The organism is Herbaspirillum sp. LeCh32-8, assembly GCF_017814915.1.
In the GTDB taxonomy this organism is placed as follows: Bacteria; Pseudomonadota; Gammaproteobacteria; order Burkholderiales; family Burkholderiaceae_D; genus Herbaspirillum.
Window position 1 is genome coordinate 115344 of record NZ_JAGIPZ010000007.1, and the last position, 57671, is coordinate 173014.

Annotated in this window: 50 protein-coding genes (1 of these 50 only partly in view); 28 read left to right on the top strand and 22 right to left on the bottom strand. The window is 64.8% G+C overall.

Annotated elements, in window-relative coordinates:
- From J8I26_RS14120 to J8I26_RS14145, 6 genes are all read right to left on the bottom strand, one after another.
- Window positions 1-111 carry the start of a sugar ABC transporter permease gene (locus J8I26_RS14120; protein WP_209607740.1) on the bottom strand. The gene continues 789 nt to the left of window position 1, outside the view, so the window shows 111 of its 900 coding nt (coding positions 1-111); it begins with the start codon at window positions 109-111; the stop codon falls past the left edge of the window.
- Between the two features lie 215 nt (window positions 112-326).
- A complete protein-coding gene (locus J8I26_RS14125; RefSeq protein ID WP_209607741.1) occupies window positions 327-1658 on the bottom strand; it encodes an extracellular solute-binding protein in 1332 nt (443 codons plus the stop codon).
- Between the two features lie 290 nt (window positions 1659-1948).
- Window positions 1949-3034 carry a sn-glycerol-3-phosphate ABC transporter ATP-binding protein UgpC gene (ugpC, locus tag J8I26_RS14130; RefSeq protein ID WP_209607742.1) on the bottom strand — a complete coding sequence of 362 codons (1086 nt, stop codon included), beginning with the start codon at window positions 3032-3034 and terminating at the stop codon, window positions 1949-1951.
- Window positions 3035-3273: 239 nt separating this feature from the next.
- The gene (locus tag J8I26_RS14135; protein ID WP_209607743.1) at window positions 3274-4242 is read right to left on the bottom strand and encodes a C-terminal binding protein; all 969 of its coding nucleotides are present in this window, start codon (window positions 4240-4242) and stop codon (window positions 3274-3276) included.
- Between the two features lie 326 nt (window positions 4243-4568).
- Window positions 4569-6299: an IlvD/Edd family dehydratase gene (locus J8I26_RS14140; protein ID WP_209607744.1), complete on the bottom strand. Its 1731-nt coding sequence runs from the start codon at window positions 6297-6299 to the stop codon at window positions 4569-4571.
- 142 nt (window positions 6300-6441) lie between these two features.
- Window positions 6442-6612, bottom strand: a complete 171-nt coding sequence (locus J8I26_RS14145) for a hypothetical protein (protein WP_209607745.1) — start codon at window positions 6610-6612, stop codon at window positions 6442-6444.
- A 638-nt stretch (window positions 6613-7250) separates the two neighbouring features.
- On the opposite strand from J8I26_RS14145, the gene J8I26_RS14150 reads away from it, so the two are divergent.
- The 5 genes from J8I26_RS14150 to J8I26_RS14170 all read left to right on the top strand — a co-directional run bounded on the left by J8I26_RS14150 (window position 7251) and on the right by J8I26_RS14170 (window position 12465).
- On the top strand, window positions 7251-8234 hold the full coding sequence (locus J8I26_RS14150; protein ID WP_209607746.1) for a tripartite tricarboxylate transporter substrate binding protein: 984 nt from the start codon (window positions 7251-7253) through the stop codon (window positions 8232-8234).
- A gap of 103 nt (window positions 8235-8337) precedes the next feature.
- Entirely contained in the window at window positions 8338-8862 is a 525-nt protein-coding gene (locus J8I26_RS14155; RefSeq protein WP_209607747.1) for a tripartite tricarboxylate transporter TctB family protein, read from the top strand.
- Between the two features lie 10 nt (window positions 8863-8872).
- Window positions 8873-10372 (top strand): tripartite tricarboxylate transporter permease, encoded by a 1500-nt coding sequence (locus J8I26_RS14160; RefSeq protein ID WP_209607748.1) that lies wholly within the window; start codon window positions 8873-8875, stop codon window positions 10370-10372.
- A gap of 51 nt (window positions 10373-10423) precedes the next feature.
- Complete coding sequence (locus tag J8I26_RS14165; RefSeq protein ID WP_209607749.1) at window positions 10424-11485, top strand: Ldh family oxidoreductase; 1062 nt, start codon at window positions 10424-10426, stop codon at window positions 11483-11485.
- Between the two features lie 125 nt (window positions 11486-11610).
- Complete coding sequence (locus J8I26_RS14170) at window positions 11611-12465, top strand: FadR/GntR family transcriptional regulator (protein WP_209607750.1); 855 nt, start codon at window positions 11611-11613, stop codon at window positions 12463-12465.
- 14 nt (window positions 12466-12479) lie between these two features.
- Here J8I26_RS14170 and J8I26_RS14175 read toward each other — a convergent pair whose 3' ends face one another.
- From J8I26_RS14175 to J8I26_RS14185, 3 genes are all read right to left on the bottom strand, one after another.
- Window positions 12480-13064 (bottom strand): C40 family peptidase, encoded by a 585-nt coding sequence (locus J8I26_RS14175; protein ID WP_209607751.1) that lies wholly within the window; start codon window positions 13062-13064, stop codon window positions 12480-12482.
- A gap of 3 nt (window positions 13065-13067) precedes the next feature.
- Window positions 13068-14270, bottom strand: coding sequence for an acetylornithine transaminase (locus tag J8I26_RS14180; protein WP_209607752.1), 1203 nt, complete (start codon window positions 14268-14270; stop codon window positions 13068-13070).
- 482 nt (window positions 14271-14752) lie between these two features.
- A complete protein-coding gene (locus tag J8I26_RS14185) occupies window positions 14753-15796 on the bottom strand; it encodes a CDP-6-deoxy-delta-3,4-glucoseen reductase (RefSeq protein WP_209607753.1) in 1044 nt (347 codons plus the stop codon).
- Window positions 15797-15832: 36 nt separating this feature from the next.
- Here J8I26_RS14185 and J8I26_RS14190 point away from each other — a divergent pair, with 36 nt between their 5' ends.
- The 7 genes from J8I26_RS14190 to J8I26_RS14220 all read left to right on the top strand — a co-directional run bounded on the left by J8I26_RS14190 (window position 15833) and on the right by J8I26_RS14220 (window position 22873).
- Window positions 15833-16705, top strand: a complete 873-nt coding sequence (locus tag J8I26_RS14190; RefSeq protein WP_209607754.1) for an NAD-dependent epimerase/dehydratase family protein — start codon at window positions 15833-15835, stop codon at window positions 16703-16705.
- Between the two features lie 282 nt (window positions 16706-16987).
- The gene (locus tag J8I26_RS14195; protein ID WP_209607755.1) at window positions 16988-17761 is read left to right on the top strand and encodes an ABC transporter ATP-binding protein; all 774 of its coding nucleotides are present in this window, start codon (window positions 16988-16990) and stop codon (window positions 17759-17761) included.
- Window positions 17758-18753, top strand: a complete 996-nt coding sequence (locus tag J8I26_RS14200) for an ABC transporter substrate-binding protein (protein ID WP_209607756.1) — start codon at window positions 17758-17760, stop codon at window positions 18751-18753. The genes J8I26_RS14195 and J8I26_RS14200 overlap by 4 nt, the downstream gene beginning before the upstream one ends.
- A 97-nt stretch (window positions 18754-18850) precedes the next feature.
- Window positions 18851-19624, top strand: a complete 774-nt coding sequence (locus J8I26_RS14205) for an ABC transporter permease subunit (RefSeq protein ID WP_209607757.1) — start codon at window positions 18851-18853, stop codon at window positions 19622-19624.
- Window positions 19625-19641: 17 nt separating this feature from the next.
- Window positions 19642-20442 carry a transporter substrate-binding domain-containing protein gene (locus J8I26_RS14210; RefSeq protein WP_209607758.1) on the top strand — a complete coding sequence of 267 codons (801 nt, stop codon included), beginning with the start codon at window positions 19642-19644 and terminating at the stop codon, window positions 20440-20442.
- A gap of 260 nt (window positions 20443-20702) precedes the next feature.
- Window positions 20703-20972, top strand: a complete 270-nt coding sequence (locus J8I26_RS14215) for a hypothetical protein (protein WP_209607759.1) — start codon at window positions 20703-20705, stop codon at window positions 20970-20972.
- A gap of 365 nt (window positions 20973-21337) precedes the next feature.
- Window positions 21338-22873, top strand: a complete 1536-nt coding sequence (locus J8I26_RS14220) for a methyl-accepting chemotaxis protein (protein WP_209607760.1) — start codon at window positions 21338-21340, stop codon at window positions 22871-22873.
- A 98-nt stretch (window positions 22874-22971) separates the two neighbouring features.
- Here the strand turns inward: J8I26_RS14220 and J8I26_RS14225 are convergent, their stop codons facing one another.
- Entirely contained in the window at window positions 22972-24645 is a 1674-nt protein-coding gene (locus J8I26_RS14225) for a Na+/H+ antiporter (protein ID WP_209607761.1), read from the bottom strand.
- Between the two features lie 223 nt (window positions 24646-24868).
- Between J8I26_RS14225 and J8I26_RS14230 the strand changes: the two genes are divergently transcribed.
- Window positions 24869-25822 (top strand): aldo/keto reductase, encoded by a 954-nt coding sequence (locus J8I26_RS14230; RefSeq protein ID WP_209607762.1) that lies wholly within the window; start codon window positions 24869-24871, stop codon window positions 25820-25822.
- A 208-nt stretch (window positions 25823-26030) separates the two neighbouring features.
- Here J8I26_RS14230 and oxlT read toward each other — a convergent pair whose 3' ends face one another.
- The 6 genes from oxlT to ampC form a co-directional block, all read right to left on the bottom strand.
- Complete coding sequence (gene oxlT, locus J8I26_RS14235; RefSeq protein WP_209607763.1) at window positions 26031-27305, bottom strand: oxalate/formate MFS antiporter; 1275 nt, start codon at window positions 27303-27305, stop codon at window positions 26031-26033.
- Window positions 27306-27598: 293 nt separating this feature from the next.
- Window positions 27599-28354: a GntR family transcriptional regulator gene (locus tag J8I26_RS14240; RefSeq protein WP_209607764.1), complete on the bottom strand. Its 756-nt coding sequence runs from the start codon at window positions 28352-28354 to the stop codon at window positions 27599-27601.
- 143 nt (window positions 28355-28497) lie between these two features.
- A complete protein-coding gene (locus tag J8I26_RS14245; RefSeq protein WP_209607765.1) occupies window positions 28498-30957 on the bottom strand; it encodes a TonB-dependent siderophore receptor in 2460 nt (819 codons plus the stop codon).
- Window positions 30958-31066: 109 nt separating this feature from the next.
- Complete coding sequence (locus J8I26_RS14250) at window positions 31067-32062, bottom strand: FecR domain-containing protein (protein ID WP_209607766.1); 996 nt, start codon at window positions 32060-32062, stop codon at window positions 31067-31069.
- 1 nt (window position 32063) lies between these two features.
- Window positions 32064-32567, bottom strand: a complete 504-nt coding sequence (locus J8I26_RS14255) for a sigma-70 family RNA polymerase sigma factor (protein ID WP_348635322.1) — start codon at window positions 32565-32567, stop codon at window positions 32064-32066.
- A 150-nt stretch (window positions 32568-32717) separates the two neighbouring features.
- Entirely contained in the window at window positions 32718-33830 is a 1113-nt protein-coding gene (ampC, locus tag J8I26_RS14260) for a class C beta-lactamase (protein ID WP_280868807.1), read from the bottom strand.
- Window positions 33831-34243: 413 nt separating this feature from the next.
- On the opposite strand from ampC, the gene J8I26_RS14265 reads away from it, so the two are divergent.
- From J8I26_RS14265 to J8I26_RS14315, 11 genes are all read left to right on the top strand, one after another.
- Window positions 34244-34963 carry a FadR/GntR family transcriptional regulator gene (locus J8I26_RS14265; RefSeq protein WP_209607768.1) on the top strand — a complete coding sequence of 240 codons (720 nt, stop codon included), beginning with the start codon at window positions 34244-34246 and terminating at the stop codon, window positions 34961-34963.
- Between the two features lie 205 nt (window positions 34964-35168).
- On the top strand, window positions 35169-35930 hold the full coding sequence (locus J8I26_RS14270; RefSeq protein WP_209607769.1) for a glucose 1-dehydrogenase: 762 nt from the start codon (window positions 35169-35171) through the stop codon (window positions 35928-35930).
- A gap of 101 nt (window positions 35931-36031) precedes the next feature.
- A complete protein-coding gene (locus J8I26_RS14275) occupies window positions 36032-37207 on the top strand; it encodes a PAS domain S-box protein (protein WP_209607770.1) in 1176 nt (391 codons plus the stop codon).
- A 27-nt stretch (window positions 37208-37234) separates the two neighbouring features.
- The gene (locus tag J8I26_RS14280) at window positions 37235-37897 is read left to right on the top strand and encodes a response regulator transcription factor (protein ID WP_209607771.1); all 663 of its coding nucleotides are present in this window, start codon (window positions 37235-37237) and stop codon (window positions 37895-37897) included.
- Between the two features lie 141 nt (window positions 37898-38038).
- The gene (locus J8I26_RS14285) at window positions 38039-39436 is read left to right on the top strand and encodes a CmpA/NrtA family ABC transporter substrate-binding protein (RefSeq protein WP_209607772.1); all 1398 of its coding nucleotides are present in this window, start codon (window positions 38039-38041) and stop codon (window positions 39434-39436) included.
- Window positions 39433-40284 (top strand): nitrate ABC transporter permease, encoded by an 852-nt coding sequence (gene ntrB / locus J8I26_RS14290; RefSeq protein ID WP_209607773.1) that lies wholly within the window; start codon window positions 39433-39435, stop codon window positions 40282-40284. Before J8I26_RS14285 ends, ntrB begins: the two co-directional genes overlap by 4 nt.
- A gap of 13 nt (window positions 40285-40297) precedes the next feature.
- On the top strand, window positions 40298-41182 hold the full coding sequence (locus J8I26_RS14295; RefSeq protein ID WP_209607774.1) for an ABC transporter ATP-binding protein: 885 nt from the start codon (window positions 40298-40300) through the stop codon (window positions 41180-41182).
- Window positions 41183-41220: 38 nt separating this feature from the next.
- Window positions 41221-41664, top strand: a complete 444-nt coding sequence (gene cynS / locus J8I26_RS14300) for a cyanase (RefSeq protein ID WP_209607775.1) — start codon at window positions 41221-41223, stop codon at window positions 41662-41664.
- 80 nt (window positions 41665-41744) lie between these two features.
- The gene (locus J8I26_RS14305) at window positions 41745-43136 is read left to right on the top strand and encodes a TAXI family TRAP transporter solute-binding subunit (RefSeq protein ID WP_209607776.1); all 1392 of its coding nucleotides are present in this window, start codon (window positions 41745-41747) and stop codon (window positions 43134-43136) included.
- A 183-nt stretch (window positions 43137-43319) separates the two neighbouring features.
- The gene (locus tag J8I26_RS14310; protein ID WP_209607854.1) at window positions 43320-43550 is read left to right on the top strand and encodes a hypothetical protein; all 231 of its coding nucleotides are present in this window, start codon (window positions 43320-43322) and stop codon (window positions 43548-43550) included.
- Window positions 43550-43777, top strand: coding sequence for a hypothetical protein (locus J8I26_RS14315; protein WP_209607777.1), 228 nt, complete (start codon window positions 43550-43552; stop codon window positions 43775-43777). Before J8I26_RS14310 ends, J8I26_RS14315 begins: the two co-directional genes overlap by 1 nt.
- Here J8I26_RS14315 and J8I26_RS22690 read toward each other — a convergent pair.
- Complete coding sequence (locus tag J8I26_RS22690) at window positions 43727-45190, bottom strand: ATP-binding cassette domain-containing protein (RefSeq protein ID WP_245200337.1); 1464 nt, start codon at window positions 45188-45190, stop codon at window positions 43727-43729. The two genes, J8I26_RS14315 and J8I26_RS22690, sit on opposite strands and share 51 nt — an antisense overlap.
- 94 nt (window positions 45191-45284) lie before the next feature.
- Here J8I26_RS22690 and J8I26_RS14330 point away from each other — a divergent pair, with 94 nt between their 5' ends.
- Both J8I26_RS14330 and gorA read left to right on the top strand, forming a co-directional pair.
- The gene (locus tag J8I26_RS14330; protein ID WP_209607855.1) at window positions 45285-46961 is read left to right on the top strand and encodes an iron ABC transporter permease; all 1677 of its coding nucleotides are present in this window, start codon (window positions 45285-45287) and stop codon (window positions 46959-46961) included.
- A 67-nt stretch (window positions 46962-47028) separates the two neighbouring features.
- Window positions 47029-48396, top strand: coding sequence for a glutathione-disulfide reductase (gene gorA / locus J8I26_RS14335; RefSeq protein ID WP_209607778.1), 1368 nt, complete (start codon window positions 47029-47031; stop codon window positions 48394-48396).
- A gap of 100 nt (window positions 48397-48496) precedes the next feature.
- Here gorA and J8I26_RS14340 read toward each other — a convergent pair whose 3' ends face one another.
- The gene (locus tag J8I26_RS14340; protein ID WP_209607779.1) at window positions 48497-49822 is read right to left on the bottom strand and encodes a phospholipase A; all 1326 of its coding nucleotides are present in this window, start codon (window positions 49820-49822) and stop codon (window positions 48497-48499) included.
- 384 nt (window positions 49823-50206) lie between these two features.
- On the opposite strand from J8I26_RS14340, the gene J8I26_RS14345 reads away from it, so the two are divergent.
- Window positions 50207-52300: an EAL domain-containing protein gene (locus J8I26_RS14345; RefSeq protein ID WP_209607780.1), complete on the top strand. Its 2094-nt coding sequence runs from the start codon at window positions 50207-50209 to the stop codon at window positions 52298-52300.
- Window positions 52301-52565: 265 nt separating this feature from the next.
- Window positions 52566-54191 carry a methyl-accepting chemotaxis protein gene (locus J8I26_RS14350; protein WP_209607781.1) on the top strand — a complete coding sequence of 542 codons (1626 nt, stop codon included), beginning with the start codon at window positions 52566-52568 and terminating at the stop codon, window positions 54189-54191.
- 119 nt (window positions 54192-54310) lie between these two features.
- Here the strand turns inward: J8I26_RS14350 and J8I26_RS14355 are convergent, their stop codons facing one another.
- The 4 genes from J8I26_RS14355 to wrbA form a co-directional block, all read right to left on the bottom strand.
- Complete coding sequence (locus tag J8I26_RS14355; RefSeq protein WP_209607782.1) at window positions 54311-54757, bottom strand: hypothetical protein; 447 nt, start codon at window positions 54755-54757, stop codon at window positions 54311-54313.
- A 102-nt stretch (window positions 54758-54859) separates the two neighbouring features.
- Window positions 54860-56266 (bottom strand): FAD-binding oxidoreductase, encoded by a 1407-nt coding sequence (locus J8I26_RS14360; RefSeq protein WP_209607783.1) that lies wholly within the window; start codon window positions 56264-56266, stop codon window positions 54860-54862.
- Between the two features lie 67 nt (window positions 56267-56333).
- Window positions 56334-56729, bottom strand: coding sequence for a DUF2069 domain-containing protein (locus tag J8I26_RS14365; protein ID WP_209607784.1), 396 nt, complete (start codon window positions 56727-56729; stop codon window positions 56334-56336).
- Window positions 56726-57358: an NAD(P)H:quinone oxidoreductase gene (gene wrbA / locus J8I26_RS14370; RefSeq protein ID WP_209607785.1), complete on the bottom strand. Its 633-nt coding sequence runs from the start codon at window positions 57356-57358 to the stop codon at window positions 56726-56728. The genes J8I26_RS14365 and wrbA overlap by 4 nt, the downstream gene beginning before the upstream one ends.
- Window positions 57359-57671 lie beyond the last annotated feature (313 nt).

Genomic DNA, 57671 nt, shown 5'->3' on the forward strand with positions numbered 1-57671 from the left:
CCACACGCCCAGCCCCAGCGGGTAGGTCAGGAACACCACCAGCAGGATCACGGCCGGGGCCATGAACAGCATGCCCAGTACGTTACGGTTATTCAGGAAACGGGATAGCATGATTCGCCTCGGTTGAGTCGCCCCACGACGAGCGTGCGGCGGATGCTGTTTTCTCTTGGTGCATGCGATGGCGCGCAGACCGGAGCCGGCAGGCCCTGACAACCTGCCCATTCGTCCGTCGATGTGACGGAGGCTCCTCGCCATCTCCGGCGTGCGCCGCGACTGTTGCTGCCGGTGTCGCCGCACACGCCGGATGCCTTGCTTTCAGACCTGCATCAAGCCTTGTAGAAGCGCTTGGCGCGATCGGCCGCGCGGTCGATCGCCTGCTGCACGGTCTTGGAGCCGCTGGCCGCTTCGGCCACCATGTCCACCACCACATAGTCGGCCATGCACGCCGCCGAGGCCTGGCCCAGCGGACCTTCGTGGCCATGGTCCAGCATGATCGCAGCGGAGTCGCGGTAGACGGTGGCCTTCGGGTCTTCGGTCCAGATCGGGTTCTTCTCGTAGGCCTTCAGCGGCTGGCTGACGTAGCCGATCGAGGCCTTCATCCATGGGTTGTACTGATCCGGCTCGAACATGAACTGCACGAAGGCCTTGGCCGCGTTGGGGAACTTGGTGTGCTTGAACACCATCATCTGGGTGATCTGCATCAGCTCGGTCGGCTTGCCGGCGGGGCCGATCGGGAAGTGCGCGTGCTGGGTGTCCTTGCCGATCTCCTGCAGCTTCGGATCGGTGGAGTTCTTGGCCGCGTAGTACACCGAGATGCCGTTGGCGGTCATGCTGATCTGGCCGTCCAGGTAAGCCTTGTTGTTGGACGGATCCTGCCACGACAGGGTGCCGGGCACGAAGGTGGCGTAGAGCTGCTTGGCGTATTCCAGCGCGGCCTTGGTTTCGGGCGAGTTGATCGCCACGTGGCCGTTTTTGTCCACCAGCTTGCCGCCGTGCGACCACAACAGCCAGTGCGCCCAGTTGTTGGCGTCGCCCACCGCCTTGCCCAGCGCGAAGCCGACCGGGGTGTTCTTGGCCTTCAGCGCCTGGCACAGCTTCAGGAAGCCGGCGGTGTCCTTGGGGATGGCGTCGAAGCCGGCGGCCTTGATCTGGCTTTCACGATAGACCAGGGCGTTGCCGATCACGCCCAGCGGCAGGGCGATCCACTTGCCGTCCTTGGTGCCGTACTTGCGGCAGACGTCGTACCAGCCGCCGTAGCGCTTGCCCAGCGAGTCGGCCAGGTCGGTCATGTCGACCAACTTGGTGGGATACTGCTGCGGGTCGTCGAACCAGCCCAGCACGATGTCCGGGCCGCTGCCGACGTTGGCCGCCACGGCCGACTTCGGACGCACGTCTTCCCAGCCTTCGCTGTCGGTGCGCACGGCCACGCCGGTCAGCTCGGTGAATTTCTTGACGTTGGCGTTCCACAGGTCTTCGTCGCCCTGCACGAAGCGCTTCCAGCGCAGCACGCGCAGGGTGGCGCCGGATTCGATCGGGTACTTGATGCTGTCGGCGCCGGCTGCGCCCGGGCCGGCGGCGAAGGCGTTCATGCCCACGCTGGATGCAGCGGCGGCTGCGGCACTGCTCACCAGGAAGTCGCGTCTTGTCAGCTTGCTCATGTCTCCTACTCCTTCAGTGTGTTGAAAGTGGAATGGACCGCTGAGAGTCGCCGGCAAACCGCCGCTGGCCGCGTTGCGCCGCCTCGTCGTACTTTCGTACTGCCTTCGTTGGCGCCCTTGCAGGGCGCGCCCGCGCTGTTATGCGCGGACTGCTGCGCGGGCGGATCGTGTCCGATCCGAATTCCCCGCTCGCCCTTGCCAGCGACGCTTTGCCGGCGACTCTTTTACGGATTTTTCTTGTTGCTGCTGATGCTACTGGGTGCTTCTTCTGCTTATCTGTACGGTGTGACTCAGCGACGCGCCAGCGTCTTGCCGGACTCGGCGTCGAACAGGTGCGTGCGCGTGTGATCTGGCACCAGGTGGATGGTGTCGCCGGCGCCGAAGCCGTGACGTTCACGGAAGATCGAGGTCAGGCTGGACTCGCCGAAGCGGCTGAACACTTCGGTGTCGGCGCCGGTCGGCTCGACCACCACCACCTTGGTGGCGATGCCTTCGCCGGCTGCGCCGATGGAGAGGTGTTCGGGACGCACGCCGTAGGTCACCTTCTGGCCGTCGTTGCCGTCCAGGTTGGCGCCGTAGGGGGCGGGCAGTCGGGTGCCGTCGGCGAATTCGACTTCGGCGCGCTCACCCGAGCGGCGCAGGGTGGCGGGGATGAAGTTCATCGCCGGCGAGCCGATGAAGCCGGCCACGAACAGGTTGGCCGGATGGTCGTACAGATCCAGAGGACGGCCGCGCTGCTCGACCAGACCGTCGCGCATGACGACGATCTGGTCGGCCATGGTCATCGCCTCGATCTGGTCGTGGGTGACGTAGATGGAGGTAGTCTTCAGGCGCTGGTGCAGTTCCTTGATCTCGGTGCGCATCTGCACGCGCAGCTTGGCGTCGAGGTTGGACAGCGGTTCGTCGAACAGGAACACCTGCGGGTCGCGCACGATGGCGCGGCCCATCGCCACGCGCTGGCGCTGGCCGCCGGAGAGCTGGCGCGGATAGCGTTCCAGCAGCTGGTTCAGGCCCAGGATGTCGGCCGCCTTCTTGACGCGCTCCTCGACGAAGGATTTGTCCTTCTTGGCCAGCGTCAGCGAGAAGGCCATGTTGTCGCGCACCGTCATGTGCGGATACAGGGCGTAGTTCTGGAACACCATGGCGATGTCGCGATCCTTGGGCTGGACGTTGTTGACCACCGTGCCGCCGATCAGGATCTCGCCGCCGCTGATCTCTTCCAGGCCTGCGAGCATGCGCAGGAGGGTCGACTTGCCGCAGCCGGACGGGCCCACCAGGACGGTGAATTCGCCGTCGGCGATATCGATGTCGACACCGCGGATGATCTGGGTGCTGCCGAATTGTTTTTTGACTGCGCGAATCTGTACTGATGCCATGCAATTGCTCCTCGTGTGTATCCTCGTTTGATGCCGACGGAACCGGTTCCATGCGCGGGTATGCATGCGCGCGGACTGACGCCGAAAGCTCTTTCTTTTAATTCATGATGGATGCCGGCCTTGTGATCCGTATGGGGCGGCAAGCGGGGATCGGGCGTCCCCTTTACACATGCACCGCCGGCCATGCCGGCGATGTTGCTGCGTTGGCGTTCCCTGTCGTCTGTCTTGTCGACGGGGAATTATTTCTTGTTGTCTTTCTTGCCTTCGACGACCACGTAGGATGGTCGGCCGCTGCGGTCCCAGTCGATCAGGTTCTGGGCTGCCTTGCGGCGCAGTTCACGCGCCGCGACGTCGGAGTAGAACGCTGCGTGCGGCGACAATAGCACACGCTTGTGCTGCACGATAGCGGCGGCCGTTTCCGGCGGCTCCACCGGCAGCACGTCTAGGCCGGCACCCTTCAACTGGCCGCCGTCCAGCGCCGCCAGCAGGTCGTCGATCTTGATCAGGCCGCCGCGCGCCGAGTTGACCAGGTAGCTTTGCGGCTTGAGCAGCTTCAACAGCGAGCTGTCGATCATGTTGCGGGTTTCGTCGTTGAGTGGCGTGTGCAGCGACACCACGTCGGCCTGCTTGAACAGCTCTTCGCGGCCGACGCGCTCGACGTAAGCGGGGAAGTCGCCATCGATGATGTGCGGGTCATAGGCGATCACACGCTTGAACACGTTGCGGCTGATGTGCGCCATGCGCTTGCCGATGCGTCCCAGGCCGACGATGCCCAGCGTCATCTCCGAGGCGCGCGGAATGATGCCGGCGGTGGTGTAGTGCCATTCGCCGGCCTTGACCGCGCGGTCGTAGACGGTGATGTTGCGGATCAGGTCGAGCGCCATTGCCAGCGCGTGCGTGGCGACTTCGCCCACGCCGTAGTCGGGCGAGTTGCCGACCCACACGCCATACTTGGCGGCGTCCTCGGTGTTGATGGTGTCAAAGCCGGCGCCGTAGCGGCTGGCGATGCGGATTTCAGGGCGCGCCGCGAATACCTTGGCGTTGACCGGCGCATATTGCACCAGCAGGCCCTGGCATCCTTCAGATGCGGCAATCACGTCTTCCTCGGTGCGGCATTGCGCCGTCACCACCTCGACGCCGGCGGCCTTGTAGAGCGCGAGCTCGAGGTCGACGTCGGGGAAATCGTAATCGGTGATCAGTACTTTCATTGCTCGTCTCCATGATGGTTGTCTCAATTCCACCTGATGCAATTACTTCTGACGCCTGCGTTCGTTTGATCTGTTTTTACGATCCGCAAGCACCAGCACTACTGATACTGCTTCCTTACCGCTGCGCTGGCCTGTGGCTCTGTGTGCAGTGGTCGGGATGATTTTCTATTTCTGTTTCTGGTGGCCTTGATTCAACCTTGTTCAACATTCCAAAAGGGTTTGATGTCCCGGGCGCCAGGTGGCGATTCTGGCGTCGGCTGCCTTGGCGCCCGGGGTGCTGCAATTACTGCAATTGTTGCAACTGCTGATGTGCTGCGTGTCGGTGCTTAGTGGTTGTCCTTGGGCACGTAGGGGCCGCTCTTGCCGACCAGGAAGTCGAGGTCGGCGCCGAGGTTGGCCTGCTGCACGTGATCCACGTAGAGCTTGACCCAGCCGCGGTTGGCCGGCGCCTCAGGCTTTTGCCAGGCGGCGCGGCGGCGTTCCAGTTCCTCGTCGCTGACGTCCAGGTGCAGCTTGCGGGCCTCCACGTCGAGCTCGATGAAGTCGCCGTTCTGCACCAGCGCCAGCGGACCGCCGGCGGCCGCTTCCGGCGACACGTGCAGCACCACGGTGCCGTAGGCAGTGCCGCTCATGCGGGCGTCGGACACGCGCACCATGTCGGTGATGCCCTTGCGCAGGATCTTCGGCGGCAACGGCATGTTGCCGGCTTCGGCCATACCCGGGTAACCCTTGGGGCCGCAGTTCTTCAGCACCAGCACGCAGGTTTCGTCCACGTCCAGGTTCTCGTCGTCGATACGCTTGTGCAGGTCGTCGCTGTTCTCGAACACCACGGCGCGGCCGCGGTGCTTCAACAGTTCCGGGGTGGCGGCCGAGGGCTTGATGACGGCGCCGTCCGGGGCCAGGTTGCCCTTCAGGATGGCGATGCCGGCGGCTTCCTTGAACGGCTTGTCGAAGGAGCGGATCACTTCCTCGTTCCAGTTCGGCGCGTCCTTGCAGTTGTCCCACAGCGTGTTGCCGTTGGCGGTCAGCGCGGTCTTGTCGATCACGCTTTCCATCTGGCGGATCACGGCCGGCAGGCCGCCTGCGTAGTAGAAGTCTTCCATCAGGAATTTGCCCGACGGCTGCAGATCCAGCAGGCAGGGCAGCTTCTGGCCGATGTCGTCCCAATCCTTCAGGTTCAGGTTGATGCCGATGCGCCCGGCGATGGCCAGCAGGTGGATCACCGCGTTGGTGGAGCCGCCGATGGCGGCGTTGACGCGGATGGCGTTTTCAAACGCCTGGCGGGTCAGGATCTTGGACAGCACCAAGTCTTCCTTGACCATGTCGACGATGCGACGACCGGCGTTGCGCGCCAGCACGTTGCGGCGCGCGTCCACCGCGGGAATCGCGGCGTTGTGCGGCAGGCCCACGCCCAGCGCTTCCACCATGCTGGCCATGGTGGAGGCGGTGCCCATGGTCATGCAGTGGCCGTGCGAACGGTGCATGCAGCTTTCGGCTTCGAAGAATTCTTCCTGCGTCATCTTGCCGGCGCGCACGTCTTCCGACATCTGCCACACGCCGGTGCCCGAACCCAGTTCACGGCCGCGGTACTTGCCCGACAACATGGGGCCGCCGGACACGCCGATGGTCGGCACGTCGACCGAGGCCGCGCCCATCAGCAGGGCAGGGGTGGTCTTGTCGCAACCCATCAGCAGCACCACGCCGTCCAGCGGGTTGGCGCGGATCGACTCTTCCACGTCCATCGACGCCAGGTTGCGGTACAGCATGGCGGTCGGGCGCAGCAGGGTCTCGCCCAGCGACATCACCGGGAACTCCAGCGGGAAGCCGCCGGCTTCCCAGATGCCGATCTTGACCTGTTCGGCCAAGGCGCGGAAGTGCGAGTTGCAGGGGGTGAGTTCGGAATAGGTGTTGCAGATGCCGATCACCGGACGGCCGTCGAATTGGTCGTGCGGGATGCCGCGGTTCTTGACCCAGGAGCGGTAGATGAAGCCGTCGCGGTCCTGGCGGCCGAACCAGGCCTGGCTGCGGCGGGTGAGTTTCTTTGTATCGTCAGTCATGTGGGATTCCCTCGATGACGGGCGCGCCGCTGTCGGCGCCGCCCGTGCCAATCAATGTGCCGGGCGCGACGGGCGCGTCCGGTGTTTTTCTGTTCCTTACTGCGTGGCGCGCATCGCAGCACGCGCGCGTGGGGCGGCAGAGTTAACTGTCGCCCTGGTCAAAGAAATAGCGGGAAAAGTCGATCAGCAGGAAGGCCAGCAGCGAACCGAAGGAGGAGGCGCGGTGCAGCGCGCGGCGTGCACGCGTGGTCGAGGGCAGGGCGGCCACGGCGGCATGGGTCCAGCTGCCGTGTGACCTGCCGTGCGCGCTCATGACTGCATATGCCGCGTGTGCCAAAGGTTGTCTCCGTTGCCTGATGCCGCTGGCGTCTTGCGACGCGCGACTGGGTCATGTGCCGTCCGTTCTGCCGGGGCTGCGCTCGTCTCCGGGACGTTGGCGCGGCCGCGTTGCGCGACGTGACTTGTTCGATTGGCAGCGAGTCTATTGCAGCATTCTCCGTTTGGTCAAGTGGTAATACCAAATTGGATTTGCAGTTTTCGAAGGGATGCGAGGCTCGCATTTCCGGCTGTGGCCGTGCAGCATCATGCGCGGCATGTCGTGGCCGGGGAAGCCAGGCCCGGCAAGGCTTTGCGGCCGGGTGAAAATGTTGCGGCGCGTGATGGATGAATTATTTTGATGCGCAGTATTCATCCTTGACACTGCCAGTCGGATATGAAATTCTAGCCTGCGCTGGTCTGACCACATTACCTCTGTGGCGCGATTCATCGTACAGCAAAGCGCCACGCCGGGAAATGCACAAACGACAAGTCCGACAGGGCTGCACAAAAGACCGCTAGGCATAGTTACCTGCGCATAACAAAGACGGTATTCAACATCCCCATGCAGGTCAAGCATGCGGAAACGGAAAGTCCTACGCCAAACCGTTTCTGCTCTCAGACACCGGAGGAGACATGAATTTCACACGCAGAACCCTGTTCAAGACCTTTGCGGCTGCGGCCGTCGCCTGTACCGCGCTGGCCGCTCCCGCAGCGTTCGCCGCCTGGCCCGAGCGGCCGGTGACGCTGGTGGTGCCTTGGGGCGCCGGCGGCGGCACCGACGCCACCGCGCGCATCATCGGCGCCTTGCTGGAGAAGGATATCGGCCAGCCGGTCAACGTCGTCAACCGCACCGGCGGCAATGGCGCGGTCGGGCACCAGGCCATCGCCAGCGGCGCGCCTGACGGCTACACCATCGGCATCGCCACGGTGGAAATCGCCATGATGCACCACCAGGGCCTGACCAAGCTGACCCCGCGCGACTTCACGCCACTGGCGCTGATGAACTTCGACCCGGCCGCGTTGACCGTCAGCCACGACTCCCCGTACAAGAGCTTCGATGACCTGCTCAAGGCAATCAAGGCCAACCCCGGCAAGCTGAAGGCTTCCGGCACCGGGCAGGGCGGCATCTGGCACCTGGGCCTGGCAGGCATGCTGAACGACCTGAAGCTGGCGCCCAATGCCGTGCGCTTCGTGCCGTCCAACGGCGCGGCGCCGGCTATGGTGGACCTGGCCGCGGGCGGCGTGGACATCGTGGCGGCGTCGCTGCCTGAAGCGCGCTCGCTGATTGACGCCGGCAAGGCTACACCGCTGGTGGTGATGGCCAACGAGCCGGCGGCGCTGTATCCCAAGGTGCCGACCTTGAAGAGTCTCACCGGCAGCAGCTGGACCAACGGCGCCTGGCGCGGCATCGTCGCGCCCAAGGGCATTCCGGCCGACGTGCAGGCCAAGCTGTCGGCCAGCCTGAAAAAGATTTACGACAGCAAGGAGTACAAAGACTTCATGAGCGGCCGCGGCTTCGGCACGATGTATGCCGACTCCGCCGAGTTCGGCAAATTCATGGACAAGAGCGATGCCGATATGGGGGCGATCCTGAAGACCCTGGGCATGTCCCGCTAAGGCGCCAGGCGCATGACGCCGGTCGGCCGGTGCGGCCGGCGTCTTCCCGTGCAGCTCAGGTTCACGACAAGAATTTCGCCAAACTCCTTTGGATGACGCCCACATGAAAATCAATGACGCTCTCTCCGGCGCGTTGGTCGCGCTGTTCGCGATCGCGATCTGGATTGCCTCCGATCGCTTGCCCGCCATGGGGCAGGACATCGGGCCCAACGTATTTCCGCAGGCGCTGGCCTGCGGCTTCATGATCTGCGCTGTACTGCTGGTGGTGCGCGGTCTGCGCGGCTTGCGCAAGACCTCCGCCGCGCATGCCTCGACCATCGCCGCCGTCGGCGACAACGAGCAGGACGCGCACTGGTTCACCGTTCCGCAATGGATGGGCGACCGCCATGCCGTATTTGCGTTCCTGCTGATCCCGGCGTCGCTGCTGTTCTATATCTGGGTGTCGGAGCCGCTGGGCTTTCTGCCCACTGCCTTCATCTTGCTGCTGGTGCTGTTTCTGACCTTCCGCACGCGGATGATGACGGCCGTGCCGGTGGCGCTGCTGAGCGCACTGGGCATCCACTACATCTTCTACAAGCTGCTCAAGGTGCCGCTACCCTGGGGCGTTCTCAACTCTGTGGCCTGGTAAGGAGACGAGCATGCTTGCCAATATTTATGCCGCGTTCGGGATGGTGTTCGATCCCTATGTGCTGGCGGTGATCCTCGGTTCGTCCGTGTTCGGGCTGTTCATGGGCGCGGTGCCTGGCCTGTCGGCCACCATGGCGGTGGCGCTGCTGGTGCCGGTGACCTTCTTCATGCCGCCTGTTCCGGCGATTGCCGCCATGGTGTCGGCCACCGCGATGGCGATTTTTTCGGGCGACATTCCCGGCTGTCTGCTGCGTATCCCCGGCACCCCGTCGTCGGCGGCCTACACCGACGAGGCCTACTCCATGACCTTGAAAGGTCAGGGCGAGATCGCACTGGGCGCGAGCCTGGTGTTCTCGGTCATCGGCGGCCTGTTCGGCACCGTGGTGCTGATCCTGGCAGCGCCGGCGCTCGCTGAGCTGGCGTTGAAGTTTTCCTCGTTCGAATACTTCTGGCTGGTGCTGCTGGGCCTGACCTGCGCCATCTTCATTGCGTCGGACAATCCGCTCAAAGGCTTCGTCTCGCTGTTCCTCGGCATGTTCATCGCCTCGGTGGGCATGGGCAACCCGGCCGGCGCGCCGCGCTTCACGTTCGATCAGCCGGATCTGCTCGGCGGCGTGTCGCTGGTGCCGCTGATGGTGGGCATGTTCGCGATGTCGGAGGTGCTGCGCTTCGCGGTGTCCAGGGATTTCTCGATGAAGGTGGGGGACAGCAAGGTCGGCAACGTCTTCAAGGGCATGTGGGGCCTGATGGTGAAGTATCCCAAGTCGGTCTTGCGCGGCAGCGTGCTGGGCACGCTGGTGGGGGCCTTGCCGGGCGCCGGCGCCGACATCGCGGCCTGGATGTCGTACGCGATGAGCAAGAAGATGTCCAAGGAGCCGGAGAAGTTCGGCACCGGCCACCCGGAAGGCATCGTCGAATCCGGCGCGGCCAACAACTCGGCGCTGGCCGGGGCGTGGATTCCTGCACTGGTATTTGGCATCCCGGGCGACTCGATCACCGCCATCGTGATCGGCGTGCTGTACATGAAGAACCTCAACCCGGGCCCGATGATCTTCGTGGAGAATCCGGTGTCGATGTATGCCATCTTCATCGTCTTCATCCTGGCCAACCTGCTGATGCTGCCGCTGGGCTTCCTGTGCATCAAGATGGCCAAGCGCATCCTGACCATCCCGCGCGGCATCCTGATGCCGCTGATCCTGCTGTTTTGCATCGTCGGTTCGTATGCGACCAACAACAGCGTGACCGACGTGGGCATCATGCTGGTGTTCGGCATGCTGGCCTATTTCATGGAAGAGAACGGCTTCCCGGTCGCGCCGGCGGTGCTGGGCGTGGTGCTGGGCGGCATGCTGGAGGAACATTTCGTGACCTCGATGATCAAGGCCGATGGTCAGTTCATCGCCTTCTTCGAACGCCCCATTGCCGGCTCGCTGGGCGTACTGACGATCCTGCTCTGGCTGCTGCCGTTCGCGCTGAAGATGCTTCGTCGTCGCCGCGCAATGGCGCCTGCATAGCGCTTCATTTTTCAGATCAAGTCAATCCGCAACGAAAGGAAGGTTGTATCAATGGCTTCACCCGAACGTTTTTCCGCCGATGAACTGCGCCGCTTCGCCTCCGACCTGCTGCAAAAGGCCGGGCTGGAGACGGACAAGGCGGCCAGCGTGGCCGACACCCTGGTCGACGGCGACCTGCTGGGTCACGACACCCACGGCCTGGCGCTGCTGGCGCCGTATGTGAAGGAGTTGGAGAAGGGCGCGATGACAAAGAGCGGCCAGCCGGAAGTGCTGTCCGAACGCGCCGCCGCGCTGGCCTGGGACGGTCGCCGCTTGCCCGGCCCGTGGCTGGTGCACCAGGGTATCGATGCGCTCATTCCCAAGGCGCGCGACTACGGCAGCGCCTCGCTGACGATCCACCACAGCCATCACATCGCCTGCCTGGCCGCCTATCTGCTGCGCGCCACGCAAGAGGGCTTCATGATGATCCTGGCCAGCTCGGATCCGGCGGTGCAAAGCGTGGCGCCGTTCGGCGGCACGCGCGCGGTTTTTACGCCCAATCCGATCGCGGCCGGCATCCCGACCTCGGGCACGCCGTTCCTGATCGACATCTCGGCCTCGGTCACCACCAATGGCATGAGCAACCGTCTGCACAAGGCCGGCCGCCAGTTCGAGGAAGAATGGCTGATCGACGGTCACGGCAATCCCTCGCGCGACCCGGCCGTGCTGGCGCAGGATCCGCCGGGCACCATCCTGCCGTTGGGCGGTTTGTCGGCCGGGCACAAGGGCTTTGGCCTGGCGGTGCTGATCGAGGCGCTGACCGGCGGCCTGTCCGGCTTCGGCCGCGCCGATCCGCCGGCGGGCTGGGGCGCGACCGTGTTCATGTCGCTGTACGACCCGTCGGCCTTCGGCGGCAAGGACGACTTCCTGCGCCAGATGGATCACATCGCCGCCTCCTGCCGCGACAACCCGCCGCGTCCCGGCGTGGAGCAGGTGCGCATGCCGGGTGACCGCGGCATGCAGCGCCGCGCGCAGCAGTTGAAGGACGGCGTGGCCCTGCACCCGACCATCGCGCCGATGCTGCGCGAGGCGGCGGCGGGCTACGGCCTGGCCTTCCCGGCCGCAGTGGGCTGATGCAGCAAGCGGGTCGGGCGGATGGAGACCCGCCCGACCCGTGAGATACAATCCGGCGCTACAAAAACGAAGCGACCTGCACCCGCCCGCGGCGGCGCCAGGCCTAAGATTTGATCGGATCATCCATGCCCATAGAAGCGATAGAGCCGCAGCGGTTGTACCGGCAGATCGGCGACCAGCTGCGCAAGTTGATCGTCGACGGCGAGTTCCCCGTCGGCTCGCGCCTGCCGTCCGAGCGCGATTTGTCCGTGCAATTGGGGGTCTCGCGCCCTTCGTTGCGCGAGGCGCTGATCGCGCTGGAGGTGGAGGGCTACATCGAGGTGCGCATGGGCTCGGGCATCTATGTCTGCCCGCCGGCGCCGCGCGAAGGACAGATCGATTTGTCCAGCGAGGAAGGGCCGTTGGAGCTGATCCGCGCCCGCGAGATGATCGAAGGCGAGGTCGCCGACGCTGCCGCGCGGAACGCCACCGAGGCCCAGATCGAAGCCATCGAGGACGCCTTCCGGCTGATGATCGCGCACACCGATGCCGGCATCAATCCGCTGGAGGCCGATCGCCTGTTTCACATCCGCGTGGCCGAGGCCACCGGCAACAGCGTGCTGGTGGGGCTGGTGACGCAATTGTTCGACGCCCGCCTCGGGCCGCTGTTCAAGCGGCTGCACAGCCACTTCGACAGCAAGGTAGTGTGGTACGAGGCGGTCGACGAGCATGCGCTGGTGATCCAGGCGCTGCGCGAGCGCAGCCCGGACAAGGCGCGCGCGGCGATGCGCCGGCATATGGATATTTCCTTCAAGCGCTACAGCGCCAACCTGACGCTCAAGTACGGCACCCGTGAAAAGCGCGAGGCGGCCGAAGCCGGCGACGCCAAGGTCGCGGGCGCCGCTCCCAAGCGCAAGCGCGCGCCGGCCGTCAAGGCCGCCGCGGTGGTCAAGAAGCCGGTCGCCAAGCCGCGCGGGCGCGCCGCACGCAAGCCTGCCTGATCTGCTATCCGGATTTAGTTGAAGTAGCTGCGCGCCATTTCGAAGCGCTTGGCGAAGTAGGGATTGTCCATGCGCGTGATGTGCACCTTCCCGTTGGTGGACGGCGCATGCACGAAGCGGCCGTCGCCGAGGTAGATCCCCACATGCGAGAACGGCTTGTTCATGGTGTTGAAGAACACCAGGTCACCCGCGCGCAACTGGCCCGGATCGATCTGGCGGCCCTGGCGGGCGATGTCGGCGGCGCTGCCGCTGACCTTGTAGTTGGCGGCCTGGCCGAAGATGTAGGAAACCATGCCGCTGCAATCGAGCCCGGCCGAGGGATTCTTGCCGCCGAAGCGGTAGCCGGTGTCGATCAGCGACAGGGCGTAGATCGCGACTTCATTGCCGGCATCGGTGGCCGGCAATGCCGGCGCCTGCGATTGCGGAGCGCCGGGCAGGCGCTCGATCTGCGGCGAGGTCGGCGCGGTGCTGCAGGCGGCCAGCGCCAGCGCCGCCGTCAGGGCGGCCAAGGCGCCGGCGCGACGCGTCGCCAGGAAGGGCAGGGAGGACGGCGGGGCCGTCCGGCTGGTCTCGATCTGAAGGCGACGCGCGGCTGTCATCGATTACTTCTCGATCTTGGCCAGCACTTCTTCCAGCATGGTGAACATCTGGTCGATTTCTTCCTTGCTGACGTTGAGCGAGGGCATGAAGCGCAGCAGGTTGGGGCGCGGGGCGTTCAGCAGCAGGCCGACCGGCTCCAGGTTGCGCGCCGCTTCGACGATCTGCGGGCCGATGTCGCGACCCAGCTGCAGCGCGCGCAGCAGGCCTTCGCCGCGTTCGCCTTCGAAGCCGTACTTCTCGGAGATTTCCAGCGAGCGCTGGCGCAGGTAGGCGCCGCGTTCGCGCACGGTTTCCATGAAGCCGGGCTTGATCATTTCCTTCAGCACCGCAGCGCCCACGGCCGTCATCAGCGGATTGCCGTTGTAGGTGCCGCCTTGCTCGCCGGCTTCGAAGCAGGCGATGTCTTCGCGTGCCAGCAGGGCTGCCAGCGGCACGCCGCCGCCGATGCCCTTGCCCAGGGTCATGATGTCAGGTTCGATGCCCGACAGCTGGTAACCGAACAGCTCGCCGGTACGGCCCATGCCGGTCTGCACTTCGTCCACGATCAGCAGCAGGTTGGCCTGCTTGGTCAGGCGACGCAGGCCTTGCATGAATTCGCGGGTGGCAGGAATGACGCCGCCTTCGCCCTGCACCGGCTCCAGCATGACGGCCACGGTGTGCTTGCTGATCAGCGCTTCGACGCTGGCCAGGTCGTTGAGCGTGGCCTTCAGGAAACCCGGCACCTGCGGTGCGAACATGGTGTCCCAGCCGTCCTTGCCGCTGGCCGACATGGTGGCGATGGTGCGGCCGTGGAAGCTGTGCTTGAAGGTGATGATCTCGAAGCGCGCGTCGCCGTTGGTGGCCGGATTCTTCTTGCCCCACTTGCGCGCCAGCTTGATGGCGCCTTCGTTGGCTTCGGCGCCGCTGTTGGCGAAGAACACGCGGTCGAACGCGGAGTTCTCGGTCAGCAGGTTGGCCAGCTCGATGGAGGGCGCGTTGAAGAAGGCCGGCGACGGGTTGATCAGCTTCTTGCCTTGCGCCACCAGGGCGTCGGCGATGCACTGCGGCGCGTGGCCCAGCGCGTTGACCGCCCAGCCCTGCAGGTAGTCGAGATAGCGCTTGCCCTTATGGTCGGTCAGCCACATGCCTTCGCCTTCGGTGAAGACCAGGTCGGGGCGGTTGGTGACGTACATCAGCTTGTTGCTGTCGAACTCTTTGTATTCCATCGAAAGGCTCCTGCAAGGAATGGTTGATTGGATTGGTGCGGGCAGACCGGCCATCGAATCGCTGGCAGAATGCCGCCGGCGGCGTTGCGTCATCTCGCCGTACCTTGGTACTGTCTGCGGTAACGCGCCTTGCCGGAGGCATGCTGCTAGCGATTCTTGAAGAACGGTGAAAAGCGCACGGCAACCCGAAATGGCGGATAAAAAAAAGCCACAGGGTTTGCCTGTGGCTTCGCGATTCGTTTCACTTCACGCGCACAGATGCAAACCTTCCAGAGGTTGGCTGCGACGTCGTAAAAAAGTGGCGTTGGCGATCATGCGGTCAATATTAGGACGTTTTGCGCATAGCGTCAAAAAGAATTGCCCACAATTTTGCCTCATTTTCCCCAACGTTGCATTCGCGCCGCCGCCTTGCCCGGCAAGGGTTTGGCGCGATCATCGCAAAACCGGATGACGGCGGCGTGACAAACGCCGCCGCGGGGTCGTTAGTTTGCCGCCGGCGCATCCTTGGCCAGGTCGGCCTCGGAGGTGAAGGAGTCGGCGTAGAACTCGTCTTCCGGCAGCTTGCACTGGGCGACGAATTCGCGCTGGGCCGACTCCACCACGATGGGCGCACCGCAGGCATAGACCTGATGGCCGGAGAGGTCGGGGAAATCTTCCATCACCGCGCGGTGGACGAAGCCGGTGCGGCCGCTCCAGTTGTCCTCGGCGGTGGCGTCGGAGACCACCGGCACGTAGGTGAAGGCCGGCAGGGTGCGCGCCCACTCTTCGCACAGCGCGTTCATGTACAGGTCCTGCGGGCGGCGGCCGCCCCAGTACAGCGTGACCGGACGTTTGGAGCCGGCGTGTTCCAGCTGTTCGACGATCGCCTTGATGGGCGCAAAGCCGGTGCCGGAGGCCAGCAGCACGATGGGCTTGTCCGACTCTTCGCGCAGGAAGAAGGTGCCCAGCGGGCCTTCGACCCGCAGGATGTCGCGCTCCTTCAGGGTGGTGAACACCTGGTCGGTGAACAGGCCGCCCGCCAGATGGCGGATGTGCAGGCTCATCGGCTCGTCCTTGTGCGGGGCGATGGCCATGCTGTAGGCGCGGCGCTTGCCGTCGCGCAGCATGAATTCGAGATACTGGCCGGCCTTGTACTGCAGGCGCTCATTGGCCGGCAGCTGCAGCGACAGGATCATGACGTCGTCGGCTGCCTTTTGCAGGCCGGCCACGCGCACCGGCATCTTGCGGATCGGGAATTCGCCCACGCCGGCCACTTCGCGCGCCTCGATGGTCACGTCCGATTGCGGCTTGGCGCAGCAGAACAGGGAGAAGCCCAGCTTCTCGTCCTGGGCCGACAAGGCGCGTTCCTGGTGCGGGCCGTGTTCGACCTCGCCCGACACCAGCTTGCCTTTGCAGGAGCTGCAGGCGCCGTTCTTGCAGCCGTAGGGCAGGCCGACGCCTGCGCGGATGGCCGCGGTGAGGATGGTTTCGCCTTCATCGCAGGTGAACTGGCGACCGCTTGGCTGGACTGTGACTTGGAAACTCATACAATTCTGCTTCTGGACTGAAAAGGATTGAACACCGTGAAAAAACTGGGCTTGCCGCGGGTACTGATACTGGGTTGCGGCGATGTCGGCCTGCGCCTCCTGCCGTTGCTGTTGCCGCGCTATCGCGTGCTGGCCGTCACCAGCAACCCCGAGCGCTGCGCCGAACTGCGCGCCGCCGGGGCTGTTCCCATCGTGGCCGACCTCGACCGGCCCCATACATTGGGACGCCTGGCGCGGCTGGCGCCGACCGTCGTGCATCTGGCGCCGCCGCAGCCGGAGGGCAAAAAAGACCGCCGTACCCGCAATTTGGCCGCCATTTTACCCGACGCGGTGCGCCTGGTTTATATCAGCACCACCGGCGTGTACGGCGATTGCGGCGGCGCGCGCTTCGACGAGACCCGGCCGGTGCGGCCGCAGAATGCCCGCGCGGTGCGCCGGGTGGATGCCGAAGGCGTGCTGCGCGCCTGGGCGCGGCGCAGCGGCTCGCGCCTGTCGATCCTGCGCGTGCCGGGCATCTACGCCGCCGGGCGCCTACCCGCCGAGCGCCTGAAGAAGGGCACGCCGGCGCTGGTTGCGGCCGACGACGTCTATACCAACCACATCCATGCCGACGACCTGGCGCGCGCGGCCGCAGCGGCAATCCTGCGCGGCGCGCCCAATCGCATCTACCACGCGGTGGACGACACCGAGCTGAAGATGGCCGACTACTTCGACGCCGCGGCCGACGCGCTGGGCCTGGCCCGGCCGCCGCGCCTGCCGCGCGCCGAGCTGGAGCAGGCGGTCTCGCCGGCGCTGCTGTCGTTCATGTCGGAGTCGCGGCGGCTGGACAATCGCCGTCTCAAGCAGGAGCTCGGGCTGCGGTTGCGCTATCCGGACGTGCAGGCCTTGCTGGCGGAACTGAATGGATGACGTCCGGAGGTTGCATAGGGGAATCTTTGGTCTTTATGCAATTCGGTGCAGTTCTATATGCGAATTTCGAATAAGCATAAGAATTTAAAGTAGTTGTCTTGCCTCGCCGGCAACAGTACAGTGCCAAGCTAAAATTATTGGGGGATTTCAGCCCGCGATGCAGACCAGACGGCACCACGCCGCAACCGCATCCGCCCCGGCTCCGGCCGTCGCCAGCCTTCCCCGTTTCCACCATCCGAATCCACAACGAGCGGTCGCCTTAACCGGCGGCTGCCGGACGACATGAAGCTATCTTTCAACAACGTCGCCAAGCACTTCGGCGACCTGCACGTGATCGAAGAATTCACCCGCGAGATCGACTCGGGTGAGCTGGTCGCGCTGGTCGGTCCCTCGGGCTGCGGCAAGTCGACCCTGCTGCACATGGCCGCCGGCCTGGAAAAGGCCAGCTCCGGCTCGGTCACCGGCAACGGCCAGCAGATCCGCGGCCCGCATCCGGAACGCACGCTGATGTTCCAGGAAAACGCTCTCTACCCGTGGCTGACGTTGGAGCAGAACGTGGCGCTGGCGCTGGAATTCCAGAAGGTCGACAAGAAGAAGGCGGCCCAGGAGGCGCGCGTTTGGCTGGAGAACGTCAAGCTCAAGGGCTTCGAGCATTACTATCCGCACCAGGTCTCGGGCGGCATGCGCCAGCGCGCGGCGCTGGCGCGCGCCTTCATCTCCCAGCCCAAGGCCTTGCTGCTGGACGAGCCCTTCGGCGCGCTCGATGCGCTGACCCGCATGACGCTGCAGGACGCGCTGCGCGACCTGATCCGCCAGCAGGGCCCGACGGTATTGCTGGTCACCCATGATGTCGACGAGGCGCTGTTCCTGGCCGACCGCGTCTTCGTGTTCAGCCCGCGCCCGGCCAAGGTGTTGAAGGAATTCAATCTCGTGCACCACGAGAAGACGCATGACCTGTCCGAATTCGCGGCCATCCGCCGCGAGATCCTCTGCCTGTTGGGCATCCATGCCGAGCAGGATGAATTTTCAAAAACATTAGAAGGGGTTGGAGTATGAAGCTCGCACGCATCCTGGTTCCGGCATTGGCCGCACTGGCTTTCGCAAACAATGCGATGGCGCTGGAAAAATTCAAGATCGGCTACCTGCGCGTGATGGATGACGCCCAGGCCATGGCCGCCTATGAAGCCGGCCTCTACAAGAAGTACGGCCTGGAGGTGGAACTGATCGAGTTCAAATCCGGCACCGACCTGGTCAAGGCCATCGTGGGCGGCCAGCTCGACAGCGGCGTGTTCGGTTTCTCCAACGCCGTGGCGTGGGCCTCCAAGGGCGCCGACCTGAAGGTGGTGGGCGGTGCGCAGCTGGGCTACCACGCGCTGGTGGCGCGCGAAGACTCGGGCATCAACAAGGTGGCCGACCTCAAGGGCAAGACCCTGGCCTCGCAGGCCGAAGGCAGCACCGCCGACACCGTCTTGAAGGGCGTGGTTCTGAAAGACGCCGGCGTCAAGCCCGACGACGTGAACGTGATGGGCGTGTCGCCGCAGGTGGCGGTGCAGTCGCTGGTGGGCAAGCGCGTCGACGCCGCCTTCCTGTTCGAGCCGCAGGCGCGCATCGCGCAACTGATCGCGCCGGTCAAGCAGATCTATGAAATCGGCGAAGTCTGGCCTTTCCCTTGCATGGTGGTGATCACCTCGGGCGACACCCTGAAGAAGAAGCGCGACGCCGTCTGGAAGTCCCTGGACGCGCAGCGTGACGCGATCACCCTGCTGCAGAAGAAGCCCGCCGACGCCTCCAAGCTGATCGCCGGCTACTTCATCGCCGAGCCGACCCTGAAGACCCTGAAACACGGCGAAGTGCTGCGTGAAGACGTGATCCGCGACGCCATCAAGAGCCAGACCTTCACCCCGAAGATCAGCAAGAAGGATCAGGATCGCATGCAGGAAATCTCCAACATCCTGCAAGAGCAGGGTGCATTGAAGACGCGCGACGGCAAGCCGTTCGATGTGAATTCGATTACGGATCTGTCCTGGCAGCAGGCGCGCAAGCTCTAAGATCCCCAGCGGCGATGGCAGCATCGCCGCCGGTCTCCCGTTTAGATTTCCCCGGCCGGAGGTTTCCGGCCATCGTCATTTTCAAGCATCACACGTTATGAGCTCTCAGCGTCGCGTTACCGGTTACCGTAAGAAGCTCGCCATGGTTCTGGCGATCGCATTCATCCTGTTGATGTGGCAGATCGCGGCGTGGTCGCTGCCGTCGTTCCTGATGCCGGGTGTGCCGTCGGTGGTGGCGCGGCTGGTGGAGGAGGTGCAGTCCAACAACTTCCGCCTGGCGCTGTTCGGCAGCCTGTATCGCCTGGGCCTGGGGTATGGCTCGGCGCTGCTGTTCGGCATCGGCTTCGGCCTGATTGGCGCGGTGCTGTTTTTCTTCCGTGAGGTGCTGAAGTCGGCCATCGTGATCCTGCAGTCGATTCCCTCGATCGCGTGGGTGCCGCTGTTCCTGATCCTGATGGGTTTCGGCAATCTGCCGATGATCGTGGTGGTGGCGATCGCCGCGTTCTTCCCGGCCGCCTTGTCGGTGATGAACGCCACCGAGAGCGTGCAGCAGGTGCATGTGTCGGCCGCCCGTGTAATGGGCGCGTCGCGCCTGGGCATGCTGCGTCGGGTGTACTTGCCGGCAGTGATGCCGGAGCTGATCACCGGCGCCCAGCTGGCCTTCGGCAACGCCTGGCGCGCGTTGATCTCGGCCGAGATGCTGGTCGGCTTCGGCAAGGGCCTGGGCCGCACGCTGGCCTATTCGGGTGAGACCGCCGACATGATAGGCGTGATGGCCAACATCCTGACCATCGCCATCCTGGCCGCGCTGATCGACCAGGTGATCCTGGAAAACCTGAAGCATCGCCTGCTGCGTTACCAGTACGTCTGAGGGCCCGGGAGCCAGCCATGACCGCGCGTGCGTTTCTGTTGCCCCAGCTGATGCTGATCTGCGCGTTCGCAACTGCATCGCAGGCCGGCGTGATCGACGCCGCGCGGCAGAGCGGCATGGTGCGCGTGGGGCTGGACTACGTGCCGCCGCCCTTCAAGGGCGGCATGAAATTCCGCACCCCCGAAAGCCCCGACAGCGTGCTGGCCGACGACCTCGCCTCACAGCTCAAACTCAAGGCCGACTACCAGAAGAATTCCCCCGATGGCGCGCTGCAGGCGCTGAAGAACGCGCGTCCCGATCTGGCCATCACGCTGGCGCCGGCAGGGGAGGCCGCGGCGGCCGATACCACCGTCATTCCCACCGGCTACAGCGCCGGCGGCATGGCCATCATGCGCACCGACACCACGATCAAAAAGTGGGACGACCTGAAAGGGCGCAGCGTATGCGTGTCGCAAGGTTCGCCTTACGTCGGCACGTTGGCTGCGCGCTATGGCGCCGTCGAGAAGGTGATGCGCGCGCCGGCGGATTCATTGCTGGCGGTGCGCATCGGCGAATGCGACGCCGCCGTGCACGACGACGCCATGATGAAGGAGCTCCTGAAGCTGCCGGAGTGGAAGAAGTTTTCCGCACAGCTGGCGCCCACGAGTCGCCAGAACCTGGTGCTGAAAGTGCGCGGCGCCGATGCCGCCGACCTGCCTGCGCTCAGGCAGATCGCCGCGCGCTGGAACGATGCGTTCTGGAGCGGCGTGAAAAAGAAATGGGTGAACAACGTGGCCTTCGAGGTCTACCTTGACCAGAACGTGCCGGACTGCCACTGATTGCTGCCGATCATCATTGACTGTCACTGAACGCTGATCCGCGGCGTCTCGCCAGCGTCTCTTTTTTGCTCCATTAATTGCTGCGCCGACATCGTTTGGCGACGGCGTCTTGCCTGCCGGATAACAGGCAGCGCGCAATCTGAGGTTTTTTTGCTGCCTAATGAATTTCCCGAGTGGCACAACGCGGCAATAGGCGTAACATCACGTTTGCAGCATTGCAGAGTACCTGGACACAAACCGAATATCCGCAGGAGCCCATCATGCCCGTCGATCTCGCCGCAGCCGTCAGCGCCGTTATTCCCAACCCTAACGGCAACACCACCTCCACCGGCAAGGCCACCGATCCTGATCAGGTGCGCCGCACCGACGAGGCGCGCATGGCCCAGCAAGCCGAACAACGTCGTCTGGAAGAAATCCAGGCCGACGAGAAGCGCGCCGAAACCGCACGCGAAGACCGCAACCGTCGCGAACAGATCTCGCGCAACGCGACCGGTGAAATCATCGGCACCACGGTCAACTCGCTGGCCTGACAGCCGCATCTTCGCAAGCACATACGGGCCGGCAACCGGCCCTGAACGCCGTCCAGCGGGTCGCTGGGCGGCGTTTTCATTTGGGGCTCGGATAGGCGGAGTGCGTCTTGAAGTCAGTGACCGGGAAACGAAGCAAGGCGGCAAAGACAGCCTTGTCCCAAGGAATCGGCTGGCAGGGCGTTAAGGCGAATAAAAGGGTTAAATGCGCTCTTTTTGTTATCAAAAAGAAAAGTAATGCGGCGTAGCATGGTTTCGCTGTGATGGCCCTGGCGTCCGGGGACTATCTTGTTGCGGGAGGCGCCGGGTCCCATCGGCGAGCCTCATGATTGCGCGGTATTCATGCCTGGTCTGGTTTCGGGGGGAGCATGCATTCAGTACGACTAAAGATCGCGTCGGCCTTCTGTATTTGCCTGCTCATCACCATCGTTGTGGGCCTTGCGGGGGGCATGGGCATGTCACGCATAGCGGCGGACCTGCGCGGCATCTATGGCAACAACACGGTGCCCATCATCCAGATGTTGACGATGCAGGCAATGGAGTCCGACATCCGGCGGCAGCTGCGCCGGATGCAGGTTGAGCGTGACGTCGACAGGAGCCGCCAGCTCGCCGCCGAGCTGCAGCGCACGCGACAGGAGATGGACCGCAACTGGAACGCTTACTATCCCGGCGGCGGCATCAGCAGCGACACGGAACGCCAGATTGCCGAGCGGATTGCGGTGATCTATCCGCAATACCAGGCCGTCGTCGATCGCGCGGTGGCGGCCCTGCAGGCAGGCGATTTCGATGCGGCCAAGCCCGTGGTGGATGCCGCCGTACCCATCGCAGAAGGCTTGCACAAGCAGATCCGCCTGGATGTCGAGGACAATTTCAAGCAGGCTCAGGATGCCATGGAGGAGGGCGAGCGTGACTATCAACGCATGCTCTACGGTATGTCATTCGCCTGCCTGTCGGGCTTGCTGTTCATCGTCATGGTCAATCTCTACCTCTTCAGGGTAGTGTCCCGCCCGCTCAATGAGGCCGTTCATCATATGCAACGCATCGCTACCGGCGCGTTGGGCGGCCGCATTGCGATTCGCTCGCGGGATGAGTTTTCCCATCTGCTCACAGCCCTCGGCCGCATGAGCGAGCAGTTGAGCGGCATCGTTGGCCGGATCCAGGTTTCCAGCGATAACGTTGCCAGTTCGTCGGAGCAAATCAGGGGCAGCAACGCGGATCTCGCTGAGCGCACACGCCAGCAGACGGCATCCATAGAGCAGGCTCGCTCCAGCCTCTCGGGGCTGCTCAAGGCCGTCGACGACAACGTGGGCAGCGCGCGTGAAGCGACCATGCTGGCCGCCGATGCGGCCGGCATGGCTCGCAGCAGCAACGAGGCGGTCAGCCGCATGATGATGACGATGAATGACATACGCGGCAGTTCGAGCAAAATCGCCGACATCACCACCCTCATTGAATCGATCGCATTCCAGACCAACATCCTGGCGCTCAATGCTGCCGTGGAAGCGGCGCGGGCGGGCGAGCAGGGGCGTGGATTTGCGGTGGTGGCCAGTGAGGTCCGCAACCTGGCGCAGCGGGCATCGGCGGCGGCCAAGGAGATCAAGGAGCTCATAGAGACGTCCGTCTCCACGATCCAGCATGGCGTCGGGCAGGCCCAGGAAGTAGGCAAGAGCGTGGCCGACATGCAGCAGACGATCCAGAAGGTCGCCGGCATCAATGCGGAAATAGTCGACGCGTCGGAGCAGCAGCAACGTGGCGTCAGTGCGATCAATGATGAGGTGACGCAAATCGAGCAGCTGGCCCGCAAGAATGTCGCCCTGGTGACTGATGTTGCCGAGGTTGCGCAGGCGTTGGCCGAGCGCGCGGCGGCGCAGCGCCAGGAAATGGCGGTGTTCACCTTGTCCTGACGCCGTTCGACGCAGGGGCATCCGCAGCGCGTTAAAAAAGCCCGCATGGCGTTCGCCGTGCGGGCTTTTTTGTTGGCGCTCCGGACGCGTTTTGTCAGCTAGTCCGAGCCGTTGAGCGAACCCAGCAGCCAGGTCTCGGCCATGTCGATCTGGTTGATCAGCATCAGGAAGGTCTCGTCGTTGATGCGCTGCTCGGCGCGCAGGTAGTGCACCTCCAGCCGCTCGGCGCGGATCGCTTCCAGTCGCAGTTCACGCTCGAATTGCTTGAAACGGTTGGCCGAGCGCTGGGTTTCCTCTGAATCGCTCTCGGCGTTCATGCGCATGCGGTAGGTCGCCAGGAGGCTGCCGCTGACTTCGGTCAGCAAAGCCAGGTCGGCCTCGTCCAGGTCCTCGCCCATACGCTCCTGCGCGGTCTCGATGCTGCGCACGGCGGCTTCGGACAGGCGCATGCGCGCGCTCATTTCTTCGGCGCGGCGGCGCTTGACCTCGGCGTCCAGCTGCAGGTCCTTCAGCATCCATGGCAGCAGGAAGCTGCCGAACAGCAGCGAGCATACGATCACGCCGGTGGCCAGGAAGATCAACAGGTCGCGCGCCGGGAAGGGGGTGTGTTCCTTCAGCAGCAGCGGGATCGACATCACGCCGGCCAGGGTGATCGCGCCGCGCACGCCGGAGAGCGCGGTGATGCTGATCAGGCGCAGGTCGAACTTGCGGTTGCGTCCGCTCTGGCCGCGCAACGCCGAGGCGAAGCGGCGCATGCGCAGATTGATCCAGACCCACACGAAGCGCAGCACGATCAGCGCCACGGTGATGGCGAGGATGTAGACGAACAGATGCCACACCGGCACGTTGCCGGCCATCCGGGCATCGACGTGCGCCAGGCTGACGATGCCCGGCAATTGCAGGCCCAGCAGCAGGAAGGACATGCCGTTGAAGACGAACTCCAGCATGGTCATGATGCTGCGGCCCTGCATGCGGGTGGCGGCCGATTCGCCGCCGGCGGTTTCGATGTAGGGCATCAGCATGCCGGCCGCGACCGCGCCCAGGATGCCGGACAGGCCGAAGTGTTCGGCGAAGATGTAGGCGGTGAAGGGGATCAGCATCAGCAGCACCACCTGGATGCCGGGTTCGTCGCCGGCCCACTCGATGATCTTGCGGCGCACCAGCCCGAAGCCCCAGGCCACGATCAGGCCGACCGCGATGCCGCCCACCGAGATCAGCACGAAGGACAGGCTGGCATCGAGCAGCGAGAAGCTGCCGGTAATCACCGCCGCGATGGCGAACTTGAAGGCAACCAGGCCGGACGCGTCGTTCATCAGCGCCTCGCCTTCCAGCACATGCTGCATCGAAGCGGGCAGGCGGCCCTTGCCGATGATCGAGGACACGGCCACCGCATCGGTGGGCGAGAGCACGGCGGCCAGCGCGAAAGCCGAGGGCAGCGAGATGACCGGGATCATCCAGTGGATGAAATAACCCACCCCGACCACCGTGAACAGCACCAGGCCCAGCGCCAGGGCGAGGATGGGGCGCGCCAGGCGGAAAAACTCGCGCTTGGGCATGCGCCAGCCGTCGGTGAACAGCAGCGGCGGGATGAACAGCAGCAGGAACAGCTCAGGGTCAAAACTTATCTTCAGGCCGAACAGCGGCAGCGCCAGCACCGCGCCCAGCGCGATCTGGAACAGGGGAAGCGGCAGCTTGAAGGGCATCAGCCGCGCGACGACGCCGGAGACGGCAACGGCGAGCAGCAGGATCAGGACGGTAAAAACGATTTCCATTGTGGCGCGATGAGCTCTTTCTTGGTGTTCTTGTGAAGTACGGCGGCGTTCTGACCGGCGCGGGCGGGCTAAGTTGCAAGTATAGAAGACGCAGGGCCCCAGCAGATATTGCAGGTGAGGAATAAAATGGGCAGTTCAGTTTTCGTCCATTGCCCGATTCCGGGATCATCCTGCTTTACCTCCCCCTTTTTTTCCGGTGCGGGCCCATAACAAGGAGCATTCCATGCAGCAACGCAAGCTTGGCAAATCCGATATCGCCGTGGCGCCGCTGGCCTTCGGCGGCAATGTCTTCGGTTGGAGCATTGACGAGAAGACCTCCTTTTCCATCCTCGACAAGTTCGTCGAGTCCGGCCTGAACCTGATCGACACGGCTGACGTCTACTCGCGCTGGGTGCCCGGCAACCAAGGCGGCGAGTCCGAGACCATCATCGGCAAATGGCTGGCCCAGGGCGGCCGCCGCGACAAGGTGGTGATTGCCACCAAGGTCGGCAAGGACATGGGCGAGGGCCGCGTCGGACTGAAGAAGGATTACATTCTGCGTGCGGTGGAAGATTCGCTGCGTCGCCTGCAGACCGACTACATCGACCTCTACCAGTCCCACTACGACGACAAGTCGACGCCCTTCGAAGAGACGCTGGAGGCTTACGGCACGCTGGTCAAGCAAGGCAAGGTGCGTATCATCGGCGCCTCCAACTACGATGCCAAACGCCTGGCCGAGGCGCGAGAGGTGGGTGAACGGCTGGGCCTGCCGCTGTACCAGACGCTGCAGCCGGAATACAGCCTGATCGAGCGCGCCTCGTTTGAGAAGGAGCTGGAGCCGTATTGCCTGCAGCACGGCGTGGGCGTGATCGGCTTCTACTCGCTGGCCAGCGGCTTCCTGAGCGGCAAGTACCGTTCCGAAGCCGACCTCGGCAAGAGCCCCGCGCGCGGTGGTCGCGTGAAGAGCTATCTCAACGAACGCGGGCTGAAGATCCTGGCCGCGCTCGACACCGTCGCGCAGCGCGTGGATGCGCCGCAGGCCTCGGTGGCGCTGGCATGGCTGATCGCACGCCCCAGCGTGACGGCGCCGATCGCCAGCGCGACGTCGCTGCAGCAGCTCGACGCACTGGTGAAGGCGACGCAGTTGAAGCTCTCCGCGGAAGACATTGCTTTGCTGGATCAGGCCAGCGCGTATTGATGTTTTGCACGCGCTGTTCGCTGTGCGACGAACGACACTGGGCCCCTGCTTTCGCAGGGGCGACGGCGGGTGAAATTCAAGTAGCCTGTCGTTCCTGCGAAAGCAGGAACCCAGTGTCGTTTGGCATCAGGTCGCGCACCGCGTTGATCGCCATGAAATAAAAATGCCGGCATCACGCCGGCATTTTTCATGGATTCAAAAGAACCGCTTACCCGCCCACCCGCGCCAGGTAGCGCGCACGCCACGGCTTCAACACCAGCAGCGCCAGGCAGGCCGCCAGGATATCGAGCGTGATGGCGGTGCCGAAGACCGGATGCCAGCTGCCGGTCTTTTCATGCATCATCGCCGCCAGCGGGCCGCCGAAGATCGAGCCGATGCCCTGCGAGATGTACAGCCAACCGTAATTGGCAGTGGCGTTGCGGGTGCCGAAGGTGTCGGTCAGGGTCGACGGGAACAGCGAGAAGATCTCGCCCCAGCCGAAGAACACCACGCCCGACAGCAGCACGAACAGCACCGCATTGTCGCGCGTGGCCAGCCACAGCGCCATGGCCACGCCTTCCAGCGCGAAGGCCACGAACATGGTGTTCTCGCGGCCCCAGCGGTCCGACACCCAGCCGAAGAACGGGCGCGTCAGGCCGTTGGTCAGGCGGTCGATGGTCAGCGCCAGCGGCAGCGCCGCCAGGCCGAACACCATCACGTTGGCCACGCCGAAGTCGCGCGCGAAGGTGGCCATCTGCGAGGTCACCATCAGGCCCGAGGTCGACATCATGGTCATCATCACGAACATCAGCCAGAACAGCGGCGTGCGCAGCATCTGGCGTGGCGCCAGGTCGAGCTTGCTGGCGGCGATTGCCGGGGCCGGCATGGCGGCGCTCTGGGCGGCGTCGGGCGAGCGCAGAGCCTGCGCGGCGATCACGCCGATCACGGCGAACACCAGGCCGAACTGCCACAGCGTGGTTTCAAGACCGGATGCGGCCAGCGAGCTGGCAATCGGGAAGGTGGTCAGGATCGCGCCCATGCCGTAGCCGGCCGCCACCATGCCCACTGCGAAGCCGCGGCGATCCGGGAACCAGCGCACCATCTGGCCCACCACGCCGATGTAGACGATGCCGGTGCCCAGGCCGCCCACCAGGCCATAGGCCAGGTAGAACATGCCGATGCTGGTGGCTTGCGCGGCCAATACCCACGACAGGCCCGACATGAAGGTGCCGATGGCGATCAGGCGGCGCGCGCCGAAGCGCTCGATCAGGCCGCCCTGGAAGGGCGAGAAGAAAGTCTGTAGCACGATCAGCATCGAGAAGGTGATCTGCAGCTCCGACAGCGGCACGCCGAGCTTGGCGGTCAGCGGCTTGGTGAACAGCGTCCATACGTATTGCGGACTGGAAATGGTCATCATGCAGACCAGGCCGATGAAGAGCTGGAACCAGCGATTGCGCAGCAGGCCTTGCGCACTGGCGGGCGCCGTTTGGGTGAGGGTGGTCATGGTGCGTTTCTCCTGTACTTGAGTGCCATGGGAACAGCGCTGGAACAACGGATTGGTAACGCCGGGACGAGGGCGCCCCCGGGTGCCTTCGTCGAAATTTATGCATACATAAATTCTGTCCCGACAAAAGCAGGTTCCGTGCCATTGGCAGAGCGGCAAGAGGGAGGAAAAAGGGAGGAAGGCCGCGGCAGTCCGTGTAGCGCTAGGGAGGCGAGAATGCGGCTCGCCGGGCGGGGCGGCACGGCCCGTCGCGGCTCAGCGCCGCCGCACTATTTGCGGGATTTTGCGGGATCTCAGCCGAAGCGCTTGCGCCGCGACTGTGCCGTGGACTGCACCACAGCGGTGTGCACCGTGGCGGCGCGCACCTGCTCCAGGCGCTCGATGGTGATGCGTTCGACCACGGTGTGGCTGCCTTCGATATGGCGCGCCACCAGGGTGGCAGCGTCGTCAGCGTCGCCCTGCGCGATCGCCTCTAGGATGGCGGCGTGCTCGTCGTAAGTGTCGGCGATGCAGTCGCCGTAGGCGAAATCCAGGCGGCGCATGATGCGCAGCTGGTCGGTGACCTGTCGGTAGACGGCATCGGTCTCGGGATTGCCGGCGGCGGCCACCAGTGCGCAGTGGAAGTGCTCGTCCAACGCCGCCACCTGCAGGCCGTCGTCCAGGCGCTTGCCGGGCCGGACCCGCCAACTGCGGCTGAGTTCCTTGACCAGCGCGCGTCGCGCGGCATCGTCGACACGCGCCGAGCACAGCTTGCCGACCGCATGCAGCTCGATCATCTCGCGCAGTTCATACAGGGAGGCGAAGCGCGCCAGATCGATCGGCACCACTTCCCAGCCGTTGCGGAAGTAGCCGCGCACCAGGCCTTCGCTCTGCAACCGCATCAGCGCCTCGCGCACCGGCGTGCGCGATACCTGCAGCCGCTCGGCCACGTCGTTCTCGGCAAAGCGGTCGCCCGGCAGCAGGCGGAAGGCGTAGATGTCTTCGCGCAGGATGCTGTAGACGGTGTCGGTCAGCTTGCCGGCGGGGCGGGCGTCGATCGCGGGTGGCATGGCGGCGGCTTCATGGTTGGTGGCACAGGCGCCGCCCATGGTAGCGCAAGCCGCACGCCGATGGCGCAAACCGGATGTGCAAAAGCCCGCGCGGGGCGGGCTTTGCGGTGGCGCGGGCGCGCATCAGATGGGCGACGCAGCCATCACCAGCTGTAACGGGCGCTGGTGAATATGCTGCGCGTGGCGCCCCAGTAGCAGGCCGAAGAGCTGCAGGTCGACAAGTATTGCTTGTTGAACAGGTTGTTGGCGTTCACCGCGAAGCGCCACTTCTGGTAGTCGTAGTACAGCGCGGCGTCGGCCAGCGTGCGGCCGCCCACACGGTACAGGTTGGACGAGTCGCCGTAGGTCGGACCGACGTAGCGCAGCCCCGCACCCATGCCCAGTCCGGCCAGCGGGCCGTCCGGCAGGCGGTAGTCGAGCCAGGCCGAGGCGATGTGGCGCGGCACCAGCGGCACGTCCTTGCCCAGTTCGGTGGCGACCGCGCTCTGCTTCACCTTGGCGTCGGTATAGGAGTACGAGGCGGTCAGGTCCAGGCCTTTCCTGAGCGAGGTCTTGGCTTCCAGCTCCAGGCCGCGCGAGCGCACCTTGCCCACCTGGCGCGTGAGCAGCGTGGCGGGATCGGTGGTGGTGACGTTGGTCTTCTCCAGGTTGTACACGGCAGCGGTGTAGAGCGTGCCGCCGTCGGCCGGCTGGTACTTCAGGCCGACTTCGGTCTGCTTGCCGCGGGTCGGGTCGTACGGATTGCCGGTGCTGGAGTTCACGCCCACCTGCGGCAGGAATGAGGTCGAGTAGCTGGCATAGGTCGAGAGCTCGGGCGTGATCAGGTAGGTCAGGCCCACGCGGCCGGAGGCGGCGCTGTCGTTCTGCGTGCGGCCGAGCCGGGTGAGGTGGTTGTCGGTGACGGTGCGCACCTCGTCGTAGCGACCACCCAGGGTCAGCACCCAGCGCTGCGCGAATTTCATCTGGTCCTGCGCATACAGGCCGATCTGCTGCTGCGAGGTGCGGGTGTCGAGCTGCAGCGTGGACGGCAACGTGAAGGCCTGGCCGTACACCGGATTGGACAGGTTCAGCGTGGGCTCGGCGCCGATCCAGCGCATCGCATTGGCGTTGACGAAGTTGGCGTCCACGCCGAACAGCACGGCGTGGCGCGTGGCGCCCAACTGCAGGTCGCCTGCCAATTGGTTGTCCAGCGCAAACTGCTCCAGATCCTCGACGCGGCGGAAGGCGTAGCGGTTCACCGTCACGCCGTCGGCCTGCAGGCCGTTGAGCATGGTCTTGTTGAACAGCGGCAGGCGGTTCTTGCCGTAGCGCGCCTTCTGGTTGAAGGTCCAGTGCTCGGAGAGCTTGTGCTCCAGCAGGTAGGTGAAGGTGGCTTGCTCGGTCTCGTACTTGTCGAACTCTTTTTCCGAGTACGAGATGTGGGTCGGCCGCAGGTTGGGCGACGGGTAGGTCCACGACCAGTTGTTGGCCAGGCCGACGCGGTCGCTCAGGTAGTCCGCCAGGAGCGTCACGCGGGTGACGCCCGAGGGGCGCCAGGTCAGGCCGCCGGCGACGTAGCGGCGTTCGTTGCGGTCGTCGAAGACGTTGTTGCCGTTGCGCGCCAGGCCGGTCAGGCGGTAGGAGAATTCACCGTCCTTGTCGAGCGCGCCGCCCAGGTCGAACTGGGCCTGGCGCACGTTGTGGTTGCCGAAGCCGGCCTGCACCTCGTGCAGCGGCTCGGTGACCGGCATCTTGCTGGTGCGGTTGACCATGCCGCCGGCCTCGGTCTGGCCGTACAGCGTGGAGGAGGGGCCGCGCAGGATCTCGATGCTTTCCAGGCCATAGGGTTCGCTGCGGAAGAAGCTGTAGCTGTTGGTCGCCTGGCGCAGGCCGTCGCGGTAGTCGCTGGTGGCTTGGCCGTCAAAGCCGCGGATCATCAGCCAGTCGTAGCCCTTGGAGTCGGGGCCGTAGGTCTCGATGGCCACGCCGGGCACGTAGCGCAGCGCCTCGGTCACGCTTTGCACGCCGCGCGAGTCCATTTCCGCGCGGGTGATGACGGACACCGACTGCGGCGTTTCCAGCAACGGCGCGCTGCTCTTGGTGGCGAAGCCGGCGCTGCGCGCCACGTAGCCGACGGTGCCGGAGGCGGCTTCGGCCTCGGCTTTGCCGCTTACCTGGACCTGGGGCAATGTGCCGTCGGCTGTCGTGCCGGCCGGAATCTTGCGCAGGATATAGCCGCCGTCGGCGCGGCGTTCGGCGGCGAAGCCGCTGCCCGAGAGCAGGCGGCCGAAACCTTCGTCAACCGAGTAGCTCCCCTGCAGGCCACGGCTTTGCAGCTGGCTCAGCAGGCCCGCGTCGAATGACAGCGGCACGCCCGACAGCGCCGCGAACTGCGCCAGCACATGGCCCAGCGGACCCGGGCCGATGGCGTAGCTGCGCACCCCGGCCGCATTGGCGGCATCCGAGGTTGCGGCGGCGCCGGCGGCCATGGGGACGATGGCGCATGACAGCGCCATGCCGAGCAGCAGGCCGTGCACGGCGTGAGCGATCGGCGTGCGGCGCGCCGGGGCGCAGGCAGGTATGGACGAACGGGCGGCCGGACGGCGGTATTGCAGGGAGCGCAAGATGGAATCCTTTCAGGCGATGTGAGTGAGATGACATCCGCTATACCGGCCGAGCGGCGCAAAAGTATCACTACGCATGAAGAATTTTTCCGGGGGAGATGACGTCGGCTCAGGCCGGCTCGATGCTGATCCACCAGCGCGAGACCCGGCGCTGGCTCAGTTTGAGCGAGGCCGTGAGCACCGAGAGGCTGCGATCGATATCGTCCAGCGGGAAGGCGCCGGTCACTTGCATGCCGGCGATGGCGGCATCGCAGCGCAGGACGCCGCGGCGATAGCGCGACAACTCGGCCAGGAGCTCGGCCAGCGGCATGTCCTTTGCCACCAGCATGCCCAGCTCCCACATGGCCGAGGCAGGATCGGCGGGACGGGCATCGGCGACGCCCAGCGCGCCGAAGCGGGTTTGCTCGCCGGCCTGCAGCACCAGTCGTTGCGCCGGATTGTTGTTGCGGATCTCGACCGCGCCTTCGAACACGGCCACGGCGGTGTCGTCCTCGAAGCGACGCACCGAGAAGCGCGTGCCCAGCGCGTAGGCCTCGCCCTGCGGCGTCTGCACCAGCAGGCTGCGGTGCACCGGCGCCGGATCGGGCGCGGTGGTCACGAGGATCTCGCCGGCCAGCAGGCGGATGCGGCGTTCGTGCTGGTTGAACAGGATGTTCACTGCACTGTGGCTGTTCAAGACCAGGCGCGTGCCGTCCGGCAGCGTCTGGCTGCGGCGTTCGCCCACGGCGGTGCGCAGGTCGGCGCTGAGTTCTTCCCAAGGCTTCTCGCGCCAGGCCAGCCAGGCGGCGGGCAGCGCGGCCATCGCCGCCAGCAGGCCCAGCGCGCGGCGGCGGCCGTTGCGGTTGGCCTGCTGCAGGGCGCCGCTGGCCGCGCCGGGCGGCAGTTCGCGCACCGTTCCCATCATGCCGCGCAGGCTTTCCACGCGCGCCCATGCCGCGGCATGGCGCGGGTCGGCCTCGCGCCAGCGGCGCAGGGCGTCGGGATCGGCTTCGTTGGATTGCAGGCGCATCAGCCAGTCGACCGCTTCGCCAAGGATGCGCTGGTCGGGTTCAGGGGAGTCGTTACGAGCGCCGGCCGGCCGCGCGGGGGTGTCGTGCGCGGCCATGTCAGAGGGCAGTGAGGCAGGCTAGCAGGGCGCGCTTGATGTGACGCTTGACGGTGATCAGCGAGAGCTCGAGGCGCGCGGCGATCTCGGCGTAGGGCAGGCCGTCCAGTTGCGACAGCACGAAAGCCTCGCACACCTTGGGCGGCAGGCCGCGCAGCATGGCGTCGATGCGATGCAGGGTTTCCAGCACCAGCAGGCGCGTCTCGGGCGAGGGCGACTGGTCTTCCGGCAGCAGGGCGACGGTGTCGAGATAGGCGCGTTCGATATCTTCATGGCGCCAGCGGTCGATCAGCAGGCCCTTGGCGACCTTGGTGAGGAAGGCGCGCTGTTCGCCGTCCGGTTGCGGAAGGCGGCGTCCGCTCATGATGCGCACGAAGGTGTCGTGCACCAGGTCGGCGGCGGCGTCGCGGTTGCCCAGCTTGCCCGCCAGCCAGTGCTGCAGCCAGCCGCGATGCGTCACGTACATGCCGTGCACGGTTGCCGTCTGCGCGCTGTCGTTGGTCACCGGAAGCTCCCTCTGAAGGAAGCTGCGATGGCTTCCCCGATTTGTAATTGATAATGATTATTAATTATATATCAGGGAAGGCGGCGCGCAATCGCCCCATCGTCGCCATGCGCCGCGCCTGCAGCGCAAGGCGGGCGCACGTCGTCGCGATCATTGCGGCGGCGCCAGGGCCGTCAGGATGTCATGCGCGGCGGTGACGCGCGCATCGATCGGGAAGTTGCGATTGGCCAGCATGACGATGCCGATGCCGCGCGCGGGGATGAAGGCGATGTAGGCGCCGAAGCCGTTGGTGGAGCCGGTCTTGTTGATCCACACGTCATTGCGCGCGGCTTGCGGCGGGGTGATCGCGGTGACCGGCGTGGGTTCCATGATGACCTTGGTTGAGTTCCCCTCCAGCAGGGTGGGCAACGATACCGGATAGGCGTATTGCTCCCAGATCAGGTCCTGGGTGAACTGGGCGGTGCGGTAATAGCCGACGTGCGTGCCGCTGATGGCGCGCGACAGTGTGTCCTCCAGCAGGGACGGGTTCATGTTGGCGCGCATGAAGGCCAGCATGTCGGCGGCGGTGGATTTGACGCCGTAGGCTTGCGGCGCCAGCGCGTCGCCCTTCATGCGGGTCGGCTTGTCTTCCTTGTTGTAGCCCTGGGCGTAGTCGCCCATGCGCTTGGCCGGCACCTTGATGAAGCTGTGCTGCATGTCCAGCGCCGGGAAGATCCGCTTTTCCATGATGCGGGTGAAGTCCTCGTGCATGCTCCTGGCGGTGATCAGCCCCAGCAGCCCGATACCGGGGTTGGCATAGGTGCGCTGGGTGCCGGCCGGGTAGCTGGGCTTCCAGGCCTTGTAGTAGTCCATCAGCTGCGCCTCGTTGCCGATGCCGTCCGGCAGTTGCAGCGGCAGGCCGCCCGGCGTGTGGGTGCCGAGGTCGAGCAGCCTGACCTGGCCGAAGGCGCTGCCGCGCAGCGCCGGCAGGTATTTCTCCACCTTGTCGTCCAGCGAGAGCTTGCCTTCGACTTGGGCGTAGGAGGTCATGGTGGCGGTCAGGGTCTTGCTGATCGAACCCAGTTCGAACAGCGTCTGGTCGGTGACCGGCTTGCGCGGCTGCAGCGAGGCCGCGCCGTAATTGAAGACATAGGATTTGCCGGCGCTGATCACACCCACCGCCATGCCGGGAATGCGATACTTCTCCATCAGCGGCGCGATGACGCTGTCGCTGGCTTGCCGGGCATGCAGCTCGTGAGGGTCGGCGGCCTGCGCGCCGGTCATGAAGGCGGTGAAGCCGAACAGCGCGGCTGCGGCGTAGCGGGCGGTACTCAATGTCATTGGTCGTTCTTTGTTCATCTTGATGGGGAAGCGTGTGGCTCGGACAGGGGCACATTATTGTGTCGGCCGGCCAGCGGCGCAAACGACAAAAACTGCGCCGAGTCCATAGGAAAACTTGGTCTTGGGCGGATAATTGGCTGTTTTGGCCTTTTCAGGCGAGAGAACTGTAAAAAATTCTATGCCTGCTTCATTGCACGACGAACAATACGGCGCTGCGGCCGACTTGACACCCTCGGGCCGCATACCTATCCTCGTCGCCATTGGTCTTACCATTGCCCTGTCGCTCGCAGCCGGCGTGCCGGGCTGGCGCAAGACCGCTCTTTTCCACACCTATCGTAGGCACTCATTCCGACAGTATGTCTTTTGATCCCATCGTCCAGAAATCGATTTCCGAGCAAGTCGCCCAGCGCTTGCTGACCATGATCCGCAGCGGTCTGTTGAAACCCGACCAGCAGCTGCCGCCCGAGCGCGAGCTGGCCGCCATGCTGGGCGTTGGACGACCGGCCGTGCGCGAGGCGATTCGCGGCCTGGCGCTCTTGGGCCTGCTGCGCATCCGCCAGGGTGAGGGCACCTTCGTCAGCTCGCTGGAAACGCGCGAGCTGCTGGAGCCGCTGGAGATGATCATCGACCTTAATCCCGGCACGCTGGAGTCGCTGTTCGACGCGCGCCTGATCATCGAGACCGGCGTCGCCGCGCTGGCCGCCACCCACATGCACGACGCCGAGCTGGAGCGCCTGGTCGCCAACGTGGAAGATGAGGCGCGCCTGCTGTCCGATCCGGCCGCCTTCGCCGCCGCCGACGTCGAGTTCCACGAAGCCATCATCGAGGCTTGCAACAACCCCTTCCTGCAAAGCATCGCCGGCAGCCTCTACATGCTGGGCAAGAAGAGCCGCACCATCACCTCGCGCATCCCTGCCACGCTGGAGCGCAGCCTGCAGGACCACCGCGAGATCCTCGACGCGCTCAAGGCGCGCGATCCGCAGAAGGCCTCCGACGCCATGCGCAACCACCTGCTGCATGTGCGCGACGCCTATCGCGGCGCCGCCGGCAACAAGGACGAGTCGGTGCACGACTGATCCATCTTCACGCGCCGCCGTTGCCGCCGGACTTGCGCCGGCGGCATTCCACAACGGCGGTGCGGCAATACCGCGCACCGTCTTCACGCAAGGTGCCGGCGATGCCCCACAACACAACAAGCGATACCGGCGGACTGAGGGCGGTCCAGCATCAAGCCGGAGCATGAACGAACCAACCCTCGATTCATATCAACAGGAGAACAGCATGCTAGACCTGGCTGGAAAAGTCGTCTTCATCAGCGGCGCAAGCACCGGCATCGGCGCCGCCGCAGCCCGCGCCTTCGGCGCCAAAGGCGCACACGTCGTGGTCCACTACAACAGCTCGGCCAAGGAGGCCGAACTGGTCGCCGCCGACGTGCGCGAAACCGGCAGCAAAGCCATCACCATCGGCGCCGACGTGCGCGACAGCAACGCCATCAACAAGGCCGTGGCCAGCGCGGTGGAACAGCTCGGCCGCATCGACGTGCTGATCAACAACGCCGGCAGCCTTGTCAAGCGCGAGCCGCTGGAAAAGGTCACCGACGAATTGTTCGACGACATCATCGCCATCAATTCGCGCTCGGTGGTCGCGTTCACGCGCGCCGTGATCCCGATCATGCGCAAGCAGGGCGGCGGCAACATCATCAACGTCACCTCGGTGGCCGCGCGCCACGGCGGCGGTCCCGGCGCGTTGATCTATGCTGCGTCCAAGGGATTCGTGAGCACCATCACGCGCGGCATGGCCAAGGAGCTGGTGGTCGACAAGATTCGCGTCAACGCGGTAGCCCCGGGCGTGATCGTGACGCCTTTCCATGATCGCTTCTCCACGCCGGATCAAATGGAGGGTTTCCGCAAGACCATCCCGATGGGGCGCGTCGGCGAGCCGGACGAATGCAGCGGCGCCTTCCTCTACCTGGCGTCGGAGCAGATGTCGGGGTATGTGACTGGGCAGATCATTGAGGTCAATGGCGGGCAGTACATGCCGTGATCCGCCGGATGGCAAAAAAAGAGGCCACCCAGGGGTGGCCTTTTTTTGTCCAAAGGAAAAGGCTGGGCACATGGCATGCCCCTTGCTGGCTCGGTTGCACCATGATGATGCCGATCCCAGACGCCCACGCCGCCGATGCCCTGTTGTTGCGGGACAAGCTCACCTTGTTGCTGGATTCAACCGGCGAGGGCATCTACGGCATCGATCTCGACGGCCGTTGCACCTTCATCAACCGTGCCGGCGCCGACATGCTGGGCTACCGCGTGGAACAGGTGCTGGGCATGAACATGCACGAGCTGGCGCACCACAGTCACGAGCACGGCGGCCACTATCCCGAGGAGGAATGTCCGATCCTGAAGGCCTTCCGCAAGGGCGAGTCGTGCCGGGTCGACCAGGAAGTGTTCTGGCGCGCCGACGGCACTTTCTTTCCGGTCGAATATTCCTCCTACCAGATCGTCGACGGCGGCCAGGTGCGTGGCGCGGTGATCACCTTCAGCGACATTTCCAAGCGGCGCCTGGCCGAGGAGCAGCTGCAGCGCGCCAAGGCGGAGCTGGAGCAGCGCGTGGCCGAGCGCACGCGCGAGCTGTCGGCGGCGCTCAAGCAGTTGCGCCAGCTGTCGGCGCACGCGCATTCGGTGCGAGAGGACGAGCGTACCCGCATTGCGCGCGAGATTCATGACGAGCTGGGCAGCCTGCTGGTGGCGCTGAAGCTGGACGTGAACTGGATGGCCCGGCGTGTGGAAGATCGTGAGCCGGTCATGCGCAAGTGCCAGGCGATGGATCGGCTGATCGAGGCAGCGGTAGACAACGTCGGGCGCATCATCACCGATCTGCGTCCCAGCATCCTTGATCATCAGGGCCTGATTGCCGCATTGGAATGGCAGGTGCAGGAATTCTCGGAGGCCACCGAGCTGCCCTGCGAGGTCGAGTTCGACATCGCGCCGGAAGCCTTCGCGCCCGACGGCGCCAAGGCGACGGCGGCGTTTCGCATCTTCCAGGAGATGTTGTCCAACGTGGCGCGCCATGCCCGCGCCACGCGGGTACGCATCGTGGTGCGGCTGAGGCCGGGCCAGCTGGCGATGGAAGTGGAGGACGACGGCGTCGGCGCTGCGCGCGAGGCGCTGGAGGCCGCGACCTCCTACGGCGTGATGGGCATGCGCGAGCGTGCGTTGCACTTCGGCGGCGCACTGAGCATCGCTGGTGCGCGCCTTGCACCGGCAAGCGGCATGCCGGGCACGCTGGTGTGCCTGCATCTGCCGTTGTCGTCGCACAATTGATGTCGTATCTGCAAGAGGAGGCAAACGATGAATGCAAGCACCGATACCATCCGCATCCTGCTGTGTGACGACCATCGTATCGTGCGCGAGGGCTTGAAGCAGATCCTGGCCGACACGCCCGATATCGAGGTCGCCGCCGAATGCGCCAGCGGCCCCGAAGCAATGCACAAGGCGCGGGTCGAGGCCATCGACCTGGTGCTGCTGGACATCGCCATCCCGCAGCAGGACGGCCTGGACGTGCTGCGCCAGCTTCGCCAGGAAATGCCGCGATTGCCGGTGCTGATGCTGTCCACCTATCCCGAGAAGCAGTACGCCGCGCGATGCTACAAGCTGGGCGCGGCCGGTTACCTGAACAAGAGCGCCGACACCGAGCAGCTGGTGGCGGCGATACGCAAGGCCGCCGGCGGCGGCGTGTATGTCAGTGCGCAGATGGCGGAGACGCTGGCCTCCGAGTTGGGCGCGCGCCCGGCTTTGCGCGAGCGGGCGCCGCACGAGAGCCTGTCGCACCGCGAGTACCAGGTGTTCAGCCTGATCGCTGCCGGCCGCAGCGTTCGCGAGATCGCCGAGCAGCTGGAGCTGAGCCCCAATACGGTGAGCACCTACCGCAGCCGTATCCTTGAGAAGACCGGCGCCTCCAATGATGTGGGCATTGCCATGTATGCGGTCCGGCACCAGCTGATGCCGGTCTGACGCGCCTTTGCGCCTGTCCATGTAGTGCTTCCACTACAAGGCGTCGTCGCAGGATGACGTCGTTTGTCCCGCTGGCAAATCCCTTGCACACGTTTGATGGCATTGCAGCAAGCCACCTCAAACTCACCAAACGGGGGAATCATGCCGACAGCACCAGAACAGAACGTCTTCCATACCTATGATGCCGACCGCGCCGGCGCCGGTTGCTCGTGCGGCCGCCACGGCAACCAGCGCCAGCACGACGACGAGCAGGAGGCGTTGCGCGCAAGGCGGGCGCAGGATGTCGAGGCGCTGACGGAGGATGTGGTGGAGGAGTCGCTGATGCGCGCGCTGTTCCCGCGCATGACGGAGCGTCGCGACTTCCTGCGCGCGGTCGGCAAGAACACGGCGCGCGCGGCGATTGCCAGCGTATTGCCGCTGGGCGCGCTGCAGGCAATGGCGCAGGAGAAGAACGGTGCGCTGGAGAAGAAGGACCTGAAGATCGGATTCATCGCCATTACCTGCGCGGCTCCGCTGATCATGGCCGATCCGCTGGGCTTTTATCGCAAGCAAGGGCTGAACGTATCGCTCAACAAGACGGCCGGCTGGGCGCTGATCCGCGACAAGATGATCAACAAGGAACACGATGCTTCGCACTTCCTGTCGCCGATGCCGATCGCCATGTCGATGGGCGCGGGCAGCAACGCGGTGCAGATGCGCGTGGCCACGATCCAGAACATCAACGGCCAGGCCATCACGCTGCACACCAAGCACAAGGACAAGCGCGACCCCAGGCAGTGGAAGGGTTTCAAGTTCGCCGTGCCCTTCGAATATTCGATGCACAACTTCCTGTTGCGCTATTACCTGGCGGAGCACGGCCTGGACCCGGATCGCGATGTGCAGATTCGCGTGACGCCGCCGCCCGAGATGGTGGCCAATCTGCGCGCCGGCAATATCGATGGTTTCCTCGGCCCCGATCCCTTCAACCAGCGTGCGGTGTACGACGAGGTCGGCTTCATCCACATTCTCTCCAAGGAGATCTGGGACGGTCATCCCTGCTGCGCCTTCGGCACGTCGGAAGAATTCGTCAAACAGAATCCCAATACCTTCGCCGCGCTGTTCCGTTCGGTGCTGACCGCAGCTGCGATGGCGCGCGATCCGGCCAACCGCGCGCTGGTGGCCAAGGTGATCTCGCCTGCCGCCTACCTGAACCAGCCCGAGACGGTGGTGGAGCAGGTGCTGACGGGGCGCTTTGCCGATGGCCTGGGCAATGTGAAGAACGTGCCGGGGCGCGCCGATTTCGATCCGGTGCCCTGGGATTCGATGGGCGTATGGATCCTGACGCAGATGAAGCGCTGGGGCTACATCAAGGGCGACGTCGACTACAAGGCCATCGCCGAGAAGGTGCTGCTGCTGACCGACGCCAAGAAATACATGAAGGAACTCGGCCAGCCGGTGCCGGAAGGCGCCTATCGCAAGCACACCATCATGGGCAGGGAGTTCGATCCGGCCAGGGCGGAAGCCTACGTCAACAGTTTTGCCATCAAGAGGACGGCATGACCACGGGCAACAAGACCGGCTGGCGCGCGGCGCTGATCTCCTTGCTGTTGCTGGGTTGCGTGCTGATGGTGTGGCACCTGGCCACGTTGCCCAAGGAGAGCGCGGGCAGCGCCGCGCAGGACGAGTACGCCAGGCTGATGGGCAAGAGCAATGGCGCGGCCAGGAACGACGGCTTCCCGGGGCTCGCGCAGATGGGGGAGACCATTCGCAAGGAATTGTCCAATCCCTTCTACGACAACGGACCCAATGACAAGGGCATCGGCATCCAGCTGGGTTATTCGTTGGGTCGGGTCGGGCTGGGGTTTGCCATTGCGGCGCTGGTGGCGATTCCGTTCGGCTTCCTGCTGGGCATGTCGCCGCTGATGCAGCGGGCCCTTGATCCCTTTATCCAGATATTGAAACCGATCTCTCCGCTGGCGTGGATGCCGCTGGCCCTGTACACGATCAAGGATTCATCGGTGTCGGGCGTGTTCGTGATCTTCATCTGCTCGGTGTGGCCGATGCTGATGAACACCGCCTTCGGCGTGGCCTCGGTGCGGCGCGACTGGCTCAATGTCGCCAAGACGCTGGAAGTGGCGCCGCTGAGGAAGGCCTTCCTGGTGATATTGCCTGCCGCGGCGCCGACCATCCTGACCGGCATGCGCATCTCCATGGGCATCGCCTGGCTGGTGATCGTGGCGGCCGAGATGCTGGTGGGCGGCACCGGCATCGGCTACTTCGTCTGGAACGAGTGGAACAACCTGTCGTTGACCAGCGTGATCTTCGCGATCCTGGTCATCGGTGCGACCGGCATGGTGCTCGATCTGGTGTTTGCGCGGCTGCAGAAGCTGGTCACTTACGTGGAATGAAAGGCAAGGACACATGGACAAGCATTTCCTGAGCGTCGAAGGCCTCTCCAAACGCTATGCGGCCGACGGCCCGCCGGTGTTCGAACGGGTGTCGTTCGGCATCGAACGCGGCGAGTTCGTTTGCGTGATCGGCCACTCGGGCTGCGGCAAGACGACCATCCTCAACGTGTTGGCCGGTCTGGAGGCGACCAGTGACGGCGTCGTGATCATGGATCAGCGTGAGGTCAAAGGGCCAAGTCTCGACCGCGGCGTGGTGTTCCAGAGCCATGCGCTGATGCCGTGGTTTTCGGTGTTGGGCAACGTGGTGTTCGCGGTACGCTCGCGCTGGCCGGAGTGGCCGCGCGCCAAGGCCGAGGAGCATGCGCGCCGTTTTATCGAGATGGTGGGATTGAAGGGGGCAGAGCACAAGAAGCCGTCCGAACTCTCGGGCGGCATGAAGCAGCGCGTGGGTATTGCCCGGGCGTTTTCGATCGAACCCAAGATGCTGCTGATGGACGAGCCCTTCGGCGCGCTCGACGCCCTGACGCGCGGCGTGGTGCAGGACGAGTTGCTGAAGATCTGTGCAGCTACGCGCCAGACCGTGTTCATGATCACGCACGACGTCGACGAGGCGATCCTGCTGGCCGACAAGATCTTCCTGATGTCCAACGGTCCGCGCGCCTGCATCGCCGAGGTGGTGCTCAACACCATGCCCAAGGCGCGCACGCGCGAATCCATGCATCACGACCCGCAGTTTTATCGTATCCGCAACCATCTGGTCGATTTCCTGGTGTACCGGTCAAAGCAGATCCAGGCTGCGCAGGCAACCGGTGGACAGGCGCCGGCCACGCGCGTGGTTACGCCCGGACTGGCGCAAGAAGCCGGCACGGGATCCGGTTTTTCACAGGCAGCAGCCTGAATTTCATCCACATCACATTCTATTGAAGGAGAGAGCACATGGACCGCAACCAAGTCACCCAGAAGATCATCACCGCCAAGGTCAAGAACAAGATGAGCTGGGCGCAGATCGCCGAGCGAATCGGCCAGAGCAAGGAGTGGACAACCGCCGCCATGCTGGGCCAGATGACCCTGACCGCGAAGCAGGCGGCGGTGACGCAGGAGTTGTTTGCCCTCACCGACGAGGAAACGCTTTGGCTGCAGATCGTGCCGTACAAGGGTTCGCTGCCGACGGCGGTGCCGACCGATCCGCTGATCTACCGCTGGTACGAGATCGTCAGCGTCTACGGCAGCACCATCAAGGAGCTGATCCATGAGGAGTTCGGCGACGGCATCATGAGCGCCATCGATTTCAAGATGGATATCCAGCGCCAGGCCGATCCCAACGGCGATCGCGTCAATGTGGTGCTTTCGGGCAAGTTCCTGCCGTACAAGACCTATTGATTTGCCGCGTTGCCGGGGCTGCAGGCGCAGATGCGCCTGCACGTCGCAATTCCTGCTGAAGAGGCCCTAAAATAGGGCGCATGCTCAAAGACAAAAAATTCTCCGCCTACAAGCCCTCGGCCACGCGTATCAAGGCGCGCTTCGTCGCCATCTCCTGGCGCGACCTGGCCGTCAGTTTCGGACCGTTCATCCTGCTGATCCTGGTCGGCGCCTGGCTGGTGATCTGGCTGATCCGGCCGGCGCCGCCGTCGACCATCACGATTGCCGCCGGCCCCAAGGACAGCAACTTCTGGCGCGTGGCCGAGCGCTACCGCGACATCCTGGCGCGCGACGGCATCAAGCTCAACGTGGTGGAAACCGGCGGCTCGCTGGATAACCTGAAGCGCCTGGCCGACCAGTCGCAGGATGTGGACGTGGGCTTCGTGCAGGGCGGGCTGGCCAACGCGGTGGATGCCGACGCCTTGTCCTCGCTGGTGTCGCTGGGCAGCATCTCGTATGTGCCGGTCTCAGTTTATTACCGCAGTCCGCCGCCGCGCGATGACGGTCGTCCGGCGCCGTCGCTGCGCCAGTTGTCCGAGCTGGCGGGCAAGCGCATCGCCATCGGCGGCGAGGGCAGCGGCTCCAGCGTGCTGGCAGCGACGCTGCTCAAAGCCAATGGCGTGGAGCAGGGCGGCGGCACCGAGCTGCTCAATATCGGCGGCGATGACGCGGCGCAGGCGCTGACCTCTGGCAAGATCGACGCGGCCTTCCTGATGGGCGACTCGGTGTCGCTGGCCACCATGGGCAAGCTGCTGCGCGCGCCCGGCATCCGCCTGCTGGACTTCTCCCAGGCCGACGCCTACGTGCGCCGCTACCGCTACCTGAACATCCTGAAGATGCCCATGGGCGTGTTCGACCTGGCGCGCAACCTGCCGGCGCGCGACACCCAGCTGATCGCACCGACGGCCGAGCTGGTGGCGCGCGAAGACCTGCATCCGGCGCTCTCCGACCTGCTGATCGAGGCGGCGCACGAAGTGCACGGCAAGGCCAATGTGATGCAGAAGGCGGGCGAGTTCCCGGCGCCGCTGGAGCACGAATACCGCGTCAGCGACGACGCCGCGCGCTATTACAAGTCGGGCAAGACCTTCTTCTACCGCACCTTGCCGTTCTGGCTGGCCAGCCTGGTGGACCGCGCGGTGGTGATCCTGCTGCCGGTGATCCTGCTGTTGATTCCGGGCATCCGGCTGGTGCCGATGCTATACGGCTGGCGCATTCGTTCGCGCATCTATCGCATGTACGGTGAGTTGATCGCGCTGGAGCGCGGCATCTCGCGCGAGACGCCGGAAGAGCAGGCCGAGATCCTCAAGCGCCTCGATGAGATCGAGGCTGCGGTCAATCGCATGAAAATGCCGCTGGCTTTCGCCGACCAGTTCTACGTGCTGCGCGAGCATATCGGTTTTGTGCGTTCACGCCTGGAGCACGCCGTGGCGTGAGCGCCACGGCCGGGCGGGGGGAAGGCCGGCGCATGGCGGCGCACACCGGCGCGATGGCGACTTTGTTGTATAGTGGGCCGTCGCGCCAAAACTACTGTATGAAAAATACTGTGTATTTGTACAGTGGTTGTGCTACAGTGAAGCCTCTTACAGACAAGAAGGGGAATCACTGCCATGACACACGTGACACAATTCGATCTTGCTTCCGACGCCCGTTTCGCCGTTGCTTCTTCCAGCCCGTCCTCGCTGACGATCCGCCTGGGCCGCCGCGAAATTTTCATCTGCCGTGATTCCTACGTACGCCGTTACCGCGTCAATCCCTTCGTCGAGTGCAGCGCCGGCATCGAGCCCGGCCACGTTGAAATCCTGCTGTTCCGCCGCTGGCTGCTGGTGTTGTCCAAGGCCCGTGCCTGATGCGCAGGGCACTTGACTGGTTGGTGGTGGATGAGGGCGGCCATGCCGCCGGCGTCGTCCCCTTCACCGGTGCAGGCATGATGTCGGCGGACGCGCGCAGCATCCCCGAAATGTGCGCCAGGATGCTGGACAGCCTGCGCAGACGTCCCATGCTGGAGACGCGCGGCGATGCTGATTCAGCCGCCGCCGGTGCGGGAGATGCTGCGCCAGGCGTCGGCACCGACTGAACGGGGCGTGCCGGCGGCATGTTCCGGCGCGAAAGTGACCAGGTGCGTAACGTCCAGCCGTATGCCTATCCACTCACCGATCGCGTGATCGTGGTGTGACGGCACCAGTGACAGCAGCTGCTGGCCGTTTTCCAACGCCAGGGTGTAAAGGAACTCCGCGCCGCGGAAAGATTTGCGCAAGACCCTGGCCTTGAACGGTGACGCGTCGTCGTGCATGACGTCGTCGGCGCGCAGCAGGACGTCGACCTGTTTGGCGGTGACATCAGATAGGGCAGTGACTTCAAGCGGGTCAGGTACTTCGGGTGTGTTGAGTACGTCACCTTCGGAATGCACGTTGCCGGCAGCATTTGCAAGATCCTCAGTATTCGCGGCATTTGCGGCATTCGCATGGTGCACGCCTGTTTGAAGTTGAAGATGATGTTGATCCAAAGCCGCCGGCATTTGCCCGGCGGCTTTTGTTTTTTGCGGGTCTGCATCTGTCGGATCTGCCGCTTGCTGAAGCGCGTCTTGATTCTGCGCTTGATGACGCTGCTGATCTCGCTCTCGATCCTGTCCTTGCCCCCGCTCTTGATCCCGCCTCAGGCCTGCGCCTCCCGGCATGACGCCGGCAGCCGAACGCAGTCTCCCGGCAGCGGTGTCCACTTCGATTTCCCCGGTGGCTTCTGCTTGCCGCAGGCTGCCTTGCAGCAGCACGCCGTGTCCGACAAAGTCCGCCGTAAAACGTGTGGCCGGTCGGTGGTAGAGCGCGTAGGGCGTATCCCATTGTTCCAGGCGGCCCTGGCGCATCACGCCCACTACATCGCCGACAGCGAAGGCTTCCATCTGGTCGTGGGTGACCATCAGTGCCGTGGTGTGGGCCTGCTTCAGGATGTCGCGCACGTCGTGGGCCAGGCGTTCACGCAGCTCCACATCAAGGCTGGAGAAGGGTTCATCCAGCAACAGCAGGCGCGGCTGCGGCGCCAGTGCGCGCGCCAGCGCGATGCGCTGCTGCTGGCCGCCCGAGAGCTGGTGCGGAAACTTGCGCAGCGCGTCCGGCAGGCCCACCAGCGCCAGCATCTCGCCGACGATGCGTGCACGCTCGGCGCGCGCCACGCCACGCAGGCCGAAACCGACGTTGGCGGCCACGTCCAGATGCGGGAACAGCGCGAAGTCCTGGAACACCATGCCAATGCGGCGTTCTTCAGCCGGCACGCGGGCGCCTTCGCCATCGAGCGTGCGGCCGTCCAGCAGGATGCAGCCCGATTGCGCCGGTTCCAGGCCGGCCACTGCGCGCAGCAGGCTGGTCTTGCCGCTGCCGGACGGCCCCAGCAACACCCCCAGCTGGCCCGGCTGCAATTGCAGCGAGACGGCGTCTACCGCCGGTGCGGGGCTGCGGGGATAGCGGATGCTGACCTGCCGGACTTCCAGAAACATAAGGCGCTCACTCAAATGGTTACAATTCGCATTCGCTGGAGTGTAGCGCATGCGCTTGCTCCTCCCCGTTTTCATCGTCGTTGCACTTTCGCCCATGCACATCATCGGTTTGCTCGCAGTCCTGATTGCCTTGCCCATCCTCGGCATCCTTGGCGCCTGGTTCGGCCTGGACGCGGCCGGCGTCGACAGCCTGCGCCGGCAGATGCAAACCGTGCTGCCGGGTTACCTCGCCACATCCGGCTGGCTGGCCTTGATGGTGACCCTGGGCGTGGTGCTGGTGGGCGGCGCGTCGGCGGTGGCGATCAGCCTGTTCGAGTTTCGCGGCAAGCGCTTGCTGTCGTGGGCGCTGCTGCTGCCGATGGCGATGCCAGCCTATGTCTCGGCCTACGCCTATACCGATTTCCTGCAGTACGCAGGCGTCGTGCAAAGCACGCTGCGCGGCTGGCTCCCCGGTTTTCGCTTCGACGTGCGCGGGTTGCCGGGGGCGATCTTCATGTTCGTCTTCACGCTGTATCCCTACGCCTACCTGCTGGCGCGCAATGCGCTGTCCGAGCGCGGCACGCACCTGATGGAAGCCGCCCGCATGCTGGGCGCGCCGCTGCACGAACGCATCCTGCGCGTGGCGCTGCCGCTGGCGCGTCCGGCGCTGATGGCCGGCGCCGCGCTGGCGCTGATGGAAACACTGGCCGACTATGGCGTATCCGCCTTCTTCGGGCTGACCACGTTCACCACCGGTATCTATAAGGCCTGGGTGGTGCTGGACGACCGCATTGCGGCGGCCCAGTATGCATCGGCCTTGTTGCTGTTCGTATCGCTGCTGCTGTGGCTGGAGCGACGTGAGCAGCAGCGCATGCGCTTTTCCGGCACCCGGGGCGGGCGCGGCGGCGACGGCGCCGAGGCGCGTCTGCCTGCGTTGTCCGGCGGCAAGGCGATGCTGGCCTGGCTGGTGTGTGGCTTGCCGGTGCTGTTGGGATTCCTGTTGCCGGTCATGATCCTGCTGCAACTCTGGTGGGGCGAGCTGGGGCGCTCGGCGCCAAGCGGTTTCGACGATGCGCCGGCGGCGCTGTTCGATCTCGGTCGTTATGCCGGCTGGGTGTGGAACAGTTTCCGCTTCGGCGGGATGGCGGCGCTGGCCGCCATCGTGCTGGCGCTGGCCCTGGGTTTCTCGCAGCGCGCCGGCGGCGTGTCGCGGATGTGGGGCTGGCTCTTGCGTGGCACCGCACGCCTGGCGGGCATGGGCTATGCGATCCCAGGTTCGGTGATTGCCATCGGCATCCTGTTGCCGCTGGCCTGGCTGCAGGCGCTATGGCCGGGGGCCGGCCCGGGCGTGTTGCTCACGGCCAGCTCGCTGGGCGTGGTGTATGCGTATCTGGTACGCTTCACGGCGGTCGCGGTGCAGTCGGTGGAGTCCGGCTACACGCGCATCCCGGCCAGCCTGGACGAGGCGGCGCGCACCCTGGGCAGTTCGCGCGGTGTCATCGCCTGGCGCCTGCACGTGCCGCTGTTGTGGCGCTCGCTGGCGGTGGCGGCCCTGATGGTGTTTGTCGATGTGGTCAAGGAGTTGCCGGCGACCTTGTTGCTGCGTCCCTTCAATACCGACACCCTGGCCGTGATTGCCCACAACCTGGCGCGCGACGAGCGCCTGGGCGAGGCGGCCTTGCCGGCGCTGTCCATCGTGGCGGTCGGCCTGTTGCCGGTGCTGCTGGTGATGCGCGCGCTGGACGGCCGTGCGCGCAGCGAGCCCTTGCAATCCGGCGCGCCGCCCGCATAACCTGAAAACCCTGCGGACAAGACGCCGCGCCAACCCGTGCGAACCTGTGCGAATGGAGAAAAAAGCAATGAGCCAATACGATTACGACCTGTACACCATCGGCGGCGGTTCCGGCGGCGTGCGCGCGGCGCGCTTCGCCGGCCAGGCCGGCGCGCGCGTGGGGCTGGCGGAAAAGGGCGACCTGGGCGGCACCTGCGTCAACGTCGGCTGCATCCCCAAGAAGCTGATGTCCTACAGCGCGCATTTCCACAGCTACTTCGCCGACGCCGCCGGCTACGGCTGGACGCTGGACGGCGAGCAGCGCTTCGACTGGGCCACGCTGATCGCCAACAAGGATCGCGAGATCACCCACCTGAACGGCATTTACCAGCGCCTGCTGGACGGCGCCAAGGTCGATCTGCACCGCGGCTTTGCCACCGTGGAGGATGCGCATACGGTCAACGTCGATGGCAAGCGCTTCACTGCCAAACACATTCTGGTCGCCACCGGCGGCCATCCCGACAAGCCGGACGTGCCGGGCAAGGACTTCGGTATTACCTCCGACGATTTCTTCCACCTGAAGACGCTGCCCAAGCGCGCGGTGGTGCTGGGCGGCGGCTACATCGCCGTGGAGCTGGCCTCGATCCTGAACGGCCTGGGCAGCGAGGTGACGCTGGTGTACCGCCGCGAGCGCCTGCTGCGCACCATGGATGCGGACCTCGGCGTGTTCCTGGCCGACGAGATGGCCAAGAAGGGCATCAAGCTGGTGTTCGACGCCACCATCGCCGCCATCGAAGCGCCGCAGGCCGGCGAGCAGGTGACCAAGAACGTGCGCCTGACCAACGGCGACACGCTGCAGGCCGAGTGCGTGCTGTTCGCCACCGGACGCACGCCCAATACCGGCAAGCTGGGCCTGGAAAAGGCCGGCGTGGTGCTGGAGAAGAACGGCGCTATCCGGGTCAATGAACACTTCGAAAGCAATGTGCCCTCCATCCTCGCCGTGGGCGACGTGATCGACCGCGTGGCGCTGACGCCGGTGGCGCTGGCCGAGGCGATGGTGGTGGTGGCGCGCCTGTTCGGCAAGGGCGAGCGCAGCATCTCCTACAAGAACATCCCGACCGCCGTGTTCAGCCATCCCAATATCGGCACCGTCGGCCTGACCGAGGAAGAGGCGTGCAAGGAAGTCGGCGAGGTGAAAATCTTCAAGACCGATTTCAAGCCGCTGAAGAACACGCTGTCGCGCAATACCGAGCGCACCTTCATGAAGCTGGTGGTGGATGCGAAAAGCGACCGCGTGCTGGGCGTGCATATGGTCGGCGGTGATGCCGGCGAGATCATCCAGGGCTTTGCCGTGGCGCTGCAATGCGGCGCCACCAAGGCGCAGTTCGACATGACCATCGGCATCCATCCGACCTCGGCCGAGGAGTTCGTGACGATGCGCACGCCGGTGGCCTGACGTGACTTGAGTTTTCCACAGCGGAATGCAAAACGGGGATGACGATGTCATCCCCGTTTGCTTTTGCGCCGCGCGTTGCCGGCGGCTGCGCCTTAGTGCATCAACGCCACAACGCGTAACCCACGCGGAACTGCGGGTGCTCCTTCTGGTTGTAGGTCAGCAGGCTCTCGCCATAGCCGTAGAAGTAGCTCGCCACCAGGTAGCCGGCGGTGCCCGGGATCAGGCGTGACAGCGGGTACGAGAGCTGCGTGTCGGCGCTGCCGTGATGGCCGCCGTTGCCCCGGCGCAGCGTACTGGCCAGCTCCCAGCCGTCCGGCTTGCCGTAGGCCAGTTTCAGATCCATGTGGCCGCGGTAGTTGCCGACGTCGCGATTGTCGCGCGTCGGGCCGAGGTAGGCATAGACCTTGGGCGCCACCGTGAAGTGGTAGTCGTTGAGGTTGCCGACGTTGAAGGTGGGTTGCACGAAGTAGGTGTTCACGCTGCGCGACTCGGCGCCGTCCTTGCCGTTGGACTCATGCTCCAGGCCGGTGGCGATGCCGATACGGCTGAACACGCGGTTCTGTATGCCCAGGTCCGGCAGGTAGTAGAACAGGCTGGGACGATAGCTGGTGTCGCGGAACGGCGCCGACGGCGCCGACAGATCCCACAGCGAGAACTGGGTATAGCCGAAGTAGAGATTGTCCAGCAGGCCGCGCGAGCGCGGATCGTCCGGCATGAAGACGCGGAACTTGAAGCTCAACTGGAACTTGGCGTTGGTGTTGTCGCCGCTGTTGCCGATCTGGAAATACATCGGCTCGTGGAACGAGATGCGGCGGCTGTTGGCCAGGATATCCTCGGCCGCCGGCGCGCTGGCCGCAGCCGGCGCATTGGTCCCGGGCGTGGCCACCGAGGCCGAGGGCGCGATCGGCGCCACCGTGCTGGACGAATCGGCCAGCGGCGCGTTGAGCAGGGCGGGAGCGGGCTCTAACGGCGGCTGGTTGGCCCCCGGGCGTACCACTGCCACCAGCACCGGCGAGGCGTCGATGCCAATGGGCTCGACGCGCACCATGCCGCGCAGGTGCTCGGGCAGCATGCCGCGATAGCGAACCTTGCGGAATTCGCCCGGCTTCAGCGTCACGCTGTCATCGCCGCCTTCACGCTGCAGCGGGATTTGCACCGGCGGGATCATGTCGGCCGAGGCCGCCACCATGACGGTGGGCGGCAGCTGGTAGGTTTGCGGGCTCTCCTCATCCGCGCTGACCAGCAGCGTCAGTTCCAGCGGCTTGCTGGCGTCAATGCGCTTGGGCGGCTGCAGGACGGAAATGCCGGCCTGCGCCGGAGAAAGTGCAACCGTAAAGGCGGATGCGCACAGGGCGGCGCTCAGGGTGCGTGCGATTGCATGCAGACGCAAGGCATGGGGCTGGCGGGAAATGCTGGGGCGGCGCATAGTGTCCTTGTAAAGTTGGTATTGTTCGTGGCCGTTAAAACTGGGGTGCGCTGCAGCGGCAGGGTGGTGCGATTTTTGATTCTTGTCTTGATTCTTGTAAAGCCGCGCATGGTGCAACAGATCAATTGCCGCCGATAAAGTTGCCGGGCTCGCATCTGCGGCGGCCGGAGCAACAGGCGGGAATGTCAGACTGACAACGGGGAATCCCTGATTGTGGCAGAATGATGCCCCCCATAAGCTTGCTACTGCAGTCATTGGGATTGATTTTATTTGGGGCGGTTTTCCTTACGGGAAGGGAAGGACCGCCGGGGAGGTCGCGGGCAATAGCGAAGCCGCACCTGACGTTTCCCGCAACCGACGTTCTGATAAGCATCGCCAATTGCCATGTTAAGCGCAACTTACGACAGTCTCCTCGTCGTCGTCTCACTACTGGTCGCCATCCTCGCCTCTTACACGGCGCTGGACATGGCCGAACGCATCAGCACGGCGGGCAACCAGCAGGCCGGCGCGGCGCGCCTGTGGCTGGCCGGCGGGGCGGTGGCCATGGGCATCGGCATCTGGTCGATGCACTTCGTCGGCATGCTGGCGTTCCGCCTTCCCATCATGCTGGGCTACGACCCCTGGATTACCGCGCTGTCGCTGTTGATCGCCATCGCCGTCTCGGGTTATGCGCTGCAAACCGTAACGCAGGCCGAGCTGCCGTTGCGCCGCCTGCTCAAAAGCGCCTTGTTCATGGGCATCGGCATTGCCGGCATGCATTACACCGGCATGGCCGCCATGCGCATGAACCCGGGCATCGTCTACGATCCGCTGCTGTTTTCGGCCTCGGTGGCCATCGCCATCGCTGCGTCGGCCGCCGCCTTGTGGATCGCCTTCCGCCTGCGCAAGAACACCCCGCATGTGAAAGCCGCCCGCGCCGGTGCCTCGGTGGTGATGGGGATCGCCATCGTCGGCATGCACTACACCGGCATGGCCGCCGCCAATTTCAACGTCGATTCCATCTGCCTGGCCGCACGCGAAGGCGTCAGTCCCGGCTGGCTGGCGATCCTGATCGTGGTGGTGACGCTGGCGGTGCTGACCATCGCGCTGCTGACCTCGGTGCTGGACGCGCGACTGGAGTCGCGCACCGCCAAGCTGGCGCGCTCGCTGGCCGAGGCCAACGAAGAACTGACCCAGATGGTGCTGCATGACCAGCTGACCAAGTTGCCCAACCGCACCCTGCTGGAAGACCGCCTGAGCCAGTCGATCAACAAGGCGTCGCGCACCGACGGTCACTTCGCGCTGATGTTCATGGATCTGGACGGCTTCAAGGCCATCAACGATTCACTGGGGCACCACATCGGCGACCGCCTGCTGATCGAAGTGGCCGATCGCCTGATCTGCTCCATGCGCGCGCACGACACGGTGGCGCGCCTGGGCGGCGACGAGTTCGTGATCCTGGTCGACCTGTCCCGTCCGGACGACGCCATGCCGGTGGCCGAGAAACTGGTGGAGGTGGTCAACCAGCCCTTCGTGGTGGAGGGCCACGAGCTGCGCGTGTCGGCCAGCGTGGGTATCGCCATCTATCCGGAGGACGGCAGCACGCGCCATGACCTGGTCATCAACGCCGATGCCGCGATGTACCACACCAAGCGCAGCGGCCGCAACGGCTACAACTTCTTCGAGCCGTCGATGAATGCCAATGCGCACAACCAGCTGCAATGGTTGCAGGACCTGCGCGTGGCGCAGGAGCGCAAGCAGTTGCGGCTGTACTACCAGCCCAAGTTCCGCTCGCCCGACGGCCCGGTGATCGGCGCCGAGGCGCTGCTGCGCTGGCAGCATCCGGTGCATGGCCTGGTCGGTCCCGACGAGTTCATCGCGCTGGCCGAACGCTCCGGCCTGATCATCCCGATCGGCGCCTGGGTGCTGGACGAAGCCTGCCGCCAGATGCGCGAATGGATCAGGCTCGGCCACGCCGACTGGAAGATCGCGGTGAATCTGTCGGCGCTGCAGTTCGCCGACCCCAACCTGCTGGAGATCGTGCGCACGACGCTGGAGAAGCATCAGCTGCCGCCACGCTGCCTGACGCTGGAAGTGACGGAGTCGACCGCCATGCACGACACAGCGGCCAGCATGCAGACGCTGGAAAAGATCTCGCAACTGGGCGTGGATATTTCCATCGACGATTTCGGCACCGGTTATTCCAGCTTGCTGTACCTGAAGCGCCTGCCGGCCAATGAGCTGAAGATCGATCGCGGCTTCGTGCGCGACTTGTCGCACGGCACCGAAGACGCCGCCATCGTCTCGGCGATCGTGGCGCTGGGACGCACGCTCAATTTGCGCATCGTGGCAGAGGGTGTCGAAACGGAAATGCAGCAGGACTTCCTGACCCAGGTGGGATGCGATGCGCTGCAGGGTTACCTGATGGGCCGCCCGATGGCGCCCGAACAGTTCCTGCAGGCAATCCAGCCGTTCCAGCAGGCGATGCGGCAAGCTTGAGGGCAACTGACGACATCTGACTTTCAGTGATTTTCTTGGCGCCCGGGAACTCCCGGGCGTTTTTATTTGTGCCTGCCGGAAATCCGCACGCACGCTGTGTCTCGCCACGTTTTCCATCCGCATAATTGACGGTGGCGGCCCCTGTTATTCCACTGATGGATTTGCCCGCCGCGGCGGCAAGATAAAGCTCGAATGTCGCCCGGACGTGGCGGCAACACAATCAGAAAATAGCACCGGCAACATAGCCGGCGGGATGGAGCGACGCATGAATATCATTGGCAACATGAACATTGGCAAGCGCCTGGCCCTGGGCTTTGCTGTCATTCTCGGCCTGTCGGTCGCGATCACCGGCATCGGCGTATGGCGCCTGCAGACGCTGGCCCAGAGCACGCAGCGCATGATGGACAAGCCCATCGCCAAGGAGCGCTACATCTCCGACTGGTACCGCAACACCTATGCCGGCATCCGCCGCGCCACCGCGGTGGCCAAGAGCACCGACACATCGCTGTCGGCCTTCTTCAAGCCCGAGACCGACGAGGCCACCCGCGTGTCGACCCAGCTGCAGAAGAACGTCGAAGCCCTGGTGGAGACCGAGGAAGAGAAGCAACTGCTGACCAAGATCACCGGCACGCTGCGCAAGCAATACTTGTCCACGCGCGACGTCATCTACAAGGAAAAGGCCAAGGACAATCCTGACCAGGAGCTGATCAAGAATGCGCTGGAAAAGGATTACCTGCCGGCCGCCAAGGCCTATCAGGAAGGCGTGGAACAGCTGATGAACCTGCAGCGCAAGACGCTGGACGAACTGGCGCTGACCAACGAACGCATTGCCAACCAGAGCGCGGTGATGCTCAGCGTGCTGGAGGCGCTGGTGCTGGTGTTCGGCATCGCCTGCGCGTGGTTCCTGACGGTGGGCATCACGCGGCCGTTGAACACCGCCGTGAAGGTCTCGCGCCAGGTGGCGCAGGGCGACCTCAGCGCCGAGATTTCGGTGCAGGGCAAGGATGAGACCGGCCAGCTGCTGCAGGCCTTGCAGGATATGAATACCAGCCTGCGCAACATCGTCAGCAACGTGCGCGTGGGCACCGAGACCATCAACACGGCGTCGTCGGAAATCGCCAACGGCAACCTCGACCTGTCCGGTCGCACCGAGCAGCAGGCCGGCGCGCTGGAAGAGACCGCCTCTGCCATGGAGCAACTGACCTCCACCGTCAAGCAGAACGCCGACAACGCCCGCCAGGCCAACCAGTTGGCGGCATCGGCCTCCCAAGTGGCCGAGCAGGGCGGCGCGGTGGTCGGCCAGGTGGTGCAGACCATGGCCTCGATCAATGATTCTTCGCGCAAGATCGTGGACATCATCAGCGTGATCGACGGCATCGCGTTCCAGACCAACATCCTGGCCCTGAACGCCGCAGTGGAAGCCGCCCGTGCGGGCGAACAGGGACGCGGCTTTGCGGTGGTGGCCTCCGAAGTGCGCTCGCTGGCGCAGCGTTCGGCGGCCGCGGCCAAGGAGATCAAGTCCCTGATCGATGACTCGGTGGAGAAAGTCGGCGCCGGCAGCCAGCTGGTGGCCCAGGCCGGCCAGACCATGGATGAAGTGGTGTCCAGCGTGCGCCGCGTGACCGACGTGATGGCCGAGATCACCGCCGCCAGCCAGGAGCAGAGCACCGGGATCGAGGAAGTCAACCGCGCCATTACGCAGATGGACGAGAACACGCAGCAGAACGCCGCGCTGGTCGAGCAGGCCGCCGCCGCTGCGCAATCGCTGCAGGAGCAGGCCGGCAAGCTGACCCAGCTGGTCAGCGTGTTCAACCTGCGCGGCGAGCCGATGCTGGGCCGCGCGTCGGCGTCGCTGATCGACGTGACGCCGGAGCGGGCGCGACTGCCCTGAGCGGCTGAAACACCGCGGCACATATGCATGACCCGCTTGCCCTGCAAGCGGGAGCAAGGAACTCCTGAGGGGGAGGTTTGGGGCGGATCGCCGATGTTGGCGTCCGCCCCTTTTTCATGTCAGGGCAGATCAGGGCCGCCGGCGCATTCCTGGCGATACAACTCCTCGGCGCGACGCGCCTTGCGCTGCGCATTTTCCAGGGTCTTGTCTTGCGCCCGCAGCGGTTTGGCGCGCGCCTCGCTGACATCCTGCTCGGCCCAGCGACGATGCAAGGCCAGTTTGCTGCAGGTCTTTTGCCGGTTGCGGTCGATGCCGGCCGGCGGCTTCGGCGGTATCGGTTTGCGTCCTTGGGCGGGTTTGTCTGCAGGCGCTGCGGATCGGAGAGCAGGCACGGTCGGCAGCGGCGCCGGCTTGAATTCTGGGGTATCGGCGCAGGGCTGGTCGGCGTAGGCGACGGCGCCGTCCTGCAGGCATTTGTAGAGCGCGGCGTTGGCCGGCGCTGCGGCCGGCAGGATAAAAAGAGAGGTAAAAAGCGGGAAGAGGAAGCGGCAGGATTTGAGGATCATGTGAGCTCGCGGCAGGCAGACATCGGCACGCCGACGGCGTACCCCGTGTTCTCCCTGCCGCTACCGATGTTCCTGGCCGGTCTCGCGCCGGTCTGGTGCAGGTCAGATGACCTTGCCCGGATTCATCAGCTGGTGCGGATCCAGCGCCTGTTTGATGGCGCGCATCAGCCCGAGTTCTACCGGCGACTTGTAACGTGTGATTTCTTCGCGCTTGAGCGCGCCCAGTCCATGCTCGGCCGAGATCGATCCGCCGAAGCGGTCGACGCTGTCATGCACCACCACATTGATGGCGTGCTGCTGTGTGATGAATTCGGTATCGGCCACGCCTGCCGGCGGCGACACGTTGTAATGCAGGTTGCCGTCGCCCAGGTGGCCGAAGGTCACCATGCGGCAACCCGGCGAGGTTTGCTGCACCAGCTGGTCGGTGATGTCGATGAATTCGGCGATGCGGGAGATCGGCACCGAGATGTCGTGTTTGATGTTTTTTCCTTCATGCGCCTGCGCCATCGAAATGTTTTCGCGCAGCTGCCACAGCGATTTCGATTGCGCAATCGACGAGGCGATCACGGCGTCGTCGATGACGCCTTGTTCCAGCGCCTGGCCGATGACGTCTTCGAAGATGCTGCGCGCATGTTCCTCGGATTCGCTGTCGGACAGCTCCAGCAGCACGTACTGCGCATGCCGTTCGGTGAAGGGGAGGCGCTGGTCGGCGAAATGCTTGCACACCAGTTGCAGGCAAAAGTCCGACATCAGTTCGAAGCCGGTCAGGGCCGGCCCGCAGCGTCCCTGCGCCAGGCTCAGCAGCTGCAGCGCCTGCGCCGGCGACTTTAGGGCCGCCAACGCGGTGACCTGCGCGCGCGGTTGGGGGAAGAGCTTCAACACCGCGCCGGTGATCACCCCCAGCGTGCCTTCGGCGCCGATGAACAGGTCGCGCAGATCGTAGCCGGTGTTGTCCTTGCGCAGGCCTTTCAGGCTGCTCATCACCTCGCCTTGCGCGGTGACCACTTCCAGCCCGAGGCACAGCTCGCGCGTATTGCCATAACGCAGCACGCCGGTGCCGCCGGCATTGGTGGAGAGGTTGCCGCCTATGGTGCAGCTGCCTTCGGCCGCCAGCGACAGCGGAAACAGCCGGCCGGCGCCAGCGGCTTCCTGCTGGATGTGTTGCAGGATGCAGCCGGCATCCACCGTCATGGTGTTGTTGAGCGGGTCGACCGCGCGGATGCGGTTCAGGCGGCGCAGCGACAGCACCGCGGCATTGCCCTGCTGGTCAGGCACGCTGCCCAGCACCAGGCCGGTATTGCCGCCTTGCGGCACCAGCGGGACGCGGTATTGCGCGCACAGCGTCACGATCGCGGCGACCTCGGCGGTGTCGGCCGGGCGCAGCACGGCGACGGCGCGACCGGTGAAGCGGCCGCGCTGGTCGGTCAGGTAGCCGGCGGTGTCGGCGGCCTCGGTAAGAACATGCGCGGCCCCGATGGTGGCGCGGCAGGCTTGCAGGAATTCGGTCATGGATGTGCGATGGCTGGTGCCGCGCGCCGCATGGACAGGCGGCGCGCCGGGGAGGGGGACGACAGGATTACTGCGAAGCCTTCTGGATCGCCTGGCGGGCGATTTCCTTGGCTGCCTTCTTGAAGGGATGCAGGTACAGCAGGGCCGACATGAAGTAGATGCACGACAGCGCGACTTCACCCCAGCCCAGCATGGCTGACATGTGTACGGTGTCGCTGGTGGCGCGCACCAGGCCTTCGGCCAGGTAGACCAGGATCAGCATCGACGACCACTGCATGGTGTAGACGTCGCGTTTGAGGACGCCGCGCAGCGGCAGCAGCAAGGGGATCACCTTGAGTACCATCCAGGAGCCGCCCGGTCGCAGCGGCGCCAGCACCAGCTCCCACGCCAGGCACAACAGGATCAGGAAAATCAGGCTGGCGGTGGCTCCTGCATGGAAATAGCGTGCGCGGCTGCTGCTCATGATGGTCTCCGTAATTGTTTGGCGGTCTCTGCCAGCCGTTTGCCCAGCGCGATGGCCAGGGTCTTCGAATCGTCCGACAGCGGCTGGTTGCCGTTGACGCCGGCCCAGTGGCTGGCGCCATAGGGGGTGCCGCCGCTGCTGGTGTTCATCAGTTCGGGATGCGTGTAAGGCAGGCCCAGCAGCAGCATGCCGTGGTGCAGCAGCGGAATCATCATCGACAGCAGCGTCGATTCCTGGCCGCCGTGCATGCTGCCGGTGGAGGTGAAGACGCAGGCCGGTTTGCCGACCAGCGCGCCCGACAGCCACTGCGGCGCGGTGCCGTCCCAGAAGTACTTCATGGCCGAGGCCATGTTGCCGAAGCGGGTCGGCGAGCCCAGCGCCAGGCCGTCGCACTCGGCCAGGTCGGACGCTTCCACATAGGGGGCGCCGCTGGTGGGCACATCCGGCTCAACCGCCTCGGTCACGGTGGACACCGCCGGCACGGTGCGCAGGCGGGCGTCGCAGCCGGGCACGCTTTCCACGCCCTGGGCGATCAGTTCGGCCAGCTTGCGGGTGGCGCCGTGGCGCGAGTAATACAGCACCAGGATGGTGGTGTTGGCGGAGGAGGGGTAGGCGTAGGCGGTGTTCATGCAAGTTATTATATTTCCGTTTTTTTCGCTTGCCATCGGGTTGCGCAAGCGACTTTGCGAAGGGGTATTTTACGGGCGGACGTACTTTCGCCGACTTGCCCTTCGTCACATAAATCGACACTTTGTCGAATACTTTTAGGTAAAAACGAGAATATCGTCGCAATTTTGCGGATAATTCGTCTCTTCAGGCGTTGCCGTGACTGAGCGGATCGGGCACGAACCCAGCCGCACCGCACACAGTCCGGCGCCCGGCAGGATGATGGCCCGGCGCCGCGTGTTCCGGAACCGCGGTCTGGGGCAGCGGTCTGCAGCA

Coding starts and splice junctions, on each gene's coding strand:
- J8I26_RS14125 (WP_209607741.1), bottom strand. CDS start 1,658: ATGAGCAAGCTGACAAGACGCGACTTCCTGGTGAGCAGTGCCGCAGCC.
- ugpC (WP_209607742.1), bottom strand. CDS start 3,034: ATGGCATCAGTACAGATTCGCGCAGTCAAAAAACAATTCGGCAGCACC.
- J8I26_RS14135 (WP_209607743.1), bottom strand. CDS start 4,242: ATGAAAGTACTGATCACCGATTACGATTTCCCCGACGTCGACCTCGAG.
- J8I26_RS14140 (WP_209607744.1), bottom strand. CDS start 6,299: ATGACTGACGATACAAAGAAACTCACCCGCCGCAGCCAGGCCTGGTTC.
- J8I26_RS14145 (WP_209607745.1), bottom strand. CDS start 6,612: ATGAGCGCGCACGGCAGGTCACACGGCAGCTGGACCCATGCCGCCGTG.
- J8I26_RS14150 (WP_209607746.1), top strand. CDS start 7,251: ATGAATTTCACACGCAGAACCCTGTTCAAGACCTTTGCGGCTGCGGCC.
- J8I26_RS14155 (WP_209607747.1), top strand. CDS start 8,338: ATGAAAATCAATGACGCTCTCTCCGGCGCGTTGGTCGCGCTGTTCGCG.
- J8I26_RS14160 (WP_209607748.1), top strand. CDS start 8,873: ATGCTTGCCAATATTTATGCCGCGTTCGGGATGGTGTTCGATCCCTAT.
- J8I26_RS14165 (WP_209607749.1), top strand. CDS start 10,424: ATGGCTTCACCCGAACGTTTTTCCGCCGATGAACTGCGCCGCTTCGCC.
- J8I26_RS14170 (WP_209607750.1), top strand. CDS start 11,611: ATGCCCATAGAAGCGATAGAGCCGCAGCGGTTGTACCGGCAGATCGGC.
- J8I26_RS14175 (WP_209607751.1), bottom strand. CDS start 13,064: ATGACAGCCGCGCGTCGCCTTCAGATCGAGACCAGCCGGACGGCCCCG.
- J8I26_RS14180 (WP_209607752.1), bottom strand. CDS start 14,270: ATGGAATACAAAGAGTTCGACAGCAACAAGCTGATGTACGTCACCAAC.
- J8I26_RS14185 (WP_209607753.1), bottom strand. CDS start 15,796: ATGAGTTTCCAAGTCACAGTCCAGCCAAGCGGTCGCCAGTTCACCTGC.
- J8I26_RS14195 (WP_209607755.1), top strand. CDS start 16,988: ATGAAGCTATCTTTCAACAACGTCGCCAAGCACTTCGGCGACCTGCAC.
- J8I26_RS14200 (WP_209607756.1), top strand. CDS start 17,758: ATGAAGCTCGCACGCATCCTGGTTCCGGCATTGGCCGCACTGGCTTTC.
- J8I26_RS14205 (WP_209607757.1), top strand. CDS start 18,851: ATGAGCTCTCAGCGTCGCGTTACCGGTTACCGTAAGAAGCTCGCCATG.
- J8I26_RS14210 (WP_209607758.1), top strand. CDS start 19,642: ATGACCGCGCGTGCGTTTCTGTTGCCCCAGCTGATGCTGATCTGCGCG.
- J8I26_RS14215 (WP_209607759.1), top strand. CDS start 20,703: ATGCCCGTCGATCTCGCCGCAGCCGTCAGCGCCGTTATTCCCAACCCT.
- J8I26_RS14220 (WP_209607760.1), top strand. CDS start 21,338: ATGCATTCAGTACGACTAAAGATCGCGTCGGCCTTCTGTATTTGCCTG.
- J8I26_RS14225 (WP_209607761.1), bottom strand. CDS start 24,645: ATGGAAATCGTTTTTACCGTCCTGATCCTGCTGCTCGCCGTTGCCGTC.
- J8I26_RS14230 (WP_209607762.1), top strand. CDS start 24,869: ATGCAGCAACGCAAGCTTGGCAAATCCGATATCGCCGTGGCGCCGCTG.
- oxlT (WP_209607763.1), bottom strand. CDS start 27,305: ATGACCACCCTCACCCAAACGGCGCCCGCCAGTGCGCAAGGCCTGCTG.
- J8I26_RS14240 (WP_209607764.1), bottom strand. CDS start 28,354: ATGCCACCCGCGATCGACGCCCGCCCCGCCGGCAAGCTGACCGACACC.
- J8I26_RS14250 (WP_209607766.1), bottom strand. CDS start 32,062: ATGGCCGCGCACGACACCCCCGCGCGGCCGGCCGGCGCTCGTAACGAC.
- ampC (WP_280868807.1), bottom strand. CDS start 33,830: ATGACCGGCGCGCAGGCCGCCGACCCTCACGAGCTGCATGCCCGGCAA.
- J8I26_RS14265 (WP_209607768.1), top strand. CDS start 34,244: ATGTCTTTTGATCCCATCGTCCAGAAATCGATTTCCGAGCAAGTCGCC.
- J8I26_RS14270 (WP_209607769.1), top strand. CDS start 35,169: ATGCTAGACCTGGCTGGAAAAGTCGTCTTCATCAGCGGCGCAAGCACC.
- J8I26_RS14275 (WP_209607770.1), top strand. CDS start 36,032: ATGATGATGCCGATCCCAGACGCCCACGCCGCCGATGCCCTGTTGTTG.
- J8I26_RS14280 (WP_209607771.1), top strand. CDS start 37,235: ATGAATGCAAGCACCGATACCATCCGCATCCTGCTGTGTGACGACCAT.
- J8I26_RS14285 (WP_209607772.1), top strand. CDS start 38,039: ATGCCGACAGCACCAGAACAGAACGTCTTCCATACCTATGATGCCGAC.
- ntrB (WP_209607773.1), top strand. CDS start 39,433: ATGACCACGGGCAACAAGACCGGCTGGCGCGCGGCGCTGATCTCCTTG.
- J8I26_RS14295 (WP_209607774.1), top strand. CDS start 40,298: ATGGACAAGCATTTCCTGAGCGTCGAAGGCCTCTCCAAACGCTATGCG.
- cynS (WP_209607775.1), top strand. CDS start 41,221: ATGGACCGCAACCAAGTCACCCAGAAGATCATCACCGCCAAGGTCAAG.
- J8I26_RS14305 (WP_209607776.1), top strand. CDS start 41,745: ATGCTCAAAGACAAAAAATTCTCCGCCTACAAGCCCTCGGCCACGCGT.
- J8I26_RS14315 (WP_209607777.1), top strand. CDS start 43,550: ATGCGCAGGGCACTTGACTGGTTGGTGGTGGATGAGGGCGGCCATGCC.
- J8I26_RS22690 (WP_245200337.1), bottom strand. CDS start 45,190: ATGTTTCTGGAAGTCCGGCAGGTCAGCATCCGCTATCCCCGCAGCCCC.
- J8I26_RS14330 (WP_209607855.1), top strand. CDS start 45,285: ATGCACATCATCGGTTTGCTCGCAGTCCTGATTGCCTTGCCCATCCTC.
- gorA (WP_209607778.1), top strand. CDS start 47,029: ATGAGCCAATACGATTACGACCTGTACACCATCGGCGGCGGTTCCGGC.
- J8I26_RS14340 (WP_209607779.1), bottom strand. CDS start 49,822: ATGCGCCGCCCCAGCATTTCCCGCCAGCCCCATGCCTTGCGTCTGCAT.
- J8I26_RS14345 (WP_209607780.1), top strand. CDS start 50,207: ATGTTAAGCGCAACTTACGACAGTCTCCTCGTCGTCGTCTCACTACTG.
- J8I26_RS14350 (WP_209607781.1), top strand. CDS start 52,566: ATGAATATCATTGGCAACATGAACATTGGCAAGCGCCTGGCCCTGGGC.
- J8I26_RS14355 (WP_209607782.1), bottom strand. CDS start 54,757: ATGATCCTCAAATCCTGCCGCTTCCTCTTCCCGCTTTTTACCTCTCTT.
- J8I26_RS14360 (WP_209607783.1), bottom strand. CDS start 56,266: ATGACCGAATTCCTGCAAGCCTGCCGCGCCACCATCGGGGCCGCGCAT.
- J8I26_RS14365 (WP_209607784.1), bottom strand. CDS start 56,729: ATGAGCAGCAGCCGCGCACGCTATTTCCATGCAGGAGCCACCGCCAGC.
- wrbA (WP_209607785.1), bottom strand. CDS start 57,358: ATGAACACCGCCTACGCCTACCCCTCCTCCGCCAACACCACCATCCTG.